We start from the raw sequence: 45,871 nt of genomic DNA on the forward strand, positions 1-45,871 counted from the left end.
CCCCCCCCCGGCCATGTAACGCGATAAAGACTTTATCGAAGCCCAGCGCTTTTAATTGCGTTACGTCGACCTCTCTTGGATCAACCAGGTGGGCATTAACGCCGCCCTCACGCAGGCCCGCCAGCACCGCAGCGCCGGAATTCAGGGAAACCTCACGCTCTGCGGAGGTACCACCAGACAGGACAGCAATCTTATCAGCCATGATGCTCATCCTCCTGGTTTTGCGGCTTCAGTTTGATTTCCGCTAAGGTACGGGCGATTTTACCGATATTTCCCGCGCCCTGAATCAGAATCAAATCGTTACCGGTGAGGACCGGTGCCAGAATTTCCGCCACCTGTGCCGGGTCAGAAACCAGAATAGGGTCAACTTTACCGCGTCCGCGAATCGTGCGACACAGGGAACGGCTGTCCGCGCCCGGAATCGGTGTTTCGCCTGCGGAATATACGTCCAGCATCAGCAGCGTATCCACCTGTGACAGGACGCTGGCGAAATCGTCGTACAGATCGCGCGTACGCGTGAAACGGTGCGGCTGGAAGATCATCACCAGATTTTTGTCAGGCCAGCCTGCACGTGCGGCTTTAATGGTGGCGTCGACTTCAGTCGGATGGTGACCGTAGTCGTCCACCAGCATCGCAGTGCCGGTTTTACCGTTTACGGCATCCAGCGGGAATTCACCGAGGAAGTCGAAACGACGCCCGGTCCCCTGGAAGCTTTCCAGCGCACGCAGGATTGCGTCGTCATCAATGCCTTCTTCCGTCGCCACGGCCACTGCCGCAGCGGCGTTAAGAGCGTTATGACGCCCCGGCGCATTCAGCGTCACGTGGAGCAGCTCTTTGTCCTGACGCGCCAGAGTGAAGTGTCCCTGCGCGCCAATCTGTTTGTACTCTTCCACGCGGACGTCAGCGTCTTCACTGAAGCCGTAAGTGGTGATTTGACGACCCACGCGCGGCAGAAGCTCGCGAATGACCGGATCGTCTACGCACATTACCGCACGTCCATAGAACGGCAGGTTATGCAGGAAGTTGATAAAGGTCTGCTTTAAGTTCTCGAAGTCACCCTGGTAGGTATCCATATGGTCAGCTTCGATGTTCGTGACAATCGCCACCATCGGCTGCAGGTGCAGGAACGACGCATCGCTTTCATCCGCTTCCGCAATCAGATAACGACTGTGTCCCAGACGCGCATGCACGCCAGCGGCTTTTACCAAACCGCCGTTGACGAACGTCGGGTCAAGACCCGCTTCCGCATAAATACTGGAAACCATCGCCGTGGTCGTGGTTTTACCGTGGGTCCCGGCAATCGCAATGCCGTGACGGAAACGCATCAGTTCCGCCAGCATTTCTGCGCGGCGGATCACCGGAATGCGCGCTTCATGGGCGGCAACGATTTCCGGGTTGTCAGAGGAGATGGCACTCGATACCACCACCACGCTCGCATCGCGCACGTTTTCCGGGCGATGGTTGAAATAGATAGTCGCCCCAAGTGACGCCAGCTGCTGCGTAACAGGGTTTGGCGCCAGGTCAGACCCGCTGATCTGATAGCCTTCGTTAGCTAACACTTCGGCAATACCGCCCATGCCAGCACCACCGATGCCAACAAAGTGAATGTGCCGGACGCGACGCATCTCGGGCACGATTGAACGCAGTTTTGCCAGTTGTTGTGTATTCATTCTCTAAACGCCATCGACTACTTAAAATTCGTGCCGCGCTTCACGCGCTGCGAGGGTTAAGCCTGGGATGCCAGGCTCACTTCTTTTGCCACCCGTTCAGTCGCATCAGGAATAGCGGTCGCGCGCGCGCGTTCTGCCATCTCCAGTAATACGTCTCTGTTCCAGCCTGCCAGGGTGGTGGCGACCGCGTCGGCGGTAAACTGTGGCTGCTCAAAAATTTTCGCCGCGCCGGCCTTCTCGAGCGGCAATGCGTTCCAGTACTGCTGTCTGTCTTTGTGCTGGAACGGCACAAACAGGGCCGGCAACCCGGCGGCGGCAATCTCGCTCACCGTCAGTGCACCTGAGCGACAAACGACGACATCGGCCCAGGCATAAGCGGCGGCCATGTCATCGATAAACTCGGTGACGTTATGCTGCGGCTGGCCTGCCTCGGCATAAGCCTGCTCAACGGTCTGCTGAGCGCCTTTTCCACTTTGATGCCAGATGGTAACGGCATCGCCCAGCTTTGCGGCAACCTGCGGCATCGTCTGGTTTAAAATGCGCGCCCCCTGCGAACCGCCGACGACCAGCACACGAACCGGCCCTTCACGACCCGCCAGGCGAGCATCCGGCAGCGGCAGCGCCAGCACGTCGACACGCACCGGGTTACCCACCACGTCTGCTTTCGGAAACGCACCGGGAAACGCCTGCATCACTTTGGTGGCGATTTTCGCCAGCCACTTGTTGGTCAGGCCGGCAATACCGTTCTGCTCATGCAGCACGACGGGAATCCCTAACGACCACGCGGCCAGCCCGCCAGGACCCGAGACATACCCGCCCATGCCCAGCACCACATCAGGCTTAAAGCGCTTCATGATGGTGCGCGCCTGACGCCAGGCGTTAAAAATACGCACCGGTGCCAGCAGCATTGCCTTGAGGCCTTTGCCTCGAAGGCCAGAAATACGAATAAAGTCGATCTCGATACCGTGCTTCGGTACCAGATCGGCTTCCATGCGGTCTGCGGTTCCCAGCCAGCGTACCTGCCAGCCCTGATCCATTAAATGGTGCGCAACCGCCAGCCCCGGGAACACGTGTCCGCCGGTACCGCCTGCCATCACCATTAACCGCTTCGGTTGATTCATCGTGAACCTCGTGTAAACGCCTGGGCTTTTTCCAGACGCGTTTCATAATCTATGCGCAACAACAGCATGATGGCCGTCGACATAATCAACAGACTGGAACCACCATAACTGATCAACGGCAACGTCAGACCTTTGGTCGGCAGCATGCCCGCTGCGGCCCCGACGTTAACCAATGCCTGGAAACTAAACCAGATACCAATTGAGCAGGCTAAGAAGCCTGAGAAGCGGTGATCGATCTCCAGCGCTTTCCGGCCGATGGACATGGCACGGAAAGCGACGAAGAATACCATTAATAACGCTAATACCACACCGATATAACCCAGTTCTTCCGCAATAATGGAGAAGATGAAGTCAGTGTGCGCTTCCGGTAAATACTCCAGTTTTTGAACCGAGTTGCCCAGACCCTGTCCCCAGACTTCACCGCGCCCAAAGGCCATCAGCGACTGCGTCAGCTGGTAACCACTGCCGAACGGGTCTTCCCACGGGTTCCAGAAAGAGGTCACACGGCGAATACGGTAAGGCTCGGCGAGGATCAGCAGCACAACCGCTGATATCCCCATCCCGATGATAGCGATGAACTGCCACAGTTTTGCGCCCGCCAGGAACAGCATGGCCAGCGTCGTTACAAACAGTACGACCACCGTACCCAGGTCAGGCTGCGCCAGCAGTAACACCGCCAGCACCAGAATCACGCCCATCGGTTTTAAGAAGCCGCGCAGGTTGTTACGCACTTCATCCACTTTACGCACCAGGTAGTTCGCCAGGTAGCAGAACAGGGAAAGCTTGGTAAATTCCGCAGGCTGAATACGCAGCGGGCCAAAGGCAATCCAGCGGGATGCCCCGTTAACGGAGCTCCCGACGACCAGAACAATCAGCAGCATAATAATCGAGGCGATCAGCATCGCCGTACTGTGCCGCTGCCAGAACTCCATCGGCAGACGCAGGGTGACCAGCGCCAGGCAGAACGCCAGGATGATGTACAGGCCATCACGCTTGGCAAACAGGAAAGGATCGTTCGCCAGACGCTGCCCGACGGGCATGGAAGCAGACGTCACCATGATAAAGCCGATCGCCGCCAGTCCCAGCGTGAGCCAGAACAGCGTGCGATCGTACATGATCAGGCTGTCGTTATCTTTTTGACGAGAGCCCATCACCCAGCCTTTGAGTGCCGCAAACAGCCATACCAGGATCCCAAATCCTGGCAGGCGCGGCATTTTCAGGCGAGGGAGAGATAAACGCATCAGCCTAACTCCTTCGCCAGACGGGTAAAGACATCACCACGCTGTTCGAAATTCTTGAATTGATCGAGGCTGGCACACGCCGGAGAGAGCAGCACCATATCGCCTGGCTTCACGCGAGGGGCAATCAGCCGCATCGCCTGTTCCATGGTTTCGGTCTGCTCGGCAATCTCAGGGCGCAGCTCAGCCAGCTCGCCGCCGTCACGGCCGAAGCAGTACAGGCGGATGTTATCACCTGAGAGATACGGCTTCAGGGAGGAGAAATCGGCAGATTTGCCGTCGCCGCCCAGCAGTAAATGCAGAGTACCGTCAACGTGCAGGCCGTTCAGCGCGGCCTCGGTGCTTCCCACGTTGGTGGCTTTGGAGTCGTTAATCCAGCGCACGCCGTTATGCTCCAGCGCGAGCTGGAAACGGTGCGCCAGACCGGAAAACGTGGTCAACGCTTTCAGGCTGGAGGAGCGTGGCAGCCCGACAGCGTCCGCCAGCGCCAGCGCCGCCAGCGCATTGGTATAGTTATGCTGACCAGAAAGTTTCATCTCTTTCACGTTCAGCACTTTCTCACCTTTCACACGCAGCCAGGTTTCGCCCAGCTGACGGTTCAGGTGGTAATCACCCATGGTGATGCCAAAACTGATGCAGCGCTCATCCGCGCCGCGCACCGGCATGGTCAGCGCATCATCTGCGTTAACGACGCAGACCTTTGCATTCTCATAAACGCGCAACTTGGCGGCACGGTACTGCTGCAGACCAAATGGATACCTGTCCATATGATCTTCAGTCACGTTGAGGATCGTCGCAGCGGCAGCATGCAGGCTGGAGGTGGTTTCCAGCTGGAAGCTTGAAAGCTCGAGGACATACAGCTCACAGCCTTTGTCCAGCAGCATCAGCGCCGGCAGGCCGATATTACCGCCGACTCCGACGTTCATGCCCGCCGCTTTCGCCATCTCGCCCACCAGGGTGGTGACGGTGCTTTTGCCGTTAGAACCAGTAATCGCGATAACCGGTGCCTGCGCTTCGCGGCAGAACAGCTCGATATCGCCGATAATCTCAACGCCTGCATCCGCGGCAGCGCTCAGTGAAGGATGTGCCAGCGCCATACCCGGGCTTGCGACAATCAGATCGGCTGCCAGCAGCCAGTCATCATTCAGACCACCAAGGTGGCGTTCAACCTGTTCCGGCAGTTTTTCCAGACCCGGCGGAGAGACACGCGTATCCATCACGCGCGGCGTCACGCCACGCGCGAGGAAAAAGTCCACGCAGGACAGGCCCGTGAGACCTAACCCGATGATAACGACCTTTTTGCCCTGGTAATCTGCCATGATTAACGTACCTTCAGCGTTGCCAGGCCAATCAGCACCAGCATCAGCGAAATAATCCAGAAGCGCACAATGACGCGCGGCTCCGGCCAGCCTTTCAGTTCATAGTGATGGTGAATAGGCGCCATACGGAAGATGCGCTGTCCGCGCAGCTTGAAGGAGCCGACCTGCAAAATCACCGACAGGGTCTCAACCACAAACACGCCACCCATGATCACCAGCAGAAATTCCTGACGCAGCAGCACAGCAATAATGCCAAGCGCGCCGCCCAATGCCAGTGAACCAACGTCACCCATAAAGACCTGCGCCGGATAGGTGTTGAACCACAGGAAGCCCAGCCCTGCACCGACAATCGCCGTACAGACGATCACCAGCTCACCCGCGTGACGCAGATAAGGGATGTGCAGGTAGTTCGCAAAGTTCATGTTACCGGTCGCCCACGCCACCAGTGCAAAGCCGGCGGCTACAAAGACGGTTGGCATAATGGCCAGGCCATCCAGACCGTCGGTCAGGTTCACCGCGTTACCGGTGCCCACAATCACGAAGTAGGCCAGCAGGATATAAAACAGCCCCAGCTGTGGCATCACGTCTTTAAAGAACGGCACGACCAGCTCGGTCGCTGGCGTGTCTTTGCCTGCCAGATACAGCGCGAAGGCCACGCCCAGCGCGATCACCGACATCCAGAAATATTTCCAGCGCGCGATCAACCCCTTGGTATCTTTGCGAACGACTTTACGATAATCATCAACAAAACCGATGATCCCGTACCCCACCAGTACCGTCAGCACACACCAGACATACGGGTTGGACGGGTATGCCCACAACAGCACGGAAACGACAATGGCGGTCAGGATCATGATCCCGCCCATGGTCGGCGTACCGCGCTTGCTGAAGTGCGATTCCGGACCGTCGTTACGCACAACCTGACCGAAAGAGAGTTTTTGCAGACGGGCAATCATGCGCGGGCCCATCCACAATGAGATGAACAGCGCAGTCAGCAGGCTGACGATGGCGCGAAACGTCAGATAGGAAAAGACGTTAAAGCCTGAATAATATTTGACCAAATGTTCGGCCAGCCAAACTAACATGTCCCGTTCTCCTGTAATGCGTGCACAACCTCTTCCATGGCGGCACTACGTGAACCTTTCACTAACACTGTCACAATTTGTTTTTCTGTAATTAATGCCTTAAGGCGCTCAATCAACGCGGCTTTATCGGCAAAATGTTCACCAACGCCGCTGGCCTGGCTAATCGCCTGGCTCAGTTTTCCTGCGCTCAGGACGCAGTCCAGCCCTGCCGCTTTCGCCGCTTCCCCTACCTGGGTATGACAGGCTTCGCTTTCGTCGCCCAGCTCTGCCATATCACCGACCACCATGATGCGGTAGCCCGGCATCTCCGATAACACCTGCACCGCCGCCGTCATGGAGCCAACGTTCGCGTTGTAGGAGTCATCCAGCAGCAATTTGTTTTCCGCAAGCTGGACGGGGAACAGGCGTCCCGGGACGGCTTTTAAGTTTGCCAGCCCGTTTTTAATCGCTTCATGTGATGCGCCCACTGCGGTCGACAACGCCGCTGCCGCAAGGGCATTGGCAATGTTATGGCGGCCCGGAAGCGGCAACAGCACATCCACGCCCCCCGTTGGGGTCATGAGCGTGAATTCCGTACCCTGCGACGTCACATGAATATTGGTCGCGGTAAAATCACTGTTGGCTGCATTTGGCGAGAAGCGCCAGGTTTTACGCGAGCCAATGATGTTCTGCCAGTTCAGCCAGTCATTGTTATCGGCATTCATAATGGCAATGCCGTTTGCGGGCAGACCGGTGTAGATCTCACCTTTCGCTTTCGCCACACCTTCCAGTGAACCAAAACCTTCCAGATGCGCAGCCGCCAGGTTATTGACCAGCGCGGCTTCCGGGCGAGTCAGGCTCACAGTCCAGGCGATTTCTCCCTGGTGGTTAGCTCCTAACTCGATCACGGCAAATTCATGCTCTTTGGTCAGGCGAAGTAATGTCATCGGCACGCCGATGTCATTATTGAGGTTGCCCGCGGTGTAAAGCGTATTGCCGCACTGACTCAGGATTGCCGCCGTCATTTCTTTCACGGACGTTTTGCCGGATGACCCGGTCAGGGCGACGACGCGCGTCGGCACCTGCTGACGAACCCAGGCAGCCAGTTCACCGAACGCGAGACGCGTATCTTTCACCACAATCTGTGGCAGATCGCTATCCAGCTTGCGGCTAACCAGCAGCGCACCGGCGCCATTTTCTTTGGCGTTATCCGCAAAATCGTGCGCATCAAAACGCTCCCCTTTCAGGGCCACAAACAGACAGCCGGCAGTGACTTTGCGGGTGTCCGTCGTCACAGCATCAATGGTGCGATCCTGACCATACAGGTCGCCCTGCAGGATTTGAGCCGCCTGGCTTAATGAAAGGCTAATCATGCCACGACTCCCAGCAGGCGTGCTGCCGTTACGCGGTCCGAGTAGTCCAGACGGCGGTTGCCAACAATCTGATAGTCTTCATGACCTTTACCCGCCAGCAGGACAACATCGTTCTCCTGAGCCTGCATGATGGTGTTCGTCACGGCTTCCGCACGGCCTTCCACGACGCGAGCACGGCCCGCGTCCAGCATGCCCGCCAGAATGTCATTGATGATGGCGCGCGGCTCTTCCGTACGCGGGTTGTCATCAGTGACAACCGGAATATCCGCGAACTGTTCCGCAATAGCCCCCATCAGCGGGCGTTTGCCTTTATCGCGATCGCCGCCGCAGCCAAACACGCACCAGAGTTTACCAGTGCAGTGCAGACGCGCCGCTTCCAGCGCTTTTTCCAGCGCATCCGGCGTGTGGGCATAATCCACCACGACGGTAGGCTTGCCAGGGGCACTAAACACTTCCATACGGCCACAAACCGGTTGCAAACGCGCGGCAGTTTTAAGCAGTTCAGCCATCGGATAACCCAGCGCCAGCAGCGTCGCCAGCGCCAGCAGCAGGTTGCTGACGTTAAACGCCCCCATCAGGCGGCTTTCAATTTCGCCTTCCCCCCAGGAGGAGGCAAAGCGGATCGTCGCCCCGCTGTCGTGATAGTGAACCTCAACCGCTTTCAGCCAGCGACCATGGCAGTTCGGATTAATATGATCTTCCATCGACACCGCAACCGCGTCCGGCAGCGCTGCCAGCCAGCGGCGACCGACGTCGTCGTCGGCGTTGATGATGGCTTGTCCGTAATGGTGCGTGGAGTAAAGCAGCCATTTTGCGGCTTCGTAATGCTCCATATCACCATGATAATCAAGATGATCGCGGCTCAGGTTTGTGAACACCGAGGCGGCAAACTTCAGTGCCGCTACGCGATGCTGCACCAGACCGTGCGAAGAGACTTCCATCGCCGCAAAGGTGGCCCCCTGCTCTGCCAGACCGGCAAGGACATGCTGTACGTCAACCGCGGAGCCGGTGGTATTTTCTGTCGGGATGACTTTGCCCAGCAGGCCGTTACCGACAGTGCCCATGACTGCGCCGGTCTCACCCAGTAACTGGGCCCACTGCGCCATCAGTTGCGTGGTGGTGGTTTTTCCGTTTGTCCCGGTCACGCCCACCAGACGCAGCTGGTCAGAGGGCTCATGATAGAAACGCCCCGCCAGCGCGGAAAGACGCTCGTTTAACTGGCTGAGATAGATAACCGGCACACCGTGCATTTCACGGATCTCGCCGTCAGTAGCCTCATCTTTGGCCTCAGCAATAATGGCAGCAACACCTTGCGCAATCGCCTGCGGGATATAACGACGCCCGTCCGCCTGATGACCGACCACCGCCACAAAAAGATCGCCAGAAGCCGCTACGCGGCTGTCCAGTACCATCTCTCGCAGTGCTCGCTCCGGTGCATTTGGCACCCACGGAGCGAGAAGGTCGCGCAAATTACGATCTGCCACCTGTACCCTCGCCTTGATTAATTACAAATTCACTTTTTTCGCCCGTCGCCAGCGCATCCGGTTCAACGTTCATGGTGCGCAATACGCCGCCCATGATGGCGCCAAACACAGGCGCAGAGACGGCGCCGCCGTAGTATTTACCCGCCTGTGGATCGTTTATCACGACCACCAGCGCAAAACGCGGATTGCTTGCAGGCGCAACGCCTGCGGTATAGGCAATGTATTTGTTGATGTAGCGGCCGTCTGGCCCCACTTTTTTCGCTGTACCGGTTTTGATGGCGATGCGATAACCTTTAATCGCCGCCTTCACGCCACCACCGCCAGGCAGCGCCACGCTTTCCATCATATGCACGACAGTGCGAACGATAGATTCCGGGAAGATACGCTCGCCCGGAACCGGTGGATCAACTTTGGTAATCGACAGCGGGCGATAGACGCCGTAGCTGCCAATCGTTGCGTAGACTCGCGCTAACTGTAACGGGGTTACCATTAGCCCGTAGCCGAAAGAGAAGGTGGCCCTCTCTATGTCAGACCACCGTTGTTTTTGAGGATATAAGCCACTGCGTTCTCCGACCAACCCCAAATTGGTCGCCTTTCCAAGTCCAAAACGTGAGTAAGTCTCTACTAACGCTGAGGACGGCATCGCTAACGCCAGCTTTGAAACACCGACGTTACTCGACTTCTGTAACACCCCGGTCAGGGTCAATTCGCTGTAGCGCGCCACGTCTTTTATCTCGTGGCCGTTGATACGGTATGGGATCGTGTTCAGAACCGTGTTTTCATTGACGATACCGCGTTGCAGCGCCGTCATCACGACCATCGGTTTTACCGTGGAGCCGGGTTCGAACACGTCGGTAATGGCCCGGTTACGCATCGCATCTTTGGCGGTACCGGTAAAATTGTTCGGGTTGTAGGATGGGCTGTTGGCCATCGCCAGTACTTCACCGGTGCTGACATCCACCAGCACGGCGCTACCTGACTCCGCCTTGTTGAATGCCACAGCGTTGTTCAGCTCGCGGTAGACCAACGCCTGCAGGCGCTCGTCAATACTCAGGGCCAGGTTGTGTGCCGCCTGGCTGTCCGTAGACGAGATATCTTCGATAACGCGCCCATAGCGGTCTTTACGCACGATTCGCTCGCCAGGCTGGCCGGTGAGCCACTTATCGAAGCTTTTTTCAACGCCCTCAATCCCCTGGCTGTCGACGTTGGTAAAGCCAATGAGGTGAGCGGTTACTTCGCCGGACGGGTAGTAACGGCGTGACTCTTCACGCAGATGAATACCCGGCAACTTGAGTTTGCGGATGTAGTCTGCCATGTCAGGGTTAACCTGACGCGCCAGATAGATAAAACGCCCTTTCGGGTTGGCATTAACGCGGGAAGCCAGCTGATCGAGCGGCATTTTCAGCGCATCAGACAGCGCTTTCCAGCGATTGTCGAGCGTGATCCCCCCCGCGTCGTGCAGCTCTTTCGGATCGGCCCAGATCGCCTTCACCGGCACGCTCACCGCCAGAGGACGGCCAGAACGGTCGGTGATCATCCCGCGGGAAGTGGCGACTTCCTGGACACGAAGGGAACGCATGTCCCCCTGGCGTACCAGCATGTCAGGCGCGACGATTTGTAACCAGGCCACGCGTCCCAGCAGGAAACCCAGCGCCAGTAAAATGCAGCCGCAAAGCAACGCAAAACGCCAACTGATAAAGTTGGCCTGTTCTTCCTGACGTTTTGGTTTTAGCGTTTTTGCCGCTGCTCTCATGCGTCGCGTTTTCCCTTATTTTTGTACTACGATATTTTCCTGGGAAGGATCAACATGCTGCAGTTGCAGCTTTTCCGTTGCGATCCGTTCAACCCGGCTGTGATCGCCGAGCGCGTTTTCTTCAAGGATCAGATTTCGCCATTCAATATCCAGCGCATCGCGTTCCAGTACCAACTGCTCGCGTTGCGCAGTCAATAAACGTGTATGGTGAGCGGTGGTCACCACCGTAACTGCTGTAACAATGATGCAAATGAACAGGCAGAGTGGCAGTTTCCCGAACCGCAAAAGATCGTCGCCGATCACGCCAGGCAAGGCATGGCGCTCGTTGCTTCCTAACGAATCCTTAACTTTGCTGAGGGTCTCTGTCACTCTGCCGATCATGCGTTCGTCCTCTCTGCAACACGCAGCACTGAACTACGGGCACGTGGATTCTCTGCCACCTCTTCTTCGCCCGGCATCAACTTGCCTAGTGCTCGCAACTGACGGCCACCCAGCTTCCTGAGTTGTTCTTCCGTCATCGGCAGCCCCGCTGGCACCTGTGGACCGCGACTTTGTTCACGCATAAAGCGTTTCACAATACGGTCTTCCAGCGAATGGAAGCTGATGATGGATAACCGCCCACCCGGGGCCAGCACGTCGAGCGAGCTTTTTAGCGCCAGCTCTATTTCCTCCAGTTCACTGTTTACCCAGATGCGAACCGCCTGGAAGGTACGGGTCGCGGGATGTTTGTGTTTGTCCTTCACCGGCGTCGCCGCCGCGATCACTTCGGCCAGCTCTTTGGTGCGAGTCATTGGCTCAATGCGGTTGCGCTCAACAATGGCGCGCGCAATACGTTTGCCAAAGCGCTCTTCGCCAAAGGTTTTGATGACCCATGCAATATCCGCTTCGTCAGCGGTCTGTAACCACTCGGCTGCAGACTGACCACGCGTCGGATCCATGCGCATGTCCAGCGGACCATCACGCATAAAAGAGAAGCCGCGTTCAGCATCATCAAGCTGAGGTGAAGAGACGCCAAGATCGAGAAGAATTCCGTCGATCTTGCCCGTCAGGCCGCGCTCAGCAACGTATTCCGCGAGCGCAGAGAAAGGTCCATGCACGATGGAAAAACGTGGATCATTGATGGTCTGTGCAACGGCAATCGCCTGCGGATCGCGATCGATTGCCAGCAGACGTCCTTCCTCACCCAGCTGGGAGAGGATCAAACGCGAGTGGCCACCGCGACCAAAAGTGCCATCAATGTAGATGCCATCCGGACGGATATTCAGGCCGTTAACAGCCTCGTCCAGTAACACCGTTTTATGTTTATAATTTTCCATCATATTTATAGAGACAAGTCCTGCAGCCGTTCCGATAATGTCGCGGAATCAGACTGCTCAGCGTCGATATCTTCCTTGACCTGTTGATACCAGGTCGTTTCATCCCACAGTTCAAATTTGTTGAACTGCCCGACCAGCATCACTTCTTTGGTCAGACCGGCATGTTGCCGTAATACAGGCGCAATCAATAATCGCCCTGCGTTATCCATCTGACATTCACTGGCATGTCCCAATAACAACCGCTGCACGCGGCGTTCCTGCGGGTTCATGCTCGACAGTCGCGACAGCTTTTGCTCAATAATTTCCCATTCAGGCAGGGGGTAAAGCAGCAGGCAGGGGGAGTTAATGTCAATGGTGCAAACCATTTGACCCGCAGCGTTCTCAATCAGCTGGTCGCGGTATCGGGTTGGTACCGATAAACGCCCTTTGCTGTCGAGATTGACTAACGTTGCTCCACGGAACATGCCAGTCTCACCCCTCCTCACCACTTTAACCCACAAATTCCCACCTAAAGGAGTTTACGGAGCGAGGGAAAAGCTTGTCAAGCCAGGACTCTCCCTGTAAGGACCCGAAAGCCCTCTATTTACAGAGATAAACACTCCTGGTTAATAACTGCACAACTGGCGAGGCAAAATTAACGTTATGAATATTTGTAAGAAAAAAACCGAATATGCACACTAGCGTTAAAGCTCACTCAATATCATCGCAGATAAATATAAAGTGTCAGTTTGCGACGCGGGCAGCATTTTATGACAGATTCTCAGGGGATAACAGTGCCAGATTCACCAGGACACACGGTAAACGCGGCGGTTAGCAGGTCAGCTGTCAAAGGAAGAGAAAAAACGTCTGAATATTCATCGACCGAAGAGGGTTTGTAACAAAGTAATACAAAAATAGCCGATTAAAAAGGCTCAGTCGTTCTTAAAAGGACAATTTAAGCGTCAGAATGAATTAAGAAAAATAGCAGATTATGATCCCTCAAGAATTATCCTAATTTCTCTCCGGGAATTATCTTCCCGAATTATCACAACAAAATGGGGCAGATTTCTCCGCCCCGAACATTTCATTTATGACGGCTTAAAATTCCGCGATGGTAGAGATTACGTTTGATACGCGTCAGGCCTGGCTTCGGTTTACGAGGCTCATCCAGACTCGCCAGCACAATCTCCAGCACGCGTTCAGCCACATCACGATGACGCTGTGCTACCGCCAGCACCGGGCACTGGAGAAAGTCCAGCAGCTCGTTATCGCCGAAAGTGGCAATGGCCAGGTCGGAGGGGAGCTTGCCTTCACGCCGTAAGGTCACATCCATTACCCCTTGCAGAAGTGCAAAAGAGGTAGTGAACAACGCCTGAGGCATCGGGTGCGTCTCCAGCCATTTCTCGAACAACTGCGCAGCGGCTTCACGTTCGTAGCTGTTGGCATAGAGGTAATGCACCTCGCGCGGATCGTCTTTCCAGGCGGTTCTGAAACCCTGCTCACGCAAAAAACTCACCGAAAGCTCAGGCAGCGCGCCAAGATAAAGCACGGTTTCTGCCGGGAACGTTCTTAGCTCAGCGGCCAGCATTTCTGCATCATCCTGATCGGCACCCACCACGCTCGTGAAATGCTCGCGGTCCAGGGCGCGATCCAGCGCGACGATCGGGAACGGGTCGTTCGCCCAGCGCTGGTAGAACGGATGCTCTGGGGGTAAGGAAGTCGACACGATAATGGCATCGACCTGACGCTGGAGCAGATGCTCAATACAGCGCATCTCGTTATCGGGCTGATCTTCCGAGCAGGCAATCAGCAGTTGATAGCCGCGCTGGCGCGCCTGGCGCTCAAGGTAGTTGGCGATACGGGTATAGCTGGTGTTTTCCAGGTCCGGGATCACCAGACCAATAGAGCGGGTGCGCCCGGCGCGCAGGCCGGCTGCGACAGCATTCGGATGGTAGTTATGTTCACGAACTACCGCCATAACTTTTTCAACGGTCTTATCGCTGACACGGTACTGTTTTGCTTTACCGTTAATCACATAGCTGGCCGTTGTTCGTGACACGCCGGCTAGCCGGGCGATTTCATCCAGTTTCACAATTGCCCCTTAAAAAAAGAAAAGAGTCCATGGCCCTGTCAAGGTTATGGTTAAATCTTTTAACATCTAAACGCAGAAAAGCCTTCGCGGCAACCGCTTTTATCTGCGTTGTCGGCTGATTACGCAAAAAAAAGCCCGGCTTTGGTGACCGGGCAGAAAGAGGCGAACCTTTTTGACAACTAACGCATGATTTTCTCGCCGCGTGACAGACCCACTACACCCGATCTCGCCACCTCAACAATTTTGGCTACATCCCGCACGGATGCCAGGAAAGCATCCAGCTTGTCGCTCGTCCCCACCAACTGCACCGTATAAAGAGAAGGCGTGACGTCGATAATCTGTCCGCGGAAAATATCCGCATTGCGTTTGACTTCTTCACGTCCGTAGCCACTGGCCTGAATTTTCACCAGCATGACCTCACGTTCAACGTAGGCACCCTGCCCCAGCTCGCTCACGCGCAGTACGTCGACCAGTTTATGCAGCTGTTTTTCAATTTGCTCAAGGACTTTCGCGTCGCCGACGGTCTGGATCGTCATACGCGACAGCGTTGGGTCATCCGTCGGGGCGACAGTCAGGCTTTCAATGTTATAGCCGCGCTGTGCAAAAAGCCCAATGACGCGCGACAGGGCGCCAGACTCGTTTTCCAGTAAAACAGACAATATCCGGCGCATATCAGGTTCTCTCCGTTTTGCTTAACCACATTTCATCCATACCCCCACCACGAATATGCATCGGATATACGTGCTCGGTGCCATCAACAATGACATCCATAAAGACGAGGCGGTTGTTTTTAACATGTTCAAGCGCTTCTGCGAGCTTCGTTTCCAGCTCAGCCGGCTCAGTCACACGCATGCCAACATGGCCGTATGCTTCTGCGAGGCGTACAAAATCCGGTAGCGATTTCATGTATGACTGTGAGTGACGGCCAGAATAGATCATATCTTGCCACTGCTTCACCATGCCGAGGTAGCCGTTATTCAGGTTCAGCACGAGAACCGGCAGTTCATATTGCAGCGCAGTCGACAGCTCCTGAATGTTCATCTGGATACTGCCATCTCCGGTCACGCAGACGACGGTTTCATTCGGCAGCGCCAGCTTAACGCCCAGCGCGGCGGGCAGACCAAATCCCATCGTTCCTAAACCACCCGAGTTGATCCAGTGTCGCGGTTTATCAAATGGATAATACAAGGCGGCAAACATCTGGTGTTGTCCTACATCGGAGGTCACATACGCTTCACCTTTGGTCAGCCGCCACACCGCTTCGATAACCGCCTGCGGCTTAATGTTTTCACTGTGCGTGTCATATTTCAGACACTGACGCGCACGCCACTGTTCAATCTGCTGCCACCAGTCGCGGATCTCATCCAGCGGCTGGGTAGCACTCTCCTGCCCCAGCAGCTCCAGCATTTGCTCCAGGACCTGTCGGGCATCCCCGACGATCGGCACGTCAGCCGACACCGTTTTTGAGATTGACGTCGGATCGATATCAATGTGCAGGACGGTCGCGTTTGGACAATACTTCGCCAGATTGTTGGTCGTGCGATCGTCAAAGCGCACGCCTACGGCAAAGATCACATCAGAATGGTGCATCGTCATGTTGGCTTCATAGGTGCCGTGCATGCCCAGCATACCCAGTGCCTGACGGTGGGTGGCGGGAAATGCCCCCAGCCCCATCAGCGACGATGCAACAGGAAGATTAAGCTTTTCAATGAGTTCACGCAGCTGGACTTCGCAGGCAGCATTGATCGCGCCGCCACCAACATAGACAACCGGTTTTTTAGCTGCCAGAAGCGTTTGCAACGCGCGCTTAATTTGACCTTTATGGCCTTGCGTGGTTGGGTTGTAGGAACGCATGCTCACCGATTCCGGCCAGACGTAAGGCAGTTTGTTGGCCGGGTTCAGGATATCTTTAGGCAGATCGACTACGACCGGACCCGGACGCCCGCTTGCCGCCAGCCAGAAGGCTTTTTTCAGTACGCCTGGAATGTCTTCGGTTTGCTTGACCAGGAAGCTGTGCTTCACCACGGGACGCGAAATCCCGACCATGTCGCACTCCTGAAACGCATCGTAGCCAATCAGTGAGGTTGCCACCTGCCCGGAGAGGATCACCAGCGGAATAGAGTCCATATACGCCGTTGCAATGCCGGTAATGGCGTTTGTCGCGCCGGGACCGGACGTGACTAAGACCACGCCCACTTCACCCGTCGCACGCGCCAGGCCGTCAGCCATGTGGACCGCCGCCTGCTCGTGACGTACCAGAACATGGTCAATGCCTCCAACCGTATGCAGCGCATCATAAATATCAAGGACCGCGCCGCCAGGGTAGCCGAACACTTGCTTCACGCCCTGGTCGATCAGCGACCGGACGACCATTTCCGCGCCAGACAACATCTCCATGCTTTGCCTCCAGGCATTGTGTTACAGACGGAGTGCCGAAATCATTTCCGCACCGTCTTACGATTGGGATAAACCAATCTTATATTTTTGCAGAGTGTTCTTTACCTTAACCGCTCGTTTTGAGGCAGGCAATTAGCAAACCCGGGGAGACAATCGGTGCCAGAAGCAGAAAAAGCAGCCGTTAACGGAAGATATGGTTAATTCATCTGAGAATGGAGGATGGGATGACGAATCATCGCTGAAAAGCGCGACAATGCAGGAAATCATCTATTTTTGCGAACCAGACAGCCGCCCGAGAAAAAGCACAACAGAATAAAATATCACTACGCTTAATAAACACAGGATAAACCACATAACCTGATGCGATTTATCCTGATGCGTTTACCGGCGACAAATGCTAACAAGCAACTCTTCCATCCACTGATGTCCTTTATCCCGCCCCGCCGCTTCATGCCAGGAGAGATAGCAGGTTCGGCTATTAAGCTTAAGTGGCAGTGGCAAAATTTGCAGATTTAAGGGTTCAGAAAACTCTTCTGCCAGCCAGCGTGGCGCAATGGCCACCAGGTGTGTCTGGGAGACCACATTTAATACGCTGACCATCGCCATGCCCTGATAGGCTACACACGCCTGTTTATCCGCCGTGTCATACCACGGCAGGCTAAAAGAAGCGTACCTGTCGAGAGCAACAACGGCGTGCTGCTCGTTATAAACATCACTTTCTCGTAGCGGAGAAGTCAGGCGCGGATGTTTTTTACTGGCGACCAACACCATTTCATCTTTAAACAGCGGTACGCAGGAAAATTCAGGTCGACGGAACTCTTCATATCCCAGGACAAATTCGATCTCCTGATACCGTAGCTGATGTTCGGTGTTTTGATTAAGAGAGGATTTAAAGACCAAATTGATATTCGGCGCGATCTCTTCCACCTTATTATATATTATCGACGTTAAATAATTATCTAATGGGCTACAGACACAAAGATGAAAAACGCGTTCGCTGCTTAAGGGTTCAAACCCCGAGCCCGGCAGCTCATTTTGTACCAGCTGCAGCGCCTGGCGGATTGAGCCGAATAGCTGGAATGCACGCGCCGTGGGCTGAATCCCCCTGCCATAGCGGACGAACAGTTCATCGTTAAACATAACCTTGAGCCTGGCGACGGCATTACTGACCGCAGGCTGTGACATCCCCAACGTTTGTGCCGCACGGGTGATATTCTGTTCCTGCATGACAGCATCAAACACCGTCAACAGATTCAGGTCCACGGTACGTAACTGCGGTTTAATCCCATCAGCAGCTTGAGCTTGTTTAATATTATTTTCTGGCACTTCAGACTCCACTGTCACGCTACACTCCCTTTGCCAACGTATTGTAATAATCTCGAAAAATATGATTTATCATGCAAATATGACCAGCGAAAGAGAATTGTTTAAAATTCGGAATATATAAAGACACTAAAAGAACGACAATAAAAGGCGCAAATGATATGTTTAACTTTAGGGTTGAGATGAAACCATAAACCAAACAAATATACAATTCCCCGAGAGTTAATGATGACTTAAGTATTATTAAACTGTTATTACCGCTGCACCTCATTACGTTAACAGGCTGTTATTCACCCTCCTTTACCGAAGGGCCTGAATTGATTCATCAAAATTATAACTTAATGATATTAAAACCCTTTACGCCTACAACATACTTAACAGCGGCACCTTTCCGTTTTAAACAAATTATTTTTATTTATTTCCGCAACCTTTTTTCAAGTCCAAAAATAGACAATTAAACAGGTCAAAAAACACAAAACCAGCACAATTAGCTAAAGCAAACAGACTGCACGTATAGGCTGTTAGCGCCGTTTTTATCCTCAGGGGTTGACATGAACGGGCGTATCCAGTACCACTAAAAGCATATTGAATTTAACGGAGCACGATTCATGATTCGCACCATTCGTTTCACCGGTCTACTACTACTAAACGCATCCACTGTGCGCGGTAGACTGGCGGGCGAAATTCAGCGTTGAATCGTCACCAGTAAGACTAAAACCCGCGCCATTGCGCGGGTTTTTTTATGCTCGTAGCAAGGCGCCCTAAGACTGACAAGGACCTAACCCATGAGCCAGCAAGTCATTATTTTCGATACCACTTTACGTGACGGTGAACAGGCATTACAGGCAAGCCTGAGTGTTAAAGAGAAACTGCAGATCGCGCTGGCTCTCGAACGTATGGGTGTCGACGTGATGGAGGTCGGTTTCCCTGTCTCGTCTCCGGGTGATTTCGAATCCGTACAGACCATCGCCCGCACCATCAAAAACAGCCGCGTCTGTGGCCTGGCACGCTGTGTAGAGAAAGACATCGACGTCGCGGCCGAGTCGCTGAAAGTCGCCGAAGCGTTCCGTATCCATACCTTTATTGCGACCTCGCCAATGCATATCGCAACCAAATTGCGCAGCACGCTGGATGAGGTGATTGAACGTGCCGTGTATATGGTTAAGCGCGCACGCAACTATACCGATGACGTTGAATTCTCCTGTGAAGATGCAGGCCGTACGCCAATTGAAGACCTGGCGCGCGTGGTGGAAGCGGCCATCAACGCGGGCGCAAAAACCATCAATATCCCGGACACCGTCGGCTACACCATGCCGTTTGAATTCTCCAGCATCATTACCGGTCTGTATGAGCGCGTACCGAATATTGATAAAGCCATTATCTCCGTTCATACCCATGACGATTTAGGCCTGGCCGTCGGTAACGCCATCGCCGCGGTACATGCTGGCGCACGTCAGGTTGAAGGGGCGATGAACGGCATCGGTGAGCGCGCAGGTAACTGCTCGCTGGAAGAAGTGATCATGGCGATCAAAGTGCGCAAAGACATAATGAACGTGCACACCCGCATTAATCACAACGAAATCTGGCGCACCAGCCAGACCGTCAGCCAGATTTGCAACATGCCAATTCCGGCCAACAAAGCCATTGTCGGTACTGGCGCCTTCGCGCACTCCTCCGGTATTCACCAGGATGGCGTGCTGAAAAACCGCGAAAACTACGAAATCATGACCCCGGAATCTATCGGTCTGAATCAGGTGCAGTTGAACCTGACCTCGCGTTCCGGGCGTGCGGCGGTGAAACACCGTATGGAAGAGATGGGCTATAAGGACAGCGATTACAACATGGATCAGCTGTACGACGCGTTCCTGAAACTGGCCGACAAAAAAGGTCAGGTGTTCGACTATGACCTGGAAGCGCTGGCCTTTATTAACAAGCAGCAGGAAGAGCCGGAGCACTTCCGTCTGGATTACTTCAGCGTCCAGTCCGGCTCCAGCGACATCGCCACGGCGTCCATCAAACTGGCCTGCGGGGATGAGATTAAAGCAGAAGCGGCTAACGGTAACGGCCCTGTCGATGCCATCTACCAGGCGATTAACCGCGTCACCGAATATGACGTTGAGCTGGTGAAATATGACCTGACGGCCAAAGGCCACGGTAAAGATGCGCTGGGGCAGGTGGATATCGTCGTCAATTACAACGGCCGTCGCTTCCACGGCGTAGGTCTGGCGACCGACATCGTGGAATCTTCCGCCAAAGCGATGGTGCATGTCCTGAACAACATCTGGCGCGCCGCCGAAGTCGAGAAAGAGTTGCAACGCAAAGCTCAGAATAAAGAGAACAACAAGGAAACCGTGTAATGTCGAAGAATTACCATATTGCTGTGTTGCCGGGTGACGGTATTGGCCCGGAAGTGATGGCACAGGCGCTGAAAGTACTGGAAGCCGTTCGCGCGCGTTTTGCGATGAAAATCACCACCAGCCACTACGATGTGGGCGGTATTGCGATTGATAACCACGGCACGCCATTGCCGAAAGCCACCGTTGAAGGCTGCGAAAATGCCGATGCCGTGTTGTTTGGTTCCGTCGGTGGCCCCAAATGGGAACACCTGCCTCCCGCAGAGCAGCCCGAGCGCGGTGCGCTGCTGCCGCTGCGTAAGCATTTCAAGCTGTTCAGCAACCTGCGTCCGGCGAAGCTGTATCAGGGGCTGGAAGAGTTCTGCCCGCTGCGCGCGGACATCGCCGCCAATGGGTTTGATATTCTGTGCGTGCGTGAACTGACCGGCGGGATCTATTTCGGTCAGCCCAAAGGACGTGAAGGCAGCGGCCAGCATGAAAAAGCGTTCGATACCGAGGTGTATCACCGTTTCGAAATTGAACGTATCGCTCATATCGCGTTTGAGTCTGCACGCAAGCGCCGTCATAAAGTGACCTCTATTGATAAAGCGAACGTGCTGCAGTCTTCCATTTTATGGCGCGAGATCGTCAGTGAAGTCGCTAAGCAGTACCCGGACGTTGAGCTGTCGCACATGTACATCGACAACGCGACCATGCAGTTGATCAAGGATCCTTCGCAGTTTGATGTCCTGCTGTGCTCCAACCTGTTCGGGGACATTCTTTCGGACGAATGCGCAATGATCACCGGCTCGATGGGCATGCTGCCATCCGCAAGCCTGAACGAAGAAGGGTTTGGCCTGTACGAGCCGGCGGGCGGTTCCGCCCCGGATATCGCGGGCAAAAACATCGCGAACCCGATTGCGCAGATCCTCTCTCTGGCCCTGCTGCTGCGCTACAGCCTGGATGCAGGCGATGCGGCAACCGCAATTGAAAACGCCATTAACCGGGCGTTAGAAGAAGGCGTCCGTACCGGTGATTTAGCACGCGGCACGGCGGCAGTCAGTACTGATGAAATGGGCGACATTATTGCCCGCTATGTCGCGCAAGGGGTGTAATCATGGCCAAAACCTTATATGAAAAATTGTTTGATGCGCACGTTGTTTACGAGGCACCAAACGAAACCCCGCTGCTGTATATCGACCGACATTTGGTACACGAGGTGACCTCTCCTCAGGCATTTGACGGCCTGCGTGCGCACAAGCGTCCGGTACGTCAGCCGGGAAAAACCTTCGCCACGATGGATCACAACGTTTCCACCCAGACCAAAGACATTAATGCCTCGGGTGAGATGGCACGTATCCAGATGCAGGAACTGATTAAGAACTGTAACGAGTTTGGCGTTGAGCTTTACGATCTGAACCACCCTTACCAGGGCATCGTTCACGTGATGGGACCTGAACAGGGGATTACCCTGCCGGGCATGACCATCGTCTGCGGTGACTCCCATACCGCGACCCACGGTGCGTTTGGCGCCCTGGCGTTCGGGATTGGTACCTCTGAAGTTGAACACGTGCTGGCAACGCAGACCCTGAAACAGGGCCGCGCCAAAACCATGAAGATAGAAGTGAAGGGTAAAGCCGCGCCGGGTATTACTGCAAAAGATATCGTGCTGGCGATCATCGGTAAAACCGGCAGCGCGGGCGGTACCGGCCACGTGGTGGAATTCTGCGGCGAGGCCATCCAGGCGCTGAGCATGGAGGGGCGTATGACCCTCTGCAACATGGCCATTGAGATGGGTGCCAAAGCCGGTCTGGTCGCGCCAGATGAAACGACCTTTAACTATGTGAAGGGGCGTCTGCACGCGCCGAAAGGTCAGGATTTTGACGACGCGGTGGCGTACTGGAAAACCCTGAAAACCGACGACGGCGCAACCTTTGATACCGTCGTCACGCTGCAGGCAGAAGAGATTGCACCTCAGGTGACCTGGGGCACCAACCCGGGCCAGGTGATTTCCGTTAACGACACGATTCCTGACCCGGCGTCCTTTACCGATCCGGTGGAGCGTGCCAGTGCGGAAAAAGCGCTGGCCTATATGGGCCTGAAGCCCGGTGTACCGTTAACCGACGTGGCCATTGATAAGGTATTTATCGGTTCCTGCACCAACTCTCGTATTGAAGATTTACGGGCGGCTGCAGAGATTGCCAAAGGCCGCAAAGTGGCGCCGGGCGTGCAGGCGCTGGTCGTTCCAGGCTCCGGTCCGGTGAAAGCTCAGGCGGAAGCCGAAGGTCTGGATAAGATCTTCATCGAGGCAGGTTTCGAGTGGCGCCTGCCTGGCTGCTCCATGTGTCTGGCGATGAACAATGACCGCCTGAATCCGGGCGAGCGTTGCGCTTCCACCAGCAACCGTAACTTTGAAGGCCGTCAGGGCCGCGGTGGGCGTACCCACCTGGTCAGCCCGGCAATGGCCGCCGCTGCGGCAGTCACCGGCCATTTCGCCGATATTCGCAGCCTGAAATAAGGAGACAATCATGGCAGAGAAATTTACCCAACATACCGGCCGGGTTGTCCCCCTGGACGCCGCTAACGTCGATACTGACGCGATCATTCCGAAACAGTTTCTGCAGAAAGTGACGCGTACCGGTTTTGGTGCCCACCTGTTTAATGACTGGCGTTTCCTGGACGACAAAGGCGAAGTGCCGAATCCCGAGTTCGTTCTGAATTTCCCGGAATACAAAGGGGCCTCCATTTTGCTGGCACGGGAAAACTTCGGCTGCGGCTCATCCCGTGAGCACGCGCCCTGGGCACTGACCGACTACGGTTTTAAAGTGGTTATTGCCCCAAGCTTCGCGGACATCTTTTACGGCAACAGCTTTAACAACCAGCTGCTCCCGGTCACGCTGAGCGACGAACAGGTCGATGAACTGTTCGCGCAGGTTAAGGCGAATCCGGGGATGTCGTTTGAGGTGGATCTGGAAGCAGAAGTGGTTAAAGCGGGCGATAAAACCTACCGCTTTAGCATCGATGCGTTCCGTCGTCACTGCATGCTGAACGGTCTGGACAGTATTGGTCTGACCCTGCAGCATGAAGATGCCATTTCAGCCTACGAGAAAAAACAGCCAGCGTTTATGGGCTAAAGGCCATGAAGAGACTAACCTCGCAGTGTCGGAAGTGAAGTTAGTCTCCCCCATCAGTTTTATTGATGTAGGACTCTCCCTGTTTGCCTCTTGCGAAAGCCTGAGGCAAACTGCCTCAGGCACCCGCCACGCACTCTATTTCCCTTCTTCGTACCTGTCAGAAAGTCGTTCCATTTCGTGAAGCCATCTTCCAGAATCAAACATCTTTTACCCGACAGGTAAGCAGCAGCGTCACAACAGATAATCCCGCAATCATCCAGTACACCGAGGCATGTCCGTAACTTTGCGCCAGCGCCCCCTGAATCACGCCCGCCAGGATCACCCCGGTCGAAATACTGTTGGTAAAAAGCGTCGTTGCCGAGCCCGCGCGGCCAGGCATTAAGTCCTGGAACCAGAGCATGCCAATACCGGCGACAATGCCAATAAACACAGCGTTGAACAGCTGCAGCGCCAGTAACGCTTCGCGCGAATGGAAAAGGATCAGCCCCGCGTAAAACAGTACCCCAGCCGCCACCGCCACGATCATCATCCGACGCTTTCCGAAACGCTTAACGTAGTAACCCGCCAGAATCATTGCCGGAATTTCCAGCCCGGCCGCGGTACCCATTAAGATCCCGGCGAGCTTGTCCGGCAAGCCCAGATCGCTGCTGATCCACAGCGGCATATCGATGATGTACATGGTGTTGCAGGTCCACATCAGCGTGGAGGCAATAAACAGCATCCGGACGTTTTTGTCCTGCCAACCGCTCACCTCGGTGATGGGTTTATCCGTCGTCTGTTCAACGCGTGCCACGGACGGCAGGGCAAAGGCGATCAGGAGCAGACTGATGGCAAAAATCCCTGCGGCGATAGAGAACATGGCGGTAAAGCCATAGTTCAGTGCCAGCATAAAGGCCAGCGGCGGGCCAATGACCCACGCCAGCGAGAGCTGCGCACGCATCACCGAGCTGAACATCACCACTTCCCGCGCCGAGTTATCGGCATATTCCCGGGCCAGGGCGAACAGCTGCGGCATGGCGGTGTTCGCCAGCGAGGCCAGCAGCACGCCACAGGTAATGAGCGTCAGATAGTGCCGATTGAAAGCAAAGAGCAGCGCGTTACCCACGGCCATGGCGCAGCAAAAGAGGATCAGCTTACGACGATCGCCCTGGCTGTCCGAACGTTTCGCCAGCGCGAGACTGACCAGGATCCCGGCAACGGCGTTGACGGTATAAAACAGCCCCACCCAAAACGGCTGCGCGCCCACCTCGCGACTGAGAAACAGGCTCAGCGTCGGTGCCTGCAGCGCCCCCGCCACGCCCATCATAAAGGCCACCAGCATAAAAGCGGCATAGACGCCATTCAGGCGTCGCCCCATCGTCATCAACCAGAGCATGCGCAAGTCCTTGTGAAAGCGGATCAAAACCGGGTGAAAGAATAAACGAAAAAAGCCAGCAAAAACATTTTGCTGGCGGGTGATAAGCACCAATACTCAGTCACACATGATCGAGGCGAGTTAGCGAGAAGAGGTCGGTTTCGTAACATCCCACTGCATCAGGTCTTCCAGTATTTTCAGCCGTTGCTCTGCACACTGGCGGGCCAGCCAGGACGTTCCTTTTGTCGCTGAAAAATAGTGCTGATAAAACTGACGTGCGGTAGACCTCTTCATAATTTACCTCCTCACTTCATCGGTAAGGATTATTGGCTTAATATAGGGATTAATAAATTGCTGATTTTTTGTCAGGAGTTCCTCTTTTATGCCTTCTGGTCGACTGCAACAACAATTTATCCGCCTCTGGCAGTGCTGCGAGGGGCAATCGCAGGAGACCACGCTGAACGAGCTGGCCGACCTGCTGAGCTGCTCCCGCCGCCATATGCGTACGCTGCTCAATACCATGCAGCAGCAGGGCTGGTTAAGCTGGGAAGCGGAGGCGGGACGCGGTAAACGATCGCGCCTGACCTTCCTCTATACCGGGCTGGCGTTGCAACAGCAGCGCGCCGAAGACCTGCTGGAGCAGGACCGAATTGACCAGCTGGTGCAGCTGGTGGGCGATAAAGCCGCGGTGCGCCAGATGCTGGTTTCCCATCTCGGACGCAGTTTCCGCCAGGGCCGTCACATCCTGCGGGTCCTCTACTATCGGCCGATGAAAAACCTGTTGCCCGGCACGGCCTTACGCCGCTCAGAAACCCACATGGCGCGACAAATCTTCAGCGGCCTGACGCGGATAAATGAGGAAAATGGGGAACTGGAAGCAGATATCGCTCACCACTGGCAGCAGCTTTCCCCGCTTCACTGGCGCTTTTTTTTACGCCCCGGCATCCACTTTCATCATGGCCGCGAGCTGGAAATGCACGACGTCATCACCTCTCTGGAACGCGCCCGCACGCTGCCGCTCTACTCGCATATTTCGCGCGTCCACTCGCCAACGGCATGGACGCTGGATATTGAGCTTTCAGAACAGGACCAGTGGCTCCCCTGGCTGCTGGGCTATGTGCCGTCAATGATTTTGCCCGGCGAGTGGGAATCGATGAACAATTTTGCCAGCCTGCCGATAGGTACCGGGCCCTACGCCGTCTCCCGTAATAATAACAACCAGCTGAAAATCCGTGCGTTTGATGACTACTTTGGCTATCGGGCGCTGATCGACGAAGTGAATGTGTGGGTATTACCGGATCTGAATGAAGAGCTGAGCGCCGGCCTGACGCTGGAAGGTCCCACCACGGGAGAAAAGGCCGTGGAGAGTCGCCTGGAGGAGGGATGCTACTATCTGCTGTTCGACAGCCGCACCCACCGCGGGGCCAACCCGGCCGTCCGTAAGTGGATCAGCCATATACTGTCCCCTTCCAACCTGATCTACCATGCGGAAGAGCAGTATCAGACCTACTGGTTCCCGGCGTACGGCCTGCTACCGCGCTGGCACCATGCCCGCCCGGCGCACGCCGACAAACCTGCTGGGCTGGAGTCCATCTCACTGACCTACTACCGCGAGCATGTGGAGCATCGTTTTATCGCCAGGATCATGACCAGGCTGCTGGCAGCGGAAGGCGTCAGGCTGGAGATCAGGGAAGTGGATTATCACGAATGGCACCAGGGGGAGATAACCAGTGATATCTGGCTGAACAGCGCCAACTTCACCCTGCCGCTCGATTTTTCATTATTCTCGCACCTTTATGAGGTCCCGCTGATCCAGCACTGCATCGACCGTGACTGGCAACAGGATGCCGCCCGGTGGCGTGCGGGCGAGATGAATCTTGCCGTATGGTGCCAGCAGCTGCTGGCTGAACAGGCGATCGTTCCCTTGATCCACCACTGGCTGATGATCCAGGGACAACGCAGTATGCGAGGCCTGCGGATGAATACCCTGGGCTGGTTCGATTTCAAATCGGCCTGGTTTGCCCCGCCGGAACCATAACGCTTTCGTAATATTCACCAAATCATTACAATACCGCCGTTCTCAACGGGGTGCTGCATCACAGATGTGCGCTGAGATAATACCCGTCGAACCTGATCCGGATAACGCCGGCGAAGGGATTTGAGGCTGTCGCTCAAAATCCTTTGCCACTCAACCCTGAGGTGCAAAGTGTTAAAAAAAGTTCTTCCCCTGCTGGCGCTGTTTGCGCTGCCTGCTTTAGCTAAGCCCGTTCTGACGGTCTACACCTACGACTCTTTCTCTGCCGACTGGGGCCCTGGCCCGGCCGTCAAAAAAGCCTTTGAAGCGGACTGCAACTGCGAACTGAAGTTCGTGGCGCTGGAGGACGGCGTTTCCCTGCTCAACCGTCTGCGCATGGAAGGAAAAAACAGCAAAGCGGATGTGGTGCTCGGGCTCGATAACAACCTGCTGGAGGCCGCCTCGCAAACCAAACTCTTTGCCAAAAGCGGCGTAGCGGCAGAAGCCGTTAACGTGCCTGGCGGCTGGAAAAACGACACCTTTGTGCCGTTCGACTACGGCTACTTTGCTTTTGTCTATGACAAAAACAAGCTGAAAAACCCGCCGAAGAGCCTGAAAGAGCTGGTGGAAAGCGACCAGAAATGGCGTGTAATTTATGAAGACCCACGCACCAGTACGCCGGGTCTGGGCCTGCTGCTGTGGATGCAAAAAGTCTACGGGGACAAAGCGCCCCAGGCGTGGCAGAAGCTGGCCGCCAAAACCGTGACGGTGACCAAAGGCTGGAGCGAAGCCTATGGCCTGTTCCTGAAAGGCGAAAGCGACCTGGTGTTGAGCTACACCACCTCTCCGGCTTACCACATTATCGCCGAGAAGAAAGATAACTATGCCGCTGCTGATTTTGCTGAAGGGCATTATCTGCAGGTGGAAGCGGCCGCGCGTACCGCCGCCAGCAAACAGCCGGAGCTGGCAGAAAAATTTCTGAAATTTATGGTATCACCCGCCTTCCAGAACGCCATTCCGGCAGGAAACTGGATGTATCCCGTCACGAATGTTGCGCTACCAGCAGGGTTCGAGCAGCTGACCAAACCAAAAACCTCGCTGGAATTTACGCCGCAGCAGGTCGCCGCGCAGCGTGCAGCATGGGTAAGTGAATGGCAACGCGCCGTCAGCCGTTAATTCCCGGCTGGTTACTGCCCGGGCTGCTCGCCGCCGGCGTGATGGTGGCGGTCAGTCTGGGTGCCTTTCTTGCGTTGTGGTTTAACGCGCCAGAGAGCGACCTGCTCGCGCTCTGGCACGACAGCTATCTCTGGCACGTCATCCGTTTTTCATTCTGGCAGGCGTTTCTGTCTGCCCTGCTGTCGGTCATTCCGGCCATTTTTCTTGCGCGCGCGCTCTATCGCAGGCGTTTCCCCGGCAGGCAGGCCCTGCTGCGCCTGTGCGCCATGACCCTGATCCTGCCCGTGCTGGTGGCCGTTTTTGGCATTCTGAGCGTTTACGGCCGCCAGGGCTGGCTGGCCTCTCTGTGCGGCCTGCTTGGTCTTGAATGGACCTTCTCGCCTTACGGACTGAAGGGCATTTTGCTGGCGCACGTGTTTTTCAATATGCCGATGGCGACACGCCTCTTTTTGCAGGCGCTGGAGAACATTCCCGGCGAACAGCGTCAGATTGCCGCCCAGCTTGGTATGCGCGGCACCTCATTCTTCCGCTTTGTCGAATGGCCGTGGCTGCGCCGCCAGCTCCCGCCCGTAGCGGCATTGATCTTCATGCTCTGCTTTGCCAGCTTTGCAACCGTGCTTTCACTCGGCGGCGGGCCGCAGGCCACCACCATTGAGCTGGCGATTTACCAGGCGCTGAGTTACGACTACGATCCCGGACGCGCCGCGCTGCTGGCGATAGTCCAGATGACGTGCTGTCTGGCTCTGGTCATGCTCAGCCAGCGCCTGAGTAAAGCCATTCCCCCTGGCAGTAATCAGATAGCGGGCTGGCGCGATCCGCAGGACAGCCTGCACAGCCGCATCTCCGATTTTCTCCTGATTGCGCTGGCGCTGGCGCTGCTGCTGCCGCCGCTGCTGGCCGTTATCATTGACGGTCTGAACCTCAATCTTCTGTCCGTTCTGCAACAGCCTGTCCTCTGGCAGGCCACCGGGACCTCGCTTCGCATTGCGCTGGCGGCCGGGCTGCTGTGCGTCATGCTGACCATGATGCTGCTGTGGAGCAGCCGTGAACTCTATGCCCGGCAGGCCCGAAAGGCCGGACACGCGCTGGAGCTGACTGGCATGCTGATTCTGGCCATGCCAGGCATCGTGCTGGCGACGGGCTTCTTCCTGCTGTTCAACAGCACCCTCGGCCTGCCGGACAGCGCTGACGGCATTGTGATCTTTACCAATGCGTTAATGGCCATCCCTTACGCGCTCAAGGTACTGGAAAACCCGATGCGCGATGTCAACAGCCACTACAGTTTGCTCTGTCAGTCGCTGGGGATGCAGGGCTGGCAACGGCTGAAGGTGGTCGAATTACGCGCGCTAAAACGCCCGCTGGCGCAGGCGCTGGCGTTTGCCTGCGTGCTCTCCATTGGTGACTTTGGGGTCGTGGCGCTGTTTGGCAATGACAATTTCCGTACGCTGCCCTACTGGCTGTATCAGCAAATCGGCTCTTACCGCAGCCAGGACGGCGCGGTTACCGCGCTGTTACTGCTGCTGCTGTGCTTTGCTTTATTTACCGTAATCGAAAAACTTCCGGGGCGTAATGTTAAAACTGACTGATGTAACCTGGCTCTATCAGCATCTGCCGATGCGCTTCACGCTCTCCGTGCGCCAGGGAGAGATGATTGCTGTGCTCGGACCAAGCGGAGCGGGCAAAAGCACGCTGCTTAATTTGATTGCGGGTTTTCTGCAGCCGGCGAGCGGATCGATAGTCATTGAAAACCGGGACCATACCCACACGCCCCCCGCAAAACGTCCTGTCTCCATGCTGTTTCAGGAAAATAACCTGTTTACCCATCTGACAGTGCGGCAGAACATTGCTCTCGGGATGGATCCGGGACTCAAGCTGAACGCAGCCCAACGTCAAAAGCTGGAGAACATTGCCACACAGATGGGGATCATCGGGTTTATCGACAGACTGCCGGGCGAGCTCTCTGGCGGCCAGCGTCAGCGCGTGGCGCTGGCGCGGTGTCTGGTGCGCGAACAGCCGGTCCTGCTGCTGGATGAGCCGTTCTCTGCGCTCGATCCCGCCCTGCGCCAGGAGATGCTGGCGCTGGTGCAGGAGGTCTGTCAACGCCAGCAGCTGACGATGCTGATGGTGTCGCACAGCATCGAGGATGCCGCACGGATTGCGCCGCGATCGGTAGTGATCGCGGAGGGACGCATTTTGTGGGATGGAGCAACAGAAGCGCTGCTGAGTGGTAAAGCGGGGGCGTCTTCATTGTTGGGCATTCCTGCGGCCTGATGCCCTCACCCTGCCCCTCTCCCATGTACAGTCCGGGGAGAGGGAAAACAACATCAACGGCTCACAACCTTCAACAGGATCTCACCGTACACCGGCATCAGCGGGTGACGAATCAACGCCACCAGCGCCACCACCGCCACGCCCAGCGTCAGCGGTGCCAGCCACAACAGGCGAGCGCGGGGAAGATAGCGCGTCAGGCGATCGATATTCGCTTTCGCACTGCGCCACAGACGCCAGCACAGCCATGCCGCCAGCCACAGCAGCAGCGCGGTACCCAGCAGCAGCCACTTAAACTCGCCGCTTTGCATACCGTCAGGAATATCGATGGCCGCACCCGCGAGGATCCCCGGCAGGAAGTAGAACGGCGGCCAGAAGACGCAGCCGATAATATTCGGCACTACGAATTTTGCGACCGGCAGATCCAGCATCCCGGCGACCATGGGAACCAGCGGACGCGTGGGGCCGACAAAGCGGCCGACGAGAATGGTAAACATGCTGTGCTGGTGCAGCGCATGCTCGGTTTTATCCAGCAAGGCTTTGTTCTTTTTCATGAACGACCAGCGGTGCAGCGGCCTCTTAAAGCGCCAGCCCAGCCAGAAAGAGATCCAGTCGCCCAGCAGACAGCCGACGATCCCGGCCAGCCACGCCTGCCAGAAATTGACCTCACCGCTGCCAATCAGCGCGCCAAGCCCTGCCATCATCACGGTGCCGGGCAGGATTAACCCCACGAGCGCCAGCGATTCCAGAAAGGCCACCAGCGCCACGGCGATGAGCGAATACATAACGGACTGGGTAATAAAGTGTTCCAGCAATGCCTGCATAACTATTCCGGTCAGAAAACGAATCAGCGATTCTGCTTAGCGCCCCGCACCGCGTCAAGGCAACAATTGTCTGAATAGTTTACAGGTTGCTTTGAGCATTCACCTGTTTGTTTATCTTTTTTTACCGTTCATTCACAACCCGCGCGGAATTCGCTCGGGCTGGCGCCGGTACACTTTTTAAAGACACGAGAAAAATAGAGCTGATCTTCAAAGCCTACGTTGCGCCCCACGGTGGCGATCGGCATCCGGGTGGTGCTGAGCAGAAGCTTCGCCTGGCTTATCCGCTGATCCTCACGCCAGCTCAGCACGCTGACGCCAAGCTGCTGACGAAACAGATGCGACAGCCGCGACGGTGAGAGACAAACATGCTGGGCAACGCTGGCGATATCAAACTGGCTATCGGCCAGATGGTCACTGATGTACTGGCAGGCATCGCGCACGCGGTTATCCAGCGGCGGATTCAGCGACGCGTTAATCGCCTCCATCCGTCGCAGCAGCAGTTGTTCAAGCAGGTTAATCGCCAGCAGTTCGGCATAACGGCCTCCCGCCTGCCCCGCCTCAATAATCTGCGCAAAAAGCTCGCGAAACTGCGCCAGATGCGCCTCATCCGGGCGGTAATAACCGGTATGCGCAAAAATGGCTGGCCATGAAAGCCACTCCTGCCAGTAGGCGCGCGGACGGAAGTAGACCCACTGGTGATACCACTCTTTGGCATCCGGGTGACGGCCATAATGGTGGATCTCTCCCGGGGGGAACAGCAGGATGTCACCGGGGCGGCAGATGAACTGCTGGTCACCATTCTTGATAACTCCCTCCCCTCGCACGGTCAGGTTGAGAATATAACCTTTCATCCCGAGCGGTCGGTCAATGTAAAAATCGAGATATCCCTCAGCCTCGATAGGGGTCAGCCCCGCCACAAGGTGCGCGTTAAACGAGTATCCCGGCAGCAGGGGATCGTTTTGCGTTTCGGCCATAGATTCAGTTCTCCCAAGGGTCCTGAAGGAAACCAATTGTCCATATCATTAAAAGCAGGTCAAAAATGGTCTGCGAAAAGATCTCAAAAGCGTTATGCCTCTTTTACGTCCGCCATGTTTCAGCCTTTCCCCCTGATTTCTCCGCCAGAGCAGGCAGATCAGCAGTAACAAAAGTGTCTATAAGTGCGGCAGAAATGTCCACATTGAATATTTGCACGGCGTCACACTTTCCGTTGTAACAGCAATTTAGTCCATAAGATTAGCGGATCCTGCCTGACGATTTTCGCCCCCAGTCTCTAATGTTCTTCCATACCTGTTTTTTCGATGGAGCAACACCATGGCAATTGCGATTGGCCTCGATTTTGGCAGCGATTCGGTTCGCGCGCTGGCAGTGGACTGTACGTCCGGCCAGGAGATAGCAACCAGCGTTGAGTGGTACCCGCGCTGGCAAGAGGGGCGCTACTGCGATGCGCCAAACAACCAGTTCCGTCACCACCCGCGTGACTACATTGAGTCGATGGAAGCGGCAATCAAAACCGTCCTTGCTGACCTGACTGAGGCCCAGCGGGCAGAGATAGTCGGGATTGGCGTCGACAGCACCGGCTCCACCCCCGCCCCTGTGGATGCCGAAGGGCGCGTACTCGCGCTGCGCCCTGAGTTTGCCGACAACCCGAACGCCATGTTCGTGTTGTGGAAAGACCATACCGCCGTGGAAGAGGCCGAAGCCATCACCCGCCGGTGCCATCAGCCAGGTAAAACAGACTACTCGCGCTACATTGGCGGGATTTACTCCAGCGAATGGTTCTGGGCCAAGATCCTGCACGTTACCCGCGCGGACGCATCCGTTGCCCAGGCAGCCGTCTCCTGGATTGAACTGTGCGACTGGGTTCCCGCCCTGCTCTCTGGCACCACGCGGCCACAGGATATCCGCCGCGGCCGCTGCAGCGCCGGACATAAATCCCTCTGGCACGAAAGCTGGGGCGGCCTGCCTCCGGCGGCGTTCTTCGATGAACTCGACCCGATCATCAACAAAAACCTGAAATACCCGCTGTTTACCGACACCTTCACCGCCGATATTCCCGTCGGCACGCTTTGCGAAGAGTGGGCGACGCGTCTTGGCCTGCCGCAGAACGTGGCGATCTCCGGCGGCGCGTTTGACTGCCATATGGGCGCCGTCGGTGCCGGCGCGCAGCCTAATACGCTGGTGAAAGTGATTGGCACCTCAACCTGCGACATCCTGACGGCGGATAAAGCCACCGTCGGCGAGCGTGCGGTGAAAGGCATCTGCGGCCAGGTTGACGGCAGCGTGGTGCCGGACTTCATCGGCCTCGAAGCCGGTCAGTCCGCATTTGGCGATATCTACGCCTGGTTTGGTCGCGTGCTGGGCTGGCCGCTGGACCAGCTGGCGGCAACGCATCCTGAACTGAAAACCCAGATCGCCGAGAGTAAAAAACAGCTTCTGCCGCAGCTCACGGACGCCTGGGCGAAAAATCCGTCTCTCGATCACTTGCCGGTAGTGCTGGATTGGTTTAACGGTCGCCGCACGCCGTTTGCCAACCAGCGCCTGAAAGGGGTCATTACCGATCTCAACCTCGCGACCGACGCACCGGCGCTGTTCGGTGGCCTGATTGCCGCCACCGCCTTCGGTGCCCGCGCGATTATGGAATGCTTCACCGAGCAGGGCATCGACGTGAATAACGTGATGGCGCTGGGGGGCATTGCCCGTAAAAACCCGGTCATCATGCAGGCCTGCTGCGACGTGCTGAACCGTCCGCTGCAGATTGTCGCGTCCGATCAATGCTGCGCGTTGGGCGCGGCAATTTTTGCCGCCGTGGCTGCCGGTGTTCATGCCGATATCCCGACTGCGCAGCAGCACATGGCAAGCGCCGTTGAAAATACGCTCCAGCCGCGTACCCAGCAGGCACAACGCTTCGAACAGCTTTATCAGCGCTACCAGCAATGGGCAAAAAGCGCCGAACTTCACTATCTCCCTGTCGCCGCCCCGGCCAAAAGCACCGCGGACACTACGGCAACCCTGACCCATTAAGGACACGATGATGACCATTTTTAATAATTATGAAGTGTGGTTTGTGATTGGCAGCCAGCATCTGTACGGACCACAGGCGCTGCAGCAGGTAACGAAACACGCGGAGCACGTTGTTAACGCGCTGAATGCGGAAGCCAAACTGCCCTGCAAACTGGTGCTGAAACCGCTGGGCACGACGCCGGATGAGATCACCCATATCTGCCGCGACGCGAACTACGACGACAAATGCGCCGGTCTGGTGGTGTGGCTGCACACCTTCTCACCGGCCAAAATGTGGATCAACGGTCTCTCCATCCTTAACAAACCGCTGCTGCAGTTCCATACCCAGTTCAACGCCTCCTTGCCGTGGGACAGCATTGACATGGACTTCATGAACCTGAACCAGACCGCGCACGGCGGCCGCGAGTTCGGCTTCATCGGCGCGCGTATGCGTCAGCAGCACGCGGTGGTGACCGGCCACTGGCAGGACGGCCATGCACAACAACGTATCGGCTCCTGGATGCGCCAGGCGGTCTCTAAACAGGACACCCGCCATCTGAAAGTGGTGCGTTTTGGCGACAACATGCGTGAAGTGGCGGTGACCGACGGTGACAAAGTGGCCGCGCAGATCAAGTTTGGCTTCTCCGTCAACACCTGGGCCGTGGGCGACCTGGTACAGGTGGTGAATGAAATCAGCGACGGCGACGTCAGCGCGCTGGTGGATGAGTACGAAAGCCGCTACCGCCTGACGCCTGCGGCACAAATCAACGGCGACAAGCGCCAGAACGTGCTGGATGCGGCGCGCATTGAGCTGGGCATGAAGCGCTTCCTGGAACAGGGCGGTTTCCACGCCTTTACCACGACGTTTGAAGATCTTCATGGCCTGAAACAGCTGCCCGGCCTGGCAGTACAACGTCTGATGCAGCAGGGCTACGGCTTTGCCGGGGAAGGCGACTGGAAAACTGCCGCTCTGCTTCGCATCATGAAGGTGATGTCGACCGGTCTGCAGGGCGGCACCTCCTTCATGGAGGACTACACCTACCACTTCGAGAACGGCAACGATCTGGTGCTCGGCTCACACATGCTTGAAGTGTGCCCTTCTATCGCGGTGGAAGAGAAGCCGATCCTGGACGTGCAGTACCTCGGCATTGGCGGTAAAGCCGATCCGGCACGTCTGATCTTCAACACCCGTACCGGCCCGGCCATCAACGCCAGCCTGATCGATCTGGGGGATCGTTTCCGCCTGCTGGTGAACTGCGTTGATGCCGTTGAAACGCCCCATTCACTGCCAAAACTGCCGGTCGCTAACGCCCTGTGGAAAGCACAGCCGGATCTGCCAACCGCGTCAGAAGCGTGGATCCTGGCCGGCGGCGCGCACCATACCGTCTTCAGCCACGCGCTGGATCTGAACGACATGCGTCAGTTCGCCGAGCTGCACGACATCGAACTGACCGTGATTGATAACGATACCCGCCTGCCGGCTTTCAAAGACGCGCTGCGCTGGAACGAAGTTTATTACGGTTCAAAACGCTAAGCCCTGAATGCCCGGTGGCGCTGCGTTGACCGGGCCTACGGTTCTGTAGGCCGGATAAGCGAAGCGCCATCCGGCAGGAGACAACAATGTTAGACGATCTCAAACGTCAGGTTCTTGAAGCTAACCTGGCGCTGCCGAAACACAATCTCGTCACCCTCACCTGGGGCAACGTGAGCGCCGTTGACCGCGAAAAAGGCGTCTTCGTGATCAAGCCTTCCGGCGTGGATTACACGGTGATGACCGCAGACGATATGGTCGTTGTCAGCATCGAAACGGGTGAAGTGGTGGAAGGGAACAAAAAGCCCTCCTCCGATACGCCAACCCACCGGTTGCTGTACCGTTCATTTCCGACCATCGGCGGTATTGTGCATACCCATTCGCGCCATGCCACCATCTGGGCGCAGGCGGGCCAGTCCATCCCGGCGACCGGCACCACCCACGCAGACTACTTTTACGGCACCATCCCCTGCACGCGCCTGATGACCGACGCTGAAATTAACGGCGAGTACGAGTGGGAAACCGGCAACGTAATTGTTGAAACCTTCGAGAAACAGGGAATCGACGCGGCGCAAATGCCCGGCGTGCTGGTACACTCCCACGGCCCCTTTGCCTGGGGTAAAAACGCGGAAGATGCGGTGCATAACGCGATTGTGCTCGAAGAAGTTGCCTATATGGGGATCTTCTGTCGCCAGCTGGCACCACAGCTGCCGGACATGCAGCAAACCCTGCTGGATAAGCATTATCTGCGCAAGCACGGTGCAAAGGCCTACTACGGGCAGTAAACTGTATATATCCCCAGCATAAAACATTCAACCAGGCTATAATCAGGCCTGGTTTTGTTTTATGGGATAACGGCGTGGCGCAGGCGCAAGAAGGCTTTTTACTGACCCGACACTGGCGGGATACCCCTCAGGGCACTGAAGTTGAATTCTGGCTGGCAACGGACAACGGCCCGCTGCAGGTCACGCTGCCCCCGCAGGAGTCCGTCGCGTTTATTCCTGAAGCGCATGTCGGGAAAGTAAAGCAGCTGCTGCGCGGCGAAAACGGCTGGCGTTTGACGCCGCTTGAACTGAAAGACTTCCACCGTCAGCCGGTTTTCGGCCTCTACTGCCGCGCACATCGCCAGCTGATGCGCTATGAAAAACTGCTTCGTGAAGCGGGCGTGACGCTCTACGAAGCCGATATCCGCCCACCTGAACGCTTTCTGATGGAGCGGTTTATTACCGCTCCCGTCTGGGTCGATGGCTCATTGCAAAACGGCAAAATTAGCAACGCGCGCCTGAAGCCGAACCCGCACTACCGCCCGCCGCTAAAATGGGTGTCGCTGGATATTGAAACCACCCGCCACGGTGAACTGTACTGCATCGGTCTTGAAGGCTGCGGCGATCGCGTTGTCTATATGCTTGGGCCGCCGAACGGTGATGCCTCCGCGCTGGATTTCCGGCTTGAGTATGTTAACAGCCGGCCACAGCTGCTGGAGAAGCTCAACCAGTGGTTTAACGACTACGATCCCGACGTCCTGATCGGCTGGAACGTGGTGCAGTTCGACCTGCGCGTACTGCAAAAACACGCCGAGCGGTATCGCATCCCGCTGATGCTCGGGCGCGGCAACAACGAGCTGGAGTGGCGCGAACACGGTTTTAAAAACGGCGTCTTCTTCGCCCAGGCGACTGGCCGCCTGATTATCGACGGCATTGAGGCGCTGAAATCCGCCTTCTGGAATTTCTCTTCCTTCTCCCTTGAAGCGGTCGCACAGGAGCTGCTTGGCGAGGGCAAATCCATCGACAACCCCTGGGACAGAATGGATGAGATTGACCGGCGCTTTAACGAAGATAAACCGGCGCTCGCCACCTATAACCTGAAAGATTGCGAGCTGGTCACGCAGATTTTCCACAAAACCGAGATCATGCCCTTTCTGCTGGAGCGTGCGACGGTGAACGGTCTTGCGGCTGACAGGCACGGCGGCTCCGTGGCGGCCTTTAGCCACCTCTACTTCCCCCGGATGCACCGGGCAGGCTATGTCGCCCCTAACCTCGGCGAGGTGCCGCCGCAGGCCAGCCCTGGCGGCTACGTTATGGATTCCAGGCCAGGACTGTATGACTCCGTACTGGTCCTCGATTACAAAAGCCTCTATCCGTCGATTATCCGCACCTTTCTGATCGATCCCGTCGGGTTGATTGAGGGCATGGCCCAGCCGGATGATGAACACAGCACAGAAGGCTTCCTCGGCGCCCGCTTCTCGCGGGAAAAACACTGCCTGCCTGACATTGTGGGAAATATCTGGCACGGCCGCGACGAGGCAAAGCGCCACGGCAACAAGCCACTCTCACAAGCGCTGAAAATCATCATGAATGCCTTTTACGGGGTACTGGGCACCAGCGCCTGTCGCTTCTTCGACCCACGGCTGGCCTCCTCGATCACCATGCGCGGGCACGAGATTATGCGCCAGACCAAAGCGCTGATTGAATCTCAGGGCTATGACGTCATCTACGGCGACACGGACTCCACCTTTGTGTGGCTTAAGGGCGTGCATTCAGAAGAGGATGCCGCGCGCATCGGCAAAACGCTGGTCGAATTCGTGAACGGCTGGTGGCAGGAGCATTTGCAAAAAGCGCGGTTAACCAGCGCACTGGAGCTGGAATTTGAAACCCATTTCGCCCGCTTTTTAATGCCCACGATTCGCGGGACCGATCAGGGCAGCAAGAAGCGCTACGCCGGACTGATTCAGGAAGGCGACACGCAGCGGATGGTCTTTAAAGGGCTGGAGACCGTACGTACCGACTGGACGCCCCTGGCGCAGCAGTTCCAGCAAACACTCTATCTGCGGGTGTTTCGCAATGAGCCCTATCAGGATTACGTGCGCGAGACGATAGCCAGCCTGATGGCGGGTGAGCTTGACGCACAGTTGGTCTATCGCAAGCGCCTGCGCCGCCCGCTCGCAGAGTACCAGCGTAACGTCCCTCCCCACGTTCGCGCCGCGCGGCTGGCGGATGAAGAAAACGTGCGCCGGGGTCGTGCGCCGCAGTATCAGAACCGGGGAACCATTAAATATGTCTGGACGATTAACGGCCCGGAACCCGTGGATTATCAACACTCTCCTCTGGATTACGATCACTATCTGACGCGTCAGCTTCAGCCCGTCGCAGACGGAATTTTGCCCTTCATCGACGACGATTTTGCTACACTGGTTACAGGGCAACTTGGCCTATTTTGACGCGTGACGAAATGGCTGCCATCCAGTACCATAGCGCCCTTTCCATTCCCGGACCCATTTTTCGATGACCGTCTTTTTTGACGGGGTCGAACTATTGCCTGCAATTAAAGATTAGAGCCGAACAACTATGCCTTTTACACTTGGTCAACGCTGGATCAGCGATACAGAAAGCGAACTTGGATTGGGAACCGTCGTTGCTGTCGATGCGCGTATGGTTACCCTCCTCTTCCCCGCCACCGGTGAAAACCGCCTGTACGCTCGCAATGACTCCCCTGTGACCCGCGTAATGTTTAATCCGGGTGACACCGTGACCAGCCATGACGGCTGGCAGCTCAAGATTGAAGACGTAAAAGAAGAGAATGGACTGCTCGCCTACATTGGCACTCGCCTGGATACTGACGAGACCAATGTCGTCCTGCGTGAAGTGCTGCTCGACAGCAAACTGGTTTTCAGCAAACCGCAGGATCGCCTGTTTGCCGGGCAAATCGATCGAATGGACCGCTTCTCGCTGCGCTATCGCGCGCGCAAGTTCCAGAGTGAACAGTACCGTATGCCGTGGAGCGGCCTGCGTGGCCAGCGCACCAGTCTGATCCCCCACCAGCTGAATATCGCTCATGACGTGGGCCGTCGTCACGCCCCGCGCGTGCTGCTGGCAGATGAAGTGGGCCTGGGTAAGACCATTGAAGCAGGTATGATCCTGCATCAGCAGCTGCTTTCCGGCGCCGCCGAGCGCGTGCTGATTGTGGTTCCTGAAACCCTGCAGCACCAGTGGCTGGTCGAAATGCTGCGTCGCTTTAACCTGCGCTTCTCCCTGTTTGATGACGAGCGCTATGCCGAAGCCCAGCACGACGCGGATAACCCGTTCGAAACGGAACAACTGGTGATCTGCTCCCTGGACTTTGTGCGCCGCAGCAAGCAGCGTCTTGAGCACCTGTGTGATGCCGAATGGGATCTGATGGTGGTCGATGAAGCGCACCATCTGGTCTGGAGCGAAGAGGCACCGAGCCGCGAATATTTGGCTATTGAGCAGCTTGCCGAGCGCGTGCCTGGCGTCCTGCTGCTGACCGCAACGCCGGAACAGCTGGGTCTGGAAAGCCACTTCGCCCGTCTGCGTCTGCTCGACCCTAACCGTTTCCACGATTTTGCGCAGTTCGTCGAAGAACAAAATAACTACCGTCCGGTCGCGGATGCCGTCGCCCTGCTGCTGGCGGGCAAGCGCCTCTCTAATGACGAACTTAATACCCTGAGCGATCTGATTGGCGAGCAGGACATTGAGCCGCTGCTGCAGGCTGCCAACAGTGAAAGCGATAACGCAGAATCCGCGCGTAAAGAGCTGATCGACATGCTGATGGACCGCCACGGCACCAGCCGCGTGCTGTTCCGTAACACCCGTAACGGTGTGAAAGGGTTCCCGAAACGCGAACTGCATACCATAAAGCTGCCGCTGCCGACACAGTATCAGACGGCGATAAAAGTCTCCGGCATCATGGGCGCACGCAAAACTCAGGAAGAGCGTGCCCGTGACATGCTCTATCCGGAACAAATCTACCAGGAATTCGAAGGTGATACCGGTACCTGGTGGAACTTCGATCCGCGCGTGGAGTGGTTGATGGGCTACCTGACCGCCCACCGTTCCCAGAAAGTGCTGGTGATCTGTGCCAAAGCGGCGACTGCGCTACAGCTGGAACAGGTCCTGCGTGAACGCGAAGGTATCCGCGCCGCCGTGTTCCATGAAGGTATGTCTATCGTTGAACGCGACCGCGCCGCGGCGTGGTTTGCCGAAGAGGACAGCGGCGCTCAGGTGATGCTGTGCTCTGAAATCGGTTCTGAAGGCCGTAACTTCCAGTTCGCCAGCAACCTGGTCATGTTCGATCTGCCGTTCAACCCGGATCTGCTGGAACAGCGCATCGGCCGTCTCGATCGTATCGGCCAGGCGCATGATATTCAGATCCATGTCCCTTATCTGGAAAAAACCGCCCAGTCCGTGCTGGTCCGCTGGTTCCACGAAGGTCTGGATGCGTTTGAACATACCTGCCCGACGGGCCGCACGATTTACGATCAGGTGCATGGCGATCTGATCGGCTATCTTGCCGCACCGGAAAACGTGGACGGGTTCGATGAGCTGATCGCCACCTGCCGTGAGAAACACGAGGCGCTGAAAGCGCAGCTGGAACAGGGCCGCGACCGTTTGCTGGAGATCCACTCCAACGGCGGTGAAAAAGCGCAGGCGCTTGCCGAGAGCATTGAAGAGCAGGATGATGACACCAGTCTGATCAGCTTCTCCATGAATCTGTTCGACATCGTGGGCATTAACCAGGACGATCGCGGCGAGAACCTGATTGTCCTGACCCCGTCCGATCACATGCTGGTTCCGGATTTCCCGGGCCTGCCGGAAGATGGCTGCACCATCACTTTCGAGCGTGATGTGGCGCTCTCCCGTGAAGACGCCCAGTTCATCACCTGGGAACACCCGCTGATCCGCAACGGCCTGGACCTGATCCTGTCCGGCGATACCGGCAGCAGCACCATCTCCCTGTTGAAAAACAAGGCGCTGCCTGTCGGCACCCTGCTGCTGGAGCTGATTTATGTTGTGGAAGCGCAGGCACCGAAACAGCTGCAGCTCAACCGCTTCCTGCCGCCAACGCCTGTCCGTCTGCTGCTGGACAAAAACGGCACTAACCTGGCAGGACAGGTTGAATTTGAGAGCTTCAACCGCCAGCTGAGCGCGGTGAACCGCCATACGGGCAGCAAACTGGTTAACGCAGTTCAGCAGGATGTGCACGCCATTCTCCAGCTGGGTGAAACCCAGATTGAAAAATCGGCCCGAGCGCTGATTGATGCTGCGCGCAATGAAGCCGACGAGAAACTGTCTGCGGAGCTGTCACGTCTGGAAGCGTTAAAAGCGGTTAACCCCAACATCCGTGACGACGAACTGACGGCGATTGAAAGCAACCGTCAGCAGGTGCTGGAAAGCCTGAATCAGGCGAGCTGGCGTCTGGACGCCCTGCGTCTTATCGTTGTGACGCATCAGTAAACGGAGCGCAAGATGGTGATGGAGCCGTACAATCCGCCGCAGGATCCCTGGCTGGTCATTCTGTATCAGGATGAGCATATTATGGTGGTCAACAAGCCCAGCGGCCTGTTGTCCGTGCCGGGGCGTCTGGATGAGCACAAAGACAGCGTGATGACGCGTATTCAGCGTGATTATCCTCAGGCGGAGTCCGTCCATCGCCTGGACATGGCCACCAGCGGCGTGATTGTGGTGGCGCTGAATAAAGCCGCGGAGCGCGAGTTAAAACGCCAGTTCCGCGAGCGTGAGCCGAAGAAGCAGTATGTCGCCCGCGTCTGGGGCCATCCTGCGCAGGCGGAAGGGCTGGTGGATTTACCCCTGATTTGCGACTGGCCGAACCGGCCAAAGCAGAAGGTGTGCTATGAAACCGGCAAGGCCGCGCAGACCGAGTATGAAGTGCTGGAGTACGCGACGGATAACACCGCGCGCGTCCTGCTTAAACCGATTACCGGACGTTCACATCAGCTGCGCGTGCATATGCTCGCCCTGGGACATCCGATTCTGGGCGACCGGTTTTACGCCCCGCCTGAGGCGCTGGCGTTAGCGCCACGTCTTCAGCTCCATGCGCAGACGCTCACCATCACCCATCCGGCCTTCGGTAACGCGATGACGTTTAAAGCCCCGGTGGACTTCTAAAAAAAAGCCCGACATCGTCGGGCTTTTTTTATTTGAAACCTTTCTTCTCTTTAATGAGCTCGTAGGCCTTCTGGATTTCCTGCGCTTTTTGCTTCGCCATCTCCATCATTTCCGGCGGTAAGCCTTTCGCGACCAGCTTGTCCGGGTGATGTTCACTCATCAGCTTGCGATAGGCACGTTTAATAGTGGTGACATCATCCATGGGCTTCACGCCAAGTACGTTGCAGGCATCTTCCAGCGTCGGGCCACGCTGCGCCTGCTGCCAGGTGCCGCCAGACGACTGCTGGTGATAACCGCCGCCAAACTGTGCCCCGCCCTGCATCATGCGCAGGAACTGGTCGAACTGCATACGGGAGATACCCAGCTCTTCCGCAATGACGTACAGCACGTCGCGTTCATTGGGGTGCAGGGAACCGTCGGCGAAGGCCGCCTGGATCTGGATTTCCAGAAACATCCGAATTAAATCAAAGCGACCAAAGCAGATGCTGCGGAACTGACGCATTTTTTCACGCAGCGGATAGTTGTCCGATTTGCCGATGCGAAACGCATTTTGCGCTGCCAGACGGGAGTCACCATGCAGGTTCATGCGATCCATAAAGACGCTGGCAATTTGAATATCGGCTTCTGTCACACGTCCTTTGGATTTGGTTAAGTGCCCCATGACCTCAAAGGTGGTGGAGAAAAAGAGCGACTGACGCTCGCGCTGATTGGCAAACCAGGCCATTTTGCGGCTGCGCGCTTTATCAAACATATGCCCGATAATCAGCCCAAGCACGATTCCCCAGAACCCGGCACCCATGATGATGGCGAACGCAACGCCGATTATTTTACCCCAATACTGCATATACTCCCCGGATAGTCATATTCCTTGCCGACGCAACGTCATCATCACTGTGTTCAAGTCACGGTCAATTGAAGGACATCGCCTATAATTTGCTTTATCATACTCGTCATTCGATAGCGAGCCTAACACTCTGGCACGCAAACAGGCAGGATTAACGCTGGTACTGCGCAGATGAGTAAGATAGTCTCTGAGCGTTTGTAAGCCGTAGCCACTGATGACGGAACAATAAAATACAACGTATGAAAAAACGTATCCCCACCCTCCTGGCCACAATGATTGGCTCCGCCCTGTACAGTCAACAGGGGCTGGCGGCCGATCTCGCCTCGCAATGTATGCTTGGCGTCCCAAGCTATAATCGTCCACTGGTGAAGGGCGATACAAATAGCTTGCCGGTAACCATTACTGCCGACAGTTCGAAAGGTACCTATCCTGACAATGCCACGTTTACGGGCAATGTGGATATTAACCAGGGCAACAGCCGCCTGCAGGCAGATGAAGTGCAGTTGCACCAGAAGCAGCCGGAAGGTGCGGCCGAGCCGGTACGAACGGTGGATGCGCTGGGTAATGTGCACTATGACGACAATCAGGTCATCCTGAAAGGTCCGAAAGCCTGGTCAAACCTGAACACCAAAGACACTAACGTCTGGGAAGGTGATTACCAGATGGTGGGTCGTCAGGGGCGTGGTAATGCAGACCTGATGAAACAGCGCGGTGAAAACCGTTATACGATCCTGGAAAATGGCTCCTTTACCTCCTGTCTGCCGGGTTCTAATACCTGGAGCGTGGTCGGAAGCGAGGTTATCCACGACCGTGAAGAGCAGGTCGCGGAGATCTGGAATGCCCGCTTCAAGCTGGGTCCGGTGCCCGTTTTCTACAGCCCTTATCTGCAGCTTCCTGTCGGTGACAAACGTCGCTCAGGCTTCCTGATCCCGAATGCCAAATACAGCACCTCGAACTATTTTGAGTTCTACCTGCCGTATTACTGGAACATCGCGCCCAACATGGACGCGACCATCACGCCGCACTATATCCATAAGCGCGGCAACGTCATGTGGGAGAACGAGTTCCGCTATCTGACCCAGGCGGGTACAGGCCTGATGGAGCTCGATTATCTGCCGTCGGATAAAGTCTTCCAGGATGAGCATCCGACCGAAGGGGACAAACACCGTTGGTTGTACTACTGGCGCCATGCGGGTGTGATGGATCAGGTCTGGCGTTTTAACGTCGACTACACCAAGGTCAGCGATCCTTACTACTTCAACGACTTTGACTCCAAATACGGTTCAAGTACCGATGGTTATGCGACGCAGAAATTCAGCGTTGGCTATGCTATTCAAAACTTTAACGCCACGGTCTCAACGAAACAGTTCCAGGTCTTTAGTACCCAGACGCGAAGCACTTACGGCGCAGAGCCGCAGCTGGATGTGAACTGGTACCAGAACGATGTTGGGCCATTTGACACCCGCGTTTACGCGCAGGCGGTCCATTTCGTGAATACCAACTCGGATATGCCGGAAGCCACGCGTATCCACCTGGAGCCGACCATCAACCTGCCGTGGTCTAACGACTGGGCAAGCCTGAACACAGAAGCCAAGCTGATGGCGACACACTATCAGCAGAAAAATGTGGATGATTACAACGCCAGTAACAACACCGATCTTCAGGAATCGGTTAACCGTACCCTTCCGCAATTTAAAATGGACGGTAAGCTGATCTTTGAACGTGATATGGGGTTACTGGCTGATGGCTATACGCAAACGCTGGAACCGCGGATGCAGTATCTCTACGTGCCGTATCGCGACCAGAGCAAAATCCAGAACTACGACTCGTCCTTCCTGCAGTCTGACTACAGCGGCCTGTTCCGTGACCGTACCTACGGCGGTCTTGACCGTATTGCCTCCGCTAACCAGTTAACGACCGGTGTCACAACGCGCGTATATGATGACGCTGCCGTTGAACGTTTTAACGTTTCTGTTGGTCAAATCTACTATTTCACCGAGTCTCGCACCGGTGATGACAACATTAACTGGGAGAAAGACAACAAGACCGGTTCCCTGGTCTGGGCGGGCGATACCTACTGGCGCATGACGGACCGCTGGGGCTTACGCGGTGGGCTGCAGTACGATACGCGTCTCGACAACATTGCGACCAGCAGTGCGGCAATTGAGTACCGTCGTGATGAAGACCGTATGGTGCAGCTGACGTACCGTTATGCCAGCCCGGAATATATCCAGGCGACATTGCCAGACTATGCGAACAGAGAACAGTATAAAGACGGTATTTCGCAGGTCGGTGGCGCAGCAAGCTGGCCTATCGCCGACCGTTGGTCAATCGTAGGCGC

At 56.2% G+C, this 45,871-nt stretch carries 36 protein-coding genes, 1 pseudogene and 1 riboswitch; of the genes and pseudogenes, 16 read left to right on the top strand and 21 right to left on the bottom strand.

The annotated features are described in order from the left end of the window. The 16 genes and pseudogenes from ddl to leuO all read right to left on the bottom strand — a co-directional run. Positions 1-202, bottom strand: a pseudogene (gene ddl / locus LDK53_RS18850) (D-alanine--D-alanine ligase); the annotation flags it as partial. Continuing rightward, a complete protein-coding gene (gene murC / locus LDK53_RS18855) occupies positions 195-1,670 on the bottom strand; it encodes a UDP-N-acetylmuramate--L-alanine ligase (RefSeq protein ID WP_025756754.1) in 1,476 nt (491 codons plus the stop codon). The gene murC and the pseudogene ddl, both read right to left, overlap by 8 nt. Before the next feature lie 56 nt (positions 1,671-1,726). Continuing rightward, positions 1,727-2,791, bottom strand: a complete 1,065-nt coding sequence (gene murG / locus LDK53_RS18860) for an undecaprenyldiphospho-muramoylpentapeptide beta-N-acetylglucosaminyltransferase (RefSeq protein ID WP_025756753.1) — start codon at positions 2,789-2,791, stop codon at positions 1,727-1,729. Further along, positions 2,788-4,032, bottom strand: coding sequence for a cell division protein FtsW (gene ftsW / locus LDK53_RS18865; RefSeq protein WP_225287808.1), 1,245 nt, complete (start codon positions 4,030-4,032; stop codon positions 2,788-2,790). Before ftsW ends, murG begins: the two co-directional genes overlap by 4 nt. Then, positions 4,032-5,348 (bottom strand): UDP-N-acetylmuramoyl-L-alanine--D-glutamate ligase, encoded by a 1,317-nt coding sequence (gene murD, locus LDK53_RS18870; protein WP_045284795.1) that lies wholly within the window; start codon positions 5,346-5,348, stop codon positions 4,032-4,034. The genes ftsW and murD overlap by 1 nt, the downstream gene beginning before the upstream one ends. Before the next feature lie 2 nt (positions 5,349-5,350). Further along, a complete protein-coding gene (gene mraY / locus LDK53_RS18875) occupies positions 5,351-6,433 on the bottom strand; it encodes a phospho-N-acetylmuramoyl-pentapeptide-transferase (RefSeq protein WP_008501985.1) in 1,083 nt (360 codons plus the stop codon). After that, the gene (gene murF / locus LDK53_RS18880) at positions 6,427-7,785 is read right to left on the bottom strand and encodes a UDP-N-acetylmuramoyl-tripeptide--D-alanyl-D-alanine ligase (RefSeq protein WP_095441670.1); all 1,359 of its coding nucleotides are present in this window, start codon (positions 7,783-7,785) and stop codon (positions 6,427-6,429) included. The genes mraY and murF overlap by 7 nt, the downstream gene beginning before the upstream one ends. Continuing rightward, positions 7,782-9,269 carry a UDP-N-acetylmuramoyl-L-alanyl-D-glutamate--2,6-diaminopimelate ligase gene (gene murE / locus LDK53_RS18885; RefSeq protein ID WP_025756749.1) on the bottom strand — a complete coding sequence of 496 codons (1,488 nt, stop codon included), beginning with the start codon at positions 9,267-9,269 and terminating at the stop codon, positions 7,782-7,784. The genes murF and murE overlap by 4 nt, the downstream gene beginning before the upstream one ends. Continuing rightward, positions 9,256-11,022, bottom strand: a complete 1,767-nt coding sequence (locus LDK53_RS18890) for a peptidoglycan glycosyltransferase FtsI (protein WP_047957749.1) — start codon at positions 11,020-11,022, stop codon at positions 9,256-9,258. Before LDK53_RS18890 ends, murE begins: the two co-directional genes overlap by 14 nt. A gap of 15 nt (positions 11,023-11,037) precedes the next feature. Further along, positions 11,038-11,403 (bottom strand): cell division protein FtsL, encoded by a 366-nt coding sequence (ftsL, locus tag LDK53_RS18895; RefSeq protein WP_025756747.1) that lies wholly within the window; start codon positions 11,401-11,403, stop codon positions 11,038-11,040. Next, positions 11,400-12,341, bottom strand: coding sequence for a 16S rRNA (cytosine(1402)-N(4))-methyltransferase RsmH (gene rsmH, locus LDK53_RS18900; protein WP_023310390.1), 942 nt, complete (start codon positions 12,339-12,341; stop codon positions 11,400-11,402). Before rsmH ends, ftsL begins: the two co-directional genes overlap by 4 nt. 2 nt (positions 12,342-12,343) lie before the next feature. Continuing rightward, positions 12,344-12,802 (bottom strand): division/cell wall cluster transcriptional repressor MraZ, encoded by a 459-nt coding sequence (gene mraZ, locus LDK53_RS18905; protein ID WP_021240528.1) that lies wholly within the window; start codon positions 12,800-12,802, stop codon positions 12,344-12,346. Positions 12,803-13,401: 599 nt separating this feature from the next. Then, complete coding sequence (gene cra, locus LDK53_RS18910) at positions 13,402-14,409, bottom strand: catabolite repressor/activator (protein WP_014168621.1); 1,008 nt, start codon at positions 14,407-14,409, stop codon at positions 13,402-13,404. A gap of 179 nt (positions 14,410-14,588) precedes the next feature. Next, entirely contained in the window at positions 14,589-15,080 is a 492-nt protein-coding gene (gene ilvN / locus LDK53_RS18915) for an acetolactate synthase small subunit (RefSeq protein WP_014882536.1), read from the bottom strand. 1 nt (position 15,081) lies between these two features. Then, complete coding sequence (ilvI, locus tag LDK53_RS18920; protein ID WP_025756746.1) at positions 15,082-16,806, bottom strand: acetolactate synthase 3 large subunit; 1,725 nt, start codon at positions 16,804-16,806, stop codon at positions 15,082-15,084. 381 nt (positions 16,807-17,187) lie between these two features. After that, positions 17,188-18,150, bottom strand: a complete 963-nt coding sequence (gene leuO / locus LDK53_RS18925; RefSeq protein ID WP_032672435.1) for a transcriptional regulator LeuO — start codon at positions 18,148-18,150, stop codon at positions 17,188-17,190. 587 nt (positions 18,151-18,737) lie between these two features. Between leuO and leuL the strand changes: the two genes are divergently transcribed. From leuL to leuD, 5 genes are all read left to right on the top strand, one after another. Continuing rightward, on the top strand, positions 18,738-18,824 hold the full coding sequence (gene leuL, locus LDK53_RS23075; protein WP_071530973.1) for a leu operon leader peptide: 87 nt from the start codon (positions 18,738-18,740) through the stop codon (positions 18,822-18,824). A 90-nt stretch (positions 18,825-18,914) separates the two neighbouring features. Further along, positions 18,915-20,486 carry a 2-isopropylmalate synthase gene (gene leuA / locus LDK53_RS18935; protein WP_025758002.1) on the top strand — a complete coding sequence of 524 codons (1,572 nt, stop codon included), beginning with the start codon at positions 18,915-18,917 and terminating at the stop codon, positions 20,484-20,486. Beyond that, on the top strand, positions 20,486-21,577 hold the full coding sequence (gene leuB, locus LDK53_RS18940) for a 3-isopropylmalate dehydrogenase (protein ID WP_025758003.1): 1,092 nt from the start codon (positions 20,486-20,488) through the stop codon (positions 21,575-21,577). Before leuA ends, leuB begins: the two co-directional genes overlap by 1 nt. A 2-nt stretch (positions 21,578-21,579) precedes the next feature. Continuing rightward, complete coding sequence (gene leuC, locus LDK53_RS18945) at positions 21,580-22,980, top strand: 3-isopropylmalate dehydratase large subunit (RefSeq protein ID WP_047957747.1); 1,401 nt, start codon at positions 21,580-21,582, stop codon at positions 22,978-22,980. A gap of 10 nt (positions 22,981-22,990) precedes the next feature. Next, positions 22,991-23,596 carry a 3-isopropylmalate dehydratase small subunit gene (gene leuD / locus LDK53_RS18950; protein WP_025758004.1) on the top strand — a complete coding sequence of 202 codons (606 nt, stop codon included), beginning with the start codon at positions 22,991-22,993 and terminating at the stop codon, positions 23,594-23,596. 196 nt (positions 23,597-23,792) lie between these two features. On the opposite strand, the gene LDK53_RS18955 is transcribed toward leuD, so the two are convergent. Beyond that, the gene (locus tag LDK53_RS18955; RefSeq protein WP_225287809.1) at positions 23,793-24,971 is read right to left on the bottom strand and encodes a sugar efflux transporter; all 1,179 of its coding nucleotides are present in this window, start codon (positions 24,969-24,971) and stop codon (positions 23,793-23,795) included. 120 nt (positions 24,972-25,091) lie between these two features. After that, a complete protein-coding gene (sgrT, locus tag LDK53_RS18960; protein ID WP_032672519.1) occupies positions 25,092-25,244 on the bottom strand; it encodes a glucose uptake inhibitor SgrT in 153 nt (50 codons plus the stop codon). 88 nt (positions 25,245-25,332) lie between these two features. On the opposite strand from sgrT, the gene sgrR reads away from it, so the two are divergent. From sgrR to thiQ, 4 genes are all read left to right on the top strand, one after another. Then, a complete protein-coding gene (gene sgrR / locus LDK53_RS18965; RefSeq protein WP_225287810.1) occupies positions 25,333-26,988 on the top strand; it encodes an HTH-type transcriptional regulator SgrR in 1,656 nt (551 codons plus the stop codon). 36 nt (positions 26,989-27,024) lie between these two features. Further along, positions 27,025-27,125, top strand: a riboswitch (TPP riboswitch). Positions 27,126-27,156: 31 nt separating this feature from the next. Next, a complete protein-coding gene (thiB, locus tag LDK53_RS18970; protein ID WP_225287811.1) occupies positions 27,157-28,140 on the top strand; it encodes a thiamine ABC transporter substrate binding subunit in 984 nt (327 codons plus the stop codon). Beyond that, positions 28,116-29,726, top strand: a complete 1,611-nt coding sequence (gene thiP / locus LDK53_RS18975) for a thiamine/thiamine pyrophosphate ABC transporter permease ThiP (RefSeq protein WP_225287812.1) — start codon at positions 28,116-28,118, stop codon at positions 29,724-29,726. The genes thiB and thiP overlap by 25 nt, the downstream gene beginning before the upstream one ends. After that, positions 29,710-30,411 (top strand): thiamine ABC transporter ATP-binding protein ThiQ, encoded by a 702-nt coding sequence (thiQ, locus tag LDK53_RS18980; RefSeq protein ID WP_088244069.1) that lies wholly within the window; start codon positions 29,710-29,712, stop codon positions 30,409-30,411. The genes thiP and thiQ overlap by 17 nt, the downstream gene beginning before the upstream one ends. 53 nt (positions 30,412-30,464) lie before the next feature. Here the strand turns inward: thiQ and LDK53_RS18985 are convergent, their stop codons facing one another. Beyond that, positions 30,465-31,232, bottom strand: coding sequence for a DedA family protein (locus LDK53_RS18985; protein WP_225287813.1), 768 nt, complete (start codon positions 31,230-31,232; stop codon positions 30,465-30,467). Positions 31,233-31,360: 128 nt separating this feature from the next. Next, complete coding sequence (araC, locus tag LDK53_RS18990) at positions 31,361-32,206, bottom strand: arabinose operon transcriptional regulator AraC (protein ID WP_047957739.1); 846 nt, start codon at positions 32,204-32,206, stop codon at positions 31,361-31,363. Positions 32,207-32,543: 337 nt separating this feature from the next. On the opposite strand from araC, the gene araB reads away from it, so the two are divergent. From araB to rluA, 6 genes are all read left to right on the top strand, one after another. Continuing rightward, the gene (araB, locus tag LDK53_RS18995; protein ID WP_225287814.1) at positions 32,544-34,253 is read left to right on the top strand and encodes a ribulokinase; all 1,710 of its coding nucleotides are present in this window, start codon (positions 32,544-32,546) and stop codon (positions 34,251-34,253) included. Positions 34,254-34,263: 10 nt separating this feature from the next. Beyond that, positions 34,264-35,766 carry an L-arabinose isomerase gene (gene araA / locus LDK53_RS19000; RefSeq protein WP_045284807.1) on the top strand — a complete coding sequence of 501 codons (1,503 nt, stop codon included), beginning with the start codon at positions 34,264-34,266 and terminating at the stop codon, positions 35,764-35,766. An 86-nt stretch (positions 35,767-35,852) separates the two neighbouring features. Next, entirely contained in the window at positions 35,853-36,548 is a 696-nt protein-coding gene (gene araD, locus LDK53_RS19005; RefSeq protein ID WP_025758012.1) for an L-ribulose-5-phosphate 4-epimerase, read from the top strand. 74 nt (positions 36,549-36,622) lie between these two features. After that, positions 36,623-38,980: a DNA polymerase II gene (gene polB / locus LDK53_RS19010; protein WP_225287815.1), complete on the top strand. Its 2,358-nt coding sequence runs from the start codon at positions 36,623-36,625 to the stop codon at positions 38,978-38,980. A gap of 127 nt (positions 38,981-39,107) precedes the next feature. After that, positions 39,108-42,014, top strand: coding sequence for an RNA polymerase-associated protein RapA (gene rapA, locus LDK53_RS19015; protein ID WP_095441678.1), 2,907 nt, complete (start codon positions 39,108-39,110; stop codon positions 42,012-42,014). 12 nt (positions 42,015-42,026) lie between these two features. Continuing rightward, the gene (gene rluA, locus LDK53_RS19020) at positions 42,027-42,686 is read left to right on the top strand and encodes a bifunctional tRNA pseudouridine(32) synthase/23S rRNA pseudouridine(746) synthase RluA (RefSeq protein ID WP_047957735.1); all 660 of its coding nucleotides are present in this window, start codon (positions 42,027-42,029) and stop codon (positions 42,684-42,686) included. 28 nt (positions 42,687-42,714) lie between these two features. Here rluA and djlA read toward each other — a convergent pair whose 3' ends face one another. Beyond that, positions 42,715-43,530: a co-chaperone DjlA gene (djlA, locus tag LDK53_RS19025; protein ID WP_126800492.1), complete on the bottom strand. Its 816-nt coding sequence runs from the start codon at positions 43,528-43,530 to the stop codon at positions 42,715-42,717. 239 nt (positions 43,531-43,769) lie between these two features. On the opposite strand from djlA, the gene lptD reads away from it, so the two are divergent. Further along, positions 43,770-45,871, top strand: a 2,102-nt coding sequence (gene lptD, locus LDK53_RS19030) for an LPS assembly protein LptD (RefSeq protein ID WP_225287816.1), incomplete at its 3' end; no start/stop codon positions are given.

The organism is Enterobacter sp. K16B (assembly GCF_020216105.1).
GTDB classification, from domain to species: domain Bacteria; phylum Pseudomonadota; class Gammaproteobacteria; order Enterobacterales; family Enterobacteriaceae; genus Enterobacter; species Enterobacter sichuanensis.

Excerpts from the sequence above, each read along its gene's own strand:
- araA (WP_045284807.1), top strand. The coding sequence starts at position 34,264 with ATGACCATTTTTAATAATTATGAAGTGTGGTTTGTGATTGGCAGCCAG.
- mraZ (WP_021240528.1), bottom strand. The coding sequence starts at position 12,802 with ATGTTCCGTGGAGCAACGTTAGTCAATCTCGACAGCAAAGGGCGTTTA.
- LDK53_RS18890 (WP_047957749.1), bottom strand. The coding sequence starts at position 11,022 with ATGAGAGCAGCGGCAAAAACGCTAAAACCAAAACGTCAGGAAGAACAG.
- LDK53_RS18985 (WP_225287813.1), bottom strand. The coding sequence starts at position 31,232 with ATGCAGGCATTGCTGGAACACTTTATTACCCAGTCCGTTATGTATTCG.
- ftsL (WP_025756747.1), bottom strand. The coding sequence starts at position 11,403 with ATGATCGGCAGAGTGACAGAGACCCTCAGCAAAGTTAAGGATTCGTTA.
- ftsW (WP_225287808.1), bottom strand. The coding sequence starts at position 4,032 with ATGCGTTTATCTCTCCCTCGCCTGAAAATGCCGCGCCTGCCAGGATTT.
- sgrT (WP_032672519.1), bottom strand. The coding sequence starts at position 25,244 with ATGAAGAGGTCTACCGCACGTCAGTTTTATCAGCACTATTTTTCAGCG.
- leuL (WP_071530973.1), top strand. The coding sequence starts at position 18,738 with ATGATTCGCACCATTCGTTTCACCGGTCTACTACTACTAAACGCATCC.
- leuD (WP_025758004.1), top strand. The coding sequence starts at position 22,991 with ATGGCAGAGAAATTTACCCAACATACCGGCCGGGTTGTCCCCCTGGAC.
- araC (WP_047957739.1), bottom strand. The coding sequence starts at position 32,206 with ATGGCCGAAACGCAAAACGATCCCCTGCTGCCGGGATACTCGTTTAAC.
- murC (WP_025756754.1), bottom strand. The coding sequence starts at position 1,670 with ATGAATACACAACAACTGGCAAAACTGCGTTCAATCGTGCCCGAGATG.
- leuA (WP_025758002.1), top strand. The coding sequence starts at position 18,915 with ATGAGCCAGCAAGTCATTATTTTCGATACCACTTTACGTGACGGTGAA.
- murD (WP_045284795.1), bottom strand. The coding sequence starts at position 5,348 with ATGGCAGATTACCAGGGCAAAAAGGTCGTTATCATCGGGTTAGGTCTC.
- sgrR (WP_225287810.1), top strand. The coding sequence starts at position 25,333 with ATGCCTTCTGGTCGACTGCAACAACAATTTATCCGCCTCTGGCAGTGC.
- LDK53_RS18955 (WP_225287809.1), bottom strand. The coding sequence starts at position 24,971 with ATGCTCTGGTTGATGACGATGGGGCGACGCCTGAATGGCGTCTATGCC.
- araD (WP_025758012.1), top strand. The coding sequence starts at position 35,853 with ATGTTAGACGATCTCAAACGTCAGGTTCTTGAAGCTAACCTGGCGCTG.
- murF (WP_095441670.1), bottom strand. The coding sequence starts at position 7,785 with ATGATTAGCCTTTCATTAAGCCAGGCGGCTCAAATCCTGCAGGGCGAC.
- rapA (WP_095441678.1), top strand. The coding sequence starts at position 39,108 with ATGCCTTTTACACTTGGTCAACGCTGGATCAGCGATACAGAAAGCGAA.
- thiP (WP_225287812.1), top strand. The coding sequence starts at position 28,116 with ATGGCAACGCGCCGTCAGCCGTTAATTCCCGGCTGGTTACTGCCCGGG.
- murG (WP_025756753.1), bottom strand. The coding sequence starts at position 2,791 with ATGAATCAACCGAAGCGGTTAATGGTGATGGCAGGCGGTACCGGCGGA.
- rluA (WP_047957735.1), top strand. The coding sequence starts at position 42,027 with ATGGTGATGGAGCCGTACAATCCGCCGCAGGATCCCTGGCTGGTCATT.
- djlA (WP_126800492.1), bottom strand. The coding sequence starts at position 43,530 with ATGCAGTATTGGGGTAAAATAATCGGCGTTGCGTTCGCCATCATCATG.
- ilvN (WP_014882536.1), bottom strand. The coding sequence starts at position 15,080 with ATGCGCCGGATATTGTCTGTTTTACTGGAAAACGAGTCTGGCGCCCTG.
- leuC (WP_047957747.1), top strand. The coding sequence starts at position 21,580 with ATGGCCAAAACCTTATATGAAAAATTGTTTGATGCGCACGTTGTTTAC.
- leuB (WP_025758003.1), top strand. The coding sequence starts at position 20,486 with ATGTCGAAGAATTACCATATTGCTGTGTTGCCGGGTGACGGTATTGGC.
- ilvI (WP_025756746.1), bottom strand. The coding sequence starts at position 16,806 with ATGGAGATGTTGTCTGGCGCGGAAATGGTCGTCCGGTCGCTGATCGAC.
- araB (WP_225287814.1), top strand. The coding sequence starts at position 32,544 with ATGGCAATTGCGATTGGCCTCGATTTTGGCAGCGATTCGGTTCGCGCG.
- rsmH (WP_023310390.1), bottom strand. The coding sequence starts at position 12,341 with ATGATGGAAAATTATAAACATAAAACGGTGTTACTGGACGAGGCTGTT.
- mraY (WP_008501985.1), bottom strand. The coding sequence starts at position 6,433 with ATGTTAGTTTGGCTGGCCGAACATTTGGTCAAATATTATTCAGGCTTT.
- thiQ (WP_088244069.1), top strand. The coding sequence starts at position 29,710 with ATGTTAAAACTGACTGATGTAACCTGGCTCTATCAGCATCTGCCGATG.